This is a genomic window from Clostridium sp. 1001275B_160808_H3, assembly GCF_015550425.1.
In the GTDB taxonomy this organism is placed as follows: Bacteria; Bacillota; Clostridia; order Clostridiales; family Clostridiaceae; genus Clostridium.
The window spans coordinates 150,897-196,851 of the sequence record NZ_JADNAT010000005.1 but is presented as its reverse complement, the minus strand read 5'-3'; the positions used below and the strand labels follow the sequence as shown (position 1 = coordinate 196,851).

The window sequence follows — 45,955 nt, the reverse complement described above, 5'->3', positions numbered from 1 at the left end:
CAACATAAATCAATTTATTCAAATAATTACCTTTATGTTGATTTATCTATTTTTTTCATACGAAACTTTACACTATCTCTTATATTGTTTTTTTACTTATTAAAATAAAATATACTATATATAAAGTTAATTTAATATAAATTATTTTTACATATTTTATCTCATACTCTATATTTTAACACATATAACTTTAAACTCTATAATTTTTAAATTTTATATGTATAAGTTTATATTAAATACACAAAATAACTATGTGATTTATCCCTTTATCTACTAAAACCTACTAATAGAAAAAGACTTCAAGAAATTTTCCTGAAGTCTTTTGAATTATTTAAAATTATATTGTGTAACTATACTTTCTCTTTCTGTTGTTTTATCATTAAAATATTCATAAAATGATACACCTAGAAAACTTCCAGTTATATTATGGACATTTCTATATCCTAAATTTTGCAATGCTAATACTGCATTATAACTTCTTTGACCAGTCCTACAATGTATGTAAACAGGAATATCCTTTGGTATTTCATTTATTCTTTCTCTAAGCTGACTAAGAGGAATATTCTTAGCCCCTTTTATATGTCCATTTTCATATTCTCTAATTTCTCTAGCATCTATTATATAAGCTCCACTTTCAACTAAATCTCTTATCTTATCAACATTAACTTGTTTAAAATCTCCATTTAATAAATTTGATGCTACATATCCAGCATAGTTAACTACATCCTTTGCTGTACTATATGGTGGCGCATAACATAGTTCCAAGTCTTTTAAGTCTTCGACAGTTCCTCCAAGTTTTATAATAGTAGCTATTATATCAACCCTTTTGGCAACATCACCTCTACCTATTGCTTGTGCTCCTAACACCTTACCTGTTGGAACTTCAAATATAAGTTTAAAATGAACTGGTGATGCATCAGGCATTATTCCAACTTTATCATTAGTTATAAGTCTTACAATATCATATTTTATATTCAGATTTAAAACTTTAATTAAGGACTCATTTAATCCTGTTGCAGCAGCATTATAATCGAATACCTTTATAGCAGATGATCCAATATAACCGTTATTTATTCCTCTTTTACCATTTATATGATCTGCAACTGATCTAGCTTCTTTTAGAGCTGGACCTGCAAGTGATAATTTTGTCATAGAATGTGTTAATGCATTATATACTTCAATTGCATCTCCTACAGCATAAATATCATCATCATTAGTTTTATAATTCCTATCAGTCTTAATAGCTCCAGTTTCACCAAGTTCTAAGCCTGCCTCTTTAGCTAATGATACTTCTGGAGAAACACCAATTGCCATAACTACTGCCTTTGCATTAATCTTCTTACCTGAAGCTAATACTACTTTACCTTCTTCAAAGCTTGAAACCTTATCTCCAACAATTAAATTTATACCATTATCATAAATTTCTTTATGTAATATTTGAACCATATCGTAATCAAATGGCTTTAATATTTGATCCATAGCTTCTATTAAAGAAACTTCATATCCTGCTTCTCTTAAGTTTTCAGCAACTTCCACTCCTATATATCCACCGCCAATTACCGCTACTTCCTTTGTATTAAGCTCTTTAACAAATTTATTTAATCTATCTATATCTACAACATTTCTAATAGTAAAAATATTTACATTTTCAATTCCTGGAATATTAGGTACTATCGGTTTTGCTCCTGGTGATAAAATTAATTTATCATAATTTTCTCTATAAATTTCTCCTGTCTGTGCATTTTTTATTTCAAGTTCTTTATTTTTTCTATCTATTGATATTACTTCACTATTTACTCTAGCTTCTATATTATATTGAGCTTTAAACTTTTCTGGACTCATTAATACAAGCTTATCTGCTTCATCAATAATTCCACTTAAGTGATAAGGTAATGAACAATTAGAAAAGGATACATGAGGACCTTTTTCAAACATTATTATTTCATCTTCTTCACTTAATCTTCTTAATCTTGCTGCAGCTGAAGCTCCTCCAGCTACCCCACCAACTATTAATATCTTCTTCATACAAAATCCTCCTAGTGGCTGCTACGCAGCCAAATTGATACTTAACAATTAATAATGGATAATTTTTGTAAAAATTCATCGATTTTAGTTTTTATAATTAATACTTTTTATAATTCAGCATAGCTGAATTTTTTCCTTAATTATTCATTATCCATTGTGCATTATCCATTAGAAAATAGCATTTGCTATTTTCTTTTGCTCCCAACATATGATCCAACTCCACCAGCAACATTAACTACATCAAATCCAAGGCTTCTTAGCTTATTACATGCAGTTGAACTTCTTCCTCCTGATTGGCATACTATATGATATTCTTTCTCCTTATTTAAATATTTCTCTGGATCGTTTAGAAGATCCCCCATTGGAATATTTTTTGCACTTTTTATACTTCCAGTTCTATATTCGTATGGTTCTCTTATATCAATTAAATCTATTTTACCAATTAAATTATCAATATCATTTACATTTATAACTTTTCCTGAATTTTTATTAAATAAACCAAACATTCTACATTCACTCCTATTAATAAATTTTACTATTTTGATTATGTGACTATTCTACAGCATATAAAACAATTTTTATGTGACTATGTCACATAACTCAATATATACTGTAATCATATTATTTATTTTTCTCACTTTAAACAAAATTTATTAAATTCAAAATCTTTATTGCAAATTATATACATAAAATTTTATAATATTGAATAAAGCCTACCAAAAATAGTAATAATTAATAAATATCAAAAATAAAAGGAAGAATTATGATTAATATGAAATATCCATTAATAAATGATTTTAAAAAAATAGTATTAGAAGACATACCACTTATAGATGTACGAGCACCTATTGAATATGAAAAAGGAGCATTTTTAAATTCTTTTAATTCACCAATTTTAAATAATGAAGAAAGACATATTATAGGAATTTGTTATAAAGAAAATGGAAATGAAGAAGCTACAAAACTTGGATATAAATTAGTATCAGGTAAAATCAAAGAAGATAGATTAAATTCTTGGATTGAATTTATAAAATCTAATCCATCTACTATGTTATATTGCTTTAGGGGTGGCTCACGCTCAAGGATTGCTCAAGAATGGATTACAGATGCTTTAGGCAGAGAAATTTATAGATTAGATGGTGGGTATAAGGCATTTCGTAATTATCTTATAGATTCGTTATCTAAAGAAAATCAAAAATATAAACCTATTGTTTTAACAGGCTTCACAGGTTCTGGAAAGACTATAGTTTTAAAAACAATAGAAAATTCAATAGACTTAGAAGGAATAGCTAATCATAGGGGATCCTCTTTTGGTTCCCATGCAGATCCTCAACCTACACAAATTAACTTTGAAAATAATTTAGCATATTCTTTAATTAAATGCACAGAACATGAATTTAAGCACATAATTTTTGAGGATGAAGGAAAAAACATCGGAAAGAATTTTATTCCTCAGGACTTTTTTAACTACTTTCATAGCGGAAGTGTAGTATTTTTGGAGGCATCACTAGAAGAACGTGTAGAAAATACATTAAAAGAATATGTTATAGACTCTCAAATAGAATATATCAACAAATTCGGTAATGAGCTTGGATTAAGCGAATGGTTCAATTACATATACTCAAGCATGGATAGATTAAAGAAAAGGCTTGGTGGAGATAGATTTAAAGAAGTTCTAAACGAACTTAATTTAGCCTATAAAAATCAATTATCTACTAATAATATTGATTCACATAAAGGCTGGATAGAAGTATTCCTTAAAGAATACTATGATCCTCTTTATAAATACTCTTTAGAAAAAATAAAAGATAAAATTATTTTTAGAGGTAACTCCAAAGAAGTTACAGAATTTTTTCAAACCTTAAAATAATTTACATAAAAAAATAGTAAGTAAAACTTAAATTTACTTACTATTTTAAAAAATTAATTTACAACTCATATCTTTTAATTATATAAAAACTCATCTATAAACTTTCCAGTATCTTTAACAGCCCATTTTCTATCTATTAAATTTACTCCACTCTTTAATACTGGATGCACTTCATGGTAACTTTCTTTAGTATCATCTTTGTATATTATACCTATTGGGATTCCTTCATCACCAAATTCCTCAGCCTTTTTAAGCGCTTCTATTTTATTACTTTTATCATAGTTATCATCTAACTTATATATTCTATCCTTATACCATTTAAATGTATTTACTTTATTAAATACAACACATGGCTGCATTATATCTACTAATGCATATCCATTATGATTCATTGCTGCTTTTATCATCGATTTTAAATGCTCTTTATCGCCTGAAAAGCTTCTAGCTACAAATGTTGCTCCAGCACTGATAGCTACAGCTAAAGGATTTATTGGCTCTAAATATACACCTTCAAATTGCATAGAAGTAACCTGACCTTTTGCAGTTGTAGGAGAGCCTTGTCCTTTTGTTAATCCATAAATTTGATTATCGTGAACAAGGTGTACCATATCTACATTTCTTCTTATATTATGAATAAAATGATTACCGCCTTCACCATATGAATCTCCATCACCACTATTTATAATAACTTTAAGATTCTTATTAACCATTTTTATAGCTTGTGCTGGTGGTAAAGCTCTACCATGAAGTCCATTAAATCCATTTACTTTTAAATAGTGAGGAGTTTTAGCGGCTTGTCCAATTCCTGATACTATAACTACATCTTCTGGTTTTAATTCAAGCTCTGCTAAAGTTTCTTTTAATGCTGCTAATATACCAAAATTTCCACAACCTGGGCACCAAGCAATCTCATCATTACTCTTATACAAATTTAAATCTAACATTAAAACTCCTCCTCTCTTAGTTTCATTACTATATCACTTCCACATATTTGTCTTCCATCATATCTCAAGATACTATTGGTCATTAATATTCCAGTTTCTTGAGTTACTAACTTACCTAATTGTCCTGTAAAGTTTTGCTCAACATTTATAATTTCTTTAGCTTGTTTTGAATATTTTTTTAATCTTTCTTGTGGTAATGGATATATATCTCCGAAACTCAAAGCCCCAACCTTTTTACCTTGGCTATTTAATTCATCAACTGCATCTTTTAATGCTCCATAAGTTGATCCAAATCCTAATAATAGAATTTCTAAATCTTCCTTACCCATAAATTCTGGTTCTTCAATATCTTTTTTAATAAGTTCTAACTTTTTCATTCTTTTTTCCATTTGCGCATTTCTAACTTCTGCTGATTCTGTTATATGTGCTTCTTCGGTATGCTCATCACTATCTACTAAAACTACTTGATGTTTAGAATTACCCGGAATCATTCTAGGAGATATTCCACTTTGAGTTACCTTATATCTCTTATATTCCTCATCTTCTTTTAGGTCTTCTCCATTTGAGATATATCTTTCTATTTTAATATTATCTAAATCATATTTAGGAATTGTTATATTTGCATCAGCTAAATATTGGTCTGTTAATAAGATTACAACAGTTTGATATTTATCAGCTAAATTTAATGCTTTAACAGTTTTATAAAATGCATCTTCAGCATTTCTAACGCTTATTAATATTCTTGGGAATTCACCTTGAGATGCTGTTAATAAAAAGCTTAAATCGCTTTGCTCTGTTCTTGTTGGAAGCCCTGTTGCTGGCCCTGGCCTTTGAGAATCTACTATAACTATTGGTGTTTCTGTTATACCTGAAAGGCCAAATGCTTCTACCATTAATGAAACTCCACCACCAGAACTTCCAGTCATAGCTCTTGCTCCTGCATATGAAGCCCCAATTGCAAAATTTATAGCTGCTATTTCATCTTCTGCTTGATCAACAACCATTCCTGTTTCTACTTGTTTTTTAGATAAATAAGTCATTATACTAGTTGCCGGTGTCATTGGATATGCAGAGTAAAAATCTAATCCTCCAGCAATAGCCCCTAATGCAATAGCGCTATTACCATTTATTAATATATAATTACTTAAATCATTTCCTTGCATTTTATACTTTGATTCAATTAAATCATATCCTAATCTAACTGCTTGTATATTTTTACTTCTTACATCTTCTGATAGCTTATTACTAAAGTATTTATCAATATTATCTAAGCTTATTGAAAAATATTTTAATATTACTCCTGCTGCTACTGATGTAAATGCCTTAGATAAACTTAATTTCTTTGCAGTTTCTATAAGAGGCAACTTTTTAACTTTTTCATCTTCAAATTTTATGCTCTTATCTGATATTATAATTCCATCATTTTTTAATTTATCTTTATGATATACGATTGTATTTTCATCTAAAGCAAGTATTAAATCTACCTCATTCTTATGTGAATATATTTTATTTTCTCCAAATCTTATTTGTATAAAGTTATGTCCGCCTCTAACCCTTGACATATAATCCTTATTTGAAAAAACATAAAATCCAAACTTCTTTATTGATTTTTCTAAAAAATCGCTTAATGTATCAAGTCCTTGCCCAGCACTTCCACCAATTAAAATATTATATTCCACTCAATTCCCTCCTTTTTATTTTTTATATATTAGTTTTCTCAATTTCATACTTTATTCTTTAAATTTAAATATTGTTACTATATTTTATCCTTTATTATCAAAAATCCATTTTTTTATTGAGAATTTTTCTTCCCTAGTTTTATCTTTATTGTTAGAGTTTTTTTCATTTATTTCTTGTTTTAGATTTTCATTTTCCTTATTCTTTTCTATTAATCTTTTTTCAAGTGATAGCTTTTCTTTATCTTTTAATAATAATTTCTTTTCTAAAAACTCATTTTTTTCTTTTAAACTATTATTATCTTTATTAATTCTATAAACTTTTTCCTTTTCCTTATTAAGGGTATATCTTAGACTTGCTAATTCATTCTTTTGTTTACCTATGGTATTATTCAACATTTTTATTTTATTATCTAACTTTATTATTTTTTCATTTTGACATTTAATTTCATTTTGTAATTTTTCTGTACTAGAAACTTCAATATGTTCATAATTATCTTTTACTTCCTTATCTAAACTAATTAAATCTCTGCTTTTATTATCTATATCTTTGTAACTTATTTCTATATTTCCATAAAGTATATCTTCAAAGCCTACATCTTGCTTGTTGCTATCTATATCTAAATCCACTTTAGCAATCAAAAGTTCATGTAAAAATAAATTCACTTCATTATTATAATTAATAATATATATTTCATTATCTATATATCTATTTTCTTCTATAAACTCTTTATAATAAGCTTTGGTAGGCATTATATCCTCAAAAATTTTGTATACTGCTGGATTACTAAAGTCTTGTCCATTGTTTTTAGAAAAACATCCATATAACTTTTTGTCACTTATCCATAATGCCCATAATACTTTATCTAAAGTTAGTATTGTACATGAATCAACTTTTTCATTTTCAAATAATATTAAATTTTTTTGTAATTCTTTTTGTTTATCACTTAATATATCTTTATATTGATAAATTAATACATTAAGATTATTCTCTTCAGTAACAATAAGATAATGACATCTATTTTCTAATACACAAAAAGAAAAATCTTTATAAGGTAATCTAGATATATATATAATCATTTCTTTTTCCCAAAGATCTTTAGATATATTAAATACTCTTGAGCTCAGTTTATATATACCATATGACATAGTATTTATTAAAACTACACAATAATTGTAACTTTGAGAAATATAATAAGATAGATTTGAGTAACAGTCTAAGGTAATAAGAACCTCTGATGGTGCTAGATCATTTAATCTCTTATTATGTTGATGTATTATCATTTGAGTTTCATCATTTTCATTTATTAAATTATATAAAAAATGTATCTTTTTCCCTATAAAAAAAGCTTTTAATTCTATGGGCATTATTTCATTATATTTCATATGAAGTAGAGTTTTATACTTCCACCTACTATCATCTAATGTACATAAAACAACATCTCCACAAACATCCTGACATAGTACATTTACATTACCATTAAAATCTTCTATAACATAAAAAGTTTCAAAACTTTCTTTATAAATAATATCTTTTTCTTGCCATTTCCCATTTCTAAATGTCTGATAATATATTCCAAGACTATTGCTATATGAAAATCTTAGTAAACTGTTCATTTTATTTCTTACTAAAAAGCAATCACATTTTTTTTCATTCATAACTAATATCTCCCTTAAATTCCATACACCGATTACAAAATGGTATGACTACTAGATCCTCTATAATTGCATGTGTGGAAATTATAGAGCTAACATCAAACGTAATAAGGTTATCTTTTTTTATTGGAGAACTTATTAGCTTAGTTAATGATTTTACTACATATTCTACTCCGTTACCTTCCTTATAATCTGAAACATATAATCTGGCTTTTTGTTTTCCTTTAAGCTTTCCTTCAATTATATATTTTTCTTCATTTTGATTTTTACATTTTATATAGTATGGAATATAAAAGTCATACTCTAGTATTAAATACTTCTCTTTACTCTCTAAAATTTTTCTACTTTTGCTTTCTTCTATAACATTACAATTTTCAAAAATAATATCTTCTATCCTTAGACTTTCATCATCTTTCAATGATATTTCCATACATACTTGGGTAAAATTTATCTTTTCTTTGTAAGTTGATAAAACTTTCCTTGCTAATATAGTGCTTCCATTTTCATATTGCAACTTATCATTTGAATTCATAGAAATATAATTTTTTTCTTCTATCTTTTTATTTTCTATAACAATACCTATATCATATGGAACTATATTCTTTTCATCAAAAATGAAAGTATCTAAAATAACATTTTTAGAAATATCTATTCTATCAAGTACTCCTTTTCCTTCACTATTTTTACTAGTTACTAAAAGTAGTTTTTCATCAGGAGATAGCCTAATCCTCTGTAATTCTGGCAAAGTTGTACTAATACTCGCTATACATTTTTTATTTATTATATCTATAACTTCAATTCTATGTAATCCATTATTTGCTGCATATAAAAAATTTTCATTTCCATCTAAATCAATAATACTTGATCCTTCTTGGAAATTTATATATGAAATTTTTCCAGTTTCAAGATCTAATATAGAGATATTTCCACTATAAGAACCTCTATTTAATCCTTTATTTGAAATATATAAATATCGTTCGTTTTCTCCCATAAAAATATAGCTTGGAGTATTTCCAACTTCCTTGTATTCTTTAATTAATTTAAAATCTGTAGTATCATAAACTTTTATTTCATTTTGAAAAATATCAAGTACAAATAATTTTTTTCTACTCTTATCAAGTTCCATGCTATCTGCAGCAATAAATCCTGTTATTCTTCCAAGTATTTCTCCACTACTTATATTATAAATACATATTTCTTCTGTATTACAAACATAAATTTTTTGAGAAATGGAATCCAATTTTATACTTCCATTATTAGGCATACTCCAAGTTTTATTAGTATTATATAAATGGTCAATAAGTGTAACTTTACTATTTCTATCTGTTGCAATATAAACATTATTTTTTTCATCTACAACAATATCTTGAGGCCTAGAACCAACTTCAACTTCTTTTATAACACTATAACTATTTCCATCAATTATAGATACTTTATCAGCACCTAAGTTAGATACATAATAGATAATCTTTTTACTTACATTAACCAAGGATTCCACTTCCCCCCTTTTAATTGCTTAATAATACTTAATTCTCTAGCTAAATAAAGTTATTTTCTCCTTATTCAATTAACTCATAAGTTTCTTTTTTTCCTTCTTTTATTACCTTAAATACTGCAGTTGGATATATATTATTCTTTGCTAATTCTTTTTCTATTTCCTCTTTATCTTTTTCTTTAAACTTTAATGCTTGTGTACAGCTAATATTAACCTTATTTGGTGCCGTAACTAATTTTACTTCTATTTTCTTTTGAGTTAATCTATCATACATATATACAGCTCTATAATGAGATGTAAATGCCATTACATAATCATAGTCTTCCAATCTCATAATTTTCTCCTTTAACTTCCTAGATTTTCATCGATTTTTCCTTATATTGTATGCTCTAAAATACTCTAGGTTACTCAGCGCTAATTTGCGCCATATATTTAAAAATTATTTTGATTACTACTAGCTCTTCTTCTTAGTAGCCTATCCATAACCGATTGGTTTCTCTCTAGATCTAATTCTACTTTTAATCTATTATTTTCTTCAGTTATTACCCTAGTTTCTTCTTTTATTAACATATTTTCTTCTTCCAAGTATTTTAATTTATTTTCTATTTGCAGCTTATACTCCTTTTCTTCTATTAATTGTTTATTTTTATCTACTAATTCAGAGATTATTTTTTTATTTTCTTCCTTCACTAAAGTTATTTCTATTATGATTGAAGCATTTTCTTTTAGAATTCCCTTTAAATTATCTTCTACTATTAACCTAGCGTCTTTTTCTTCTTGATTTTTTTTATTTATTTCCTTAAGCTCAAATGATAATTTATAAATCTTATCATTTGCTAATTCTAATTGATTTTTTAGTGATATAATTTCATCTTCATAATCTTTCATACTATCCTCAAGTTTTTCTTTTGATTCCCTCATCTCTAATAACTGACTATTTGCATTTTCAAGATCCTTTTGAATCTTTTTTTGTAGCTCCAAAAATACATTACAATTTTCTTCTGCCTTCCTTTTTTGCTCTATTGTTCTAGCTATTTGTTGTTCATATTCCTCCATAAACTTTTGATTTTTTTGCAACCTCAAATTTAGATGCGCTATTCTATTCACTAGGTTATTATTTTCTACTTTTTCTTTAGATAGTTCCGACTTTAAGCTTTCAACTAGTTCATTTTCAGAATAAGAATTTCCTTCATATTTACTTTTATCATGTCTTAATGAATCTTTCATAGTAATTAAAAATTCACTTGGGTCATATATCTTCATATCTAAATTATCAGTTCCATAAACCTTTTTTTCTTTAATATACCTATCATTATCAGTACAAATAAAAGCATTATATTTTCCCAATGTATCATTATTCCCTCTATCAAAGTAAACAGGATCTTCCCATTTATCTTTATTGAAAATCGAATAAAAAATCTTATCATTTTCTAACCAACAAGAACATAATTTATTACTTTCAATAAATAATAAAGGTTCTAATAAATTACTTTTAATTTCATATATTTTAAAATCCTTCACATTCCCAATAGAGTCTATGTAAACATGATCTAAAGAATATATTAAACCTTCTCTGGATTTATTTAATATATGAATATCATGCTTATCAATAACAACTTCAAATCCTATATCTTCTCCCTGAATTCCATAGAGCCTTTTTAATTGTATCCATCTATTATTTTCAAAAGTACAATAATTTAAAGATATTTCATCTCCTTCATCTGAAAGGAAGAATACATAAATATCGCCCTTATAGTTTGTATTTATAGAATAGTATTCCTTTAGATTAGAAATTAAGATAATATCTGCTAATCTATTAATAGTTGTTTCTTGTCCACTCCATACGCAATGCATTAATACTCCATGATCACTTCCATCATTGCCTACCAATAAATAGAAGATATGCATATTAGACCCTATAATTTCAACTTTCAAGTTTTCTATTTCAAAATCTTTATTATCTAATTGATATATAGTTTTTCCTACCCATTGTTTATTCTTCATTGTACAATATCTTAGTTCGCCTTTAGTATTGCTATAAACCAAATGTATTCCTTCATTTTCATCAATATAAATAGCAAATCCAAGAACCTTTGTATCAATTAAAATTTCCTTAGTCCATTTTCCTTCCTTATACATAATCCCATAGCTTAACTCTTTATTATTGTTTAAAGAAAACTTCCACAAGTTCTCTTTACAATCTAAATATATCCATGGATATATATCCCTCATATTCACTCTCCCCTTTATAGAATTCTAATACAAATCCATTTATTCTATTATCTTCGTATATAATAAGGTTTAATAATTATAGTTATAAAATGTAGCCAATTAATTCGTTTATTTTCTCTCTTACTTATACTATCTATAAGATTATATTTAAAATAAGCAATTATTATGCAATTTTATGGAGTAAAAAATTTATTTTATATATATTTTTTAATATCACCTCTTTTATCTTCTTACATATCATGTAATGTGAGTAAATAAATTTTTGTTTTTTATTATTTTAAAAGGAGGATATTATATGTCCATTAACTTCAAAAAATTCGTACCACGTCCAGGTCTAGTAAATAAGCAAGGACGTTTACCTGATCCTGCGGAGTTAGTTTGTATTGAAGTACCTAAGGTGTTTGATCAATGTTTAATTAAAAAATGTCTTGTATATTGTGGAGGTCCAGACACAAATACAACTGATTGTGAATTAAGAAGTGATCCCCTAGTTGCTCCTAAGAGATATATTTCTAGTAGAGACTTCAATGTAACACTTCTTTCAGTAGAAAAGATACCACTTAAAGGTAAACGTGGATTTAAAAAAGTAGTGCTTAAATACATGATTTCTTTCTATGCTGATTATCTTGATTGTGATGGTAAAACTAAGAGTGAATTTTATGAGATTAATAGAACTGATGTAATTGGAAAGTTCTATTGTCCTGATTCAATCGCTCAAATTTCAGCTAGTACTGACCTAGAAGAAGACTCTAACATTATAAGACTTGAAATGGTTGCAGAAGCACTACACGGCGAAATACTTAAAGATAAAAACGGGGATGAAGTTTTAGATATCACTTTAGGTTACTATATTGTAGTAAAATGTGAACTTCTTGTACAACTACTAATTCCTGCATATGATTATTGTCCTGTTCCTAAAGTTATTTGTGAGGATGAACCAGATGAAGATCCATGCGAAATATTCGATAAAGCTCCTATTCCTAAGTTCTATCCAGATCAAAATTTAGAACCACTATTCCCTGACTGCTATGATGATGACGATGATGATGTTGATGAATAAAAATTGTTCTCTTCAATATAACTAAAAGTGTTTAGTATGTCTACTAAATTTAGTAGTTATAAATGGTGATGACAGCTTAAATATCTTTATATATCTATTTAGTTTTATCTATCATCACCTTTTACAATATTTATATACTTTAATAAAAGTACTTAATAAATAGAAATAAAGTAAATTATTTATTATAAAAATAATGACCTTCACTCAAAGATGTAGGTCATTATTTTTATGATAAATATCAAAATTAATTAAAAAAACTATACTTTATCATTTAACAATATTTTTTCAGCAACTTCATTAGCTGCAATCATACCACTTTGAAGAGAACCTTGCTGAGTTCCATGTTTTTGAGATATATGCTCTCCTGCAAAAAATACTCTATTATTCATTTCTGGCATTTTTGCTCCATAAGAATATAATATTTTATCTTCAGGTTTTGATAATGCCCCTGATCCCCATATATATTGAACATCAGACCATATCAATGACTTATAGTCAATTAAATTATCATCAATATAATGTAATGGTAGATCATGAATTTTTTCTATATATCTTATAGCGTCACTAATTTGTAGTTCTGTGTTTTCACTTCCAAGCAACATTGATTCTTTACCCCAACTATAGCTTACAAGTAATACCCCAGGTTCCTTAGGACTTGTACCTGGTTTTAGTATATAGCTGTCAATCTTATCACTTACAGATTCTGAATGATCTGATGGATAATAAATAGAAACTAGTGGAATATCAGTAAATGTTCTTCCTCCTACTATTCCTTTTGATTTACCTCCCATCTCCCAAAACCTTTCCTTGAGATAAAAATATATTTTTTCTGATGTTTCATAATTCATTTCATTTATTGCACGTATTTTTTTAGAACTAAAACTCGGCTCTATATTCATACGTCTTAAACTTTGAAAAGGTGCTGTGCATATTACATAATCAAAACTTTCTAAAACTTCCCTATTCATTTCTCTTTCTACATACTTAAGAACAATTCTATCTTCTATTTCTAAACCATATATTCCTTCAACTGGTGTTCTCATTTTCACTTTTACTTTTCCTAATTTATCTTTATCAATATTCTTGTATATTTTCTCATTTTCATCGAACAGAGCTTCATATAAGGAAAGAGGTAAATTTATCATTCCATCTTTAATATAATAATTAAATTCTGAATCTGCTGTATAATATCTTTGTAACATTTCCATAAGACCAAGTTGAAAAAATTGTTTACTTCCATCAAGATATCCTAGCATTGATATTGCTTCTTCACTAAATCCAGCATTTTCATATGCTTTTCTATAACTTAATTTATCTATTTTCACTATTTTTTCTGAATATTTATCTTTAATTTCTAGTAATTCTCTTCTCTCTTCAGGGGTAAGAGATTCTAAATACTCTTTATAAAATTCTTTATCTACTTGTTCTTTTAACTTCTTTTTATCACTATTTGATAACTCAAACTTTGGATATATATTTTTTGATACTTGTTTTCCCTTTTGATCATTTAATGCCTTTTCTCCTCTAATATAAAATAAGGAATTATTATTATTATTTACGAAAGGTTTAGTCTCAAGATTGAAAAGATTAATATAATGCCATGTTGTATAATGTGATATTGGTATGCTAAATTCTCCAAGCTCACCATATTTTCTATTTTTTCTATCAAAATAATAAGTGTAAACTTTCCCTCCTATTCTCTGGCTCGCTTCAAATAATGTAATATCACATCCTATCTTCCTTAATTCAAATGCAGCTGATAAACCTGCTTCTCCTGCGCCAATTATTGCTACTTTTATGCCTTTTGCATAACCACTTGGGCATATATTAGTTATATCTGTAGGTGGGCTCATTAATTCGACTATATTATCTATATCATTTACTCTTTTTTGATTCTTTAGTATATATTCAAGCATATTATATCTTTCATCATCGCTAGGATTGTCTACTTGATTAATATACATTGAGTTATTGCAAGATTCCATAACTTTCACATCCTAATGTTTATTACATATATAATCATATATGTATTAGTTTTTTATTAATGTGACTTATATATTTTTCTAATAGCTTCCAATAATTCATCTATATCTTGAAGAATATTAAAACATCCCGGACTTACCCTAACTGTACCTGCATATTCAGTTCCAATAATATCATGTATTAATGGAGTGCAATGATATCCTGTTCTAACAGCAATTCCATACTCATTCAATTCTTCACCCACAACAGATGCATCAATTCCATCTATATTAAAAGAAATTACAGCACTTCTTTCATTTAAAGAATCACTTCCATATATTTTAATATAAGAAAGCTTTTTTATTTCCTTTAGAAAATATTCCATCAACTCATCTTCTGATTTTTTTATATTATCTATACCAACTCTTTGTATGAATTTTAATCCTTCACATAATCCTGCGATACCTGGAGTATTTAAAGTTCCACTTTCGAACTTATCAGGCATAAAATCTGGCTGAATCATAAAATGTGAATTACTCCCTGTTCCCCCTTCCTTAAAATTACTTAACTTTACTCCATCCCTTATAAATAATCCTCCTGTTCCTTGTGGACCAAGCAATCCCTTATGTCCAGGAAAAGCCAATAAATCTATACATGAATCTTCTACATCAATTGGTATAATTCCAGCACTTTGAGATGCATCTACCATAAATATAACTTCTTTTTCTCTTGATATCTTACCTATAGCAGTAATATCTTGAATACTACCTAATACATTAGAAATATGATTAATTATTATTAATTTAGTATTCTTTTTTATTTCATTTTTAATATCTAAAGGGTTTACATAGCCAGCTTTATCTACTCCAACTAAAGTTATTTCTACACCTTGCTTTTCCATTGAATTAAGGGGTCTTAAAACAGAATTATGTTCTATAACTGTACTAATAACATGATCTCCATTTTTTAAGATTCCCTTAATAGCTATATTTAAAGCTTCTGTTGCATTACTTGTAAAAATCAAATTAAATGGATCTTTTATATTGAATATTTCACAAATTAGTCTTCTTGTTTCAGTAATTTTTAAAGCTGATTTAATTGCCATATCATGAGAGCCTCGACCTGGATTTGCACAATAATTTTTCATGCAATTTAATACTTCTTCATAAACTTTAGATGGCTTTGGAAATGATGTAGCTGCATTATCTAAATAAATCATTTTACCCTCCTTATAAATGTGCTATATTTTTGCACATTTTGATTTTTAATTATATTTATCTTCTTCATTCTTTAATAATATAGGTTGATATACTTTATATATTATAAAGTCACTTACTATTCATTATATTAAAATAAAGAAAATTTCGTGCTTGCTAATATAAATATAAGATTACACTTATATAAACAATTTATAATTAATACTACAATAATCAACCCATAGGGTTTAAATATAAATAAAGCCCGGTATGGAAAAGCCATATCCGGAGCTTATTTAACTTTATATAATTATCTTATATCCTCTAATCAAAACATATTAAATCATATTTTATAATAATATCTTCATTATTTAGTACAATTTTTCCTACATTTATTTGAATGACATGTTGCTATTGCTCCAAGTGTAGCATTATAAATATTAATGTTTCCAAGAATTATAGCCCTTGTAACTGTTGCAACTACCGTATAAACACAGCATTCATCGCTACATAAGTTATCATCACAAATAAAAAATGATAAAGTACTAGAACCAGCTCTTGCATCTGTTGCTATTAACGCTGATATAAATGTCCATTCTGGTCCAACAGGAATAGGAGCTAATTGATTTCTACATTGTTTAAAAATCCTTAAAGAAAATGCTCCTGCAGCCGGAACAGGAATAACAACATTACTTGCAAACTCTAACTTAATGATTGGATTGCATAAACAAGAAGTGTCTAGAGTAAGAGCTGCAAGTGTAAAAGTATCTCCTACTAAAGCACCTATTGGGAGAGTAATAGAACTTGGACAACTACATTTTATAATAGTTGGGCACGTTTCTTTCATTTTATAATTAGCAGTTTCATTACTTCCTACAAATAAATCATAAGATTCTTTTGATATTGAATCCATGAATTTTATACTTCCTTTCCAAACTATATATTATATAATTTTTTATTAGTTATCATAATAAATTTAATTTAAATAAATCCTGGAATGAAAAACTCATATCCAGGATTCATCTTAATTTATAAATTTAGTTTATATTATTTATAGTAAGCTTTTATTACTCAGCTTATTTTAATAAAAATCTCTTTCACATTTTCTATGACATTCTCTAGTGCATTCATTTGATTTACAAGTTATAGTTGCAGTTAATCTTGAGTTATTAAATGCAGCTCCAACTGCAGCAGTAAGAGGTCCAGTAACTGTTGCAACTACTGTATAAGTGCAGCAATCTCTATTTAAACAAGTATCTTCATCACAAATAGTAAATGAAGTAAATACTGATGGAATAACAAGTGCAACAGCTATAGCTGGAAGTACAGTGTATGAAGGTCCTATTGGAACTGGAGTTACTTGATTTCTGCATTGCTTAAATACTTGGACACTTAATCCGCCTATAGTAATAGCAGCTATTGTAGTAAATACACTTGAAAAATCTAACTTAATAATAGGATCACAAATGCAAGAAGTGTCTACAGTAAGTGATGTAAGTGTTACTGTAGCAGGTCCTACTGCTGCAAGAACTGGCAATGGAGTAGAAGAAGGACATCCACATTTTATAATAGTTGGGCACTTTTCTTCTTCTTTTTCATGATCTTTTCTATAATCTTTTTCACAATCTCTTCTATAATCTTTTTCACAATCTCTTCTATATTGTTCTTGATATCTTCTAGACATTGAATTCATAAATTGAATCCTCCCTTTCATATCTATCTTTTATAAAATCTTCTTTTATTAATTTAGTATCAGTTAGTTTTTAGTCTTATATTATTTTTTATCACAAAAATTATACTTAATTAATATAATATTACTATTAATAATTATTCTATTGATAATATTTGTGAACATTGTTTTTTTAAACTTCTTTTGTAGTAACTGAAATTTTTTAACTACTTTATCTCTCTGGCTCATCAGTTTCTGGGAATAATGGATCTAAATTTTGGTCTGGATAGAACTTAGGAACTGGAGCTCTATCAAATCTTTCACATGGATCTTCTTCAGGTTCTTCTTCACATGCTTCTCTAGGAACTGGACAATAATCATAAGCAGGAATTAATAATTGTACAATAAGTTCACACTTTACAACTATATAGTAACCTAAAGTTATATCTAGAACTTCGTTTCCTTCTTCATCTTCAACTATTTGACCATCTAGTGCCTCTGCTACCATTTCAAGTTTTATAATATTACTATCCTCACCTTCACATTCTTCTGCTTCAGTAGTTGCTGAAATTTGAACTATAGAATCAGGACAATAGAATTTACCAATTATATCTGTTCTATGGATTTCATAAAATTCACTTCTATTTACACCATTGTCATCAATATAATCAGAATAGAAAGAGATAACGTAATTAAGAATTATTTTTTTGAAATTAGGGTTGCCTTTAACAGGTATTTTATCTACTGAAGTTAATGTTACACTGAAATCCCTACTAGAAATATATCTCTTAGGTTCAATTAGTGGATCACTTCTTAATTCACTATCTGTCGTATTTGTATCTGGACCTTCCCCGTACACAAGACATCTCTTTATTAAGCATTGATCAAATACCTTAGGTACTTCTATGCAAACTAACTCCGATGGATCTGGTAAACGCCCTTGTTTATTAACAAGGCCTGGGCGTGGCACGAATTTTTTGAAGTTAATGGACATAAACTCTCCTTTCCTTAAAACTACGATACTCTAAATTAATTTAATATTTATTTATAATACATGTTATGTTGAAATATAAAAGTGGTGCTATTAAAAGGTCTTATAATATAACTTTTTTTTACATATAAATTGCTTATAATCAAAGGTCTCTTGAACTTTTAGAGTAAAAAAAGACACTGAACTTAATATGTTCAGTGTCTTTTTAATTTATATATATTATTTATTTAATGCTTCAAGTAATGATTCTAAATCTAATCCATGCACCTTTGCTGCATCTTCTATTGTTTCTGCTTGAGCTGATGGACAACCTACGCATCCCATACCAAAATCCATTAAAATTTGTGGTGCATTTTCCTTTACCTTTATAACTTCTCCAATAGTCATGTCCTTAGTTATCATAATATCACCTATCCTTAATATTTTTTAATTTAATACCATATTAATTTTAATTTATCTTAACTACTAAATGCAATATTTTTCCTTTAAATTTTTAAGTATAGCTAGATTTTCATCTTTAACACTATTATATTCATCTTCAAAGCTTACACATTCTTCATTAATTACATCCATAGTTTCTTCTTTTAATTCTCTTTGTGCAAACTTATAAATTACATTATCTTCTTTATGAATATGTCTTTCTAAAAGATTTGTATAAGAAACAGCATTTGCTATTACGTCTAATTTAGCTTCAGCATTTCCATTTTTTAAAGATTCTAATGCTTCATTTAAATTGGTTACATATAATCTACCAAGATCATGCTCTACCAACATTCCGTATTTAACTACCTTTTCTGCTGTTTCACCAATTTCATCAACCATTCTATTAAATAGCATTATCTCCTCTTTTTTATGATGATGAGAATCTGCATAATTTCTTATAAAATGTATCATCTTATAGAAATCTTCATAGTTAACTTCTCCACCTTCTAAAACAGAAAAACAAGCTTTTCTAACTACTTTTAGCATTTCTTTTATATTTTTATGCTCTTCCATCATTAATTCTATTGCATTCATTTTCTCATCCCCTATACTCTTTCTATTGAAAATTCATCATTTTCACATACACTATATTTAAAATCTTTGTTAACTTCATTAACAAAAGCTTTTATCCATAAGTTTCTTAAAGTATAAAAATAATTTACATCTCCGTTTGCGGCATCCCATATATCTTTATGAACGCAAATTCTTCTCTTCCAAACAACTTTATTTTCATCTTGTGAAATTACTTCATTTACTCTATCACAAGGCATTCCATCTAATATATAATCATTTACTGCATTGAATATTTCAACAGCATTACTTACAGGCTTTCCTTCTTCTTTTGCTTCTTTTGCAGCCTTTATACCTTGATTCATATATAAACCTTCTAGCTTAGAAGTTGTGTTTTCTTTTTCTAAAAGCTTACCAGTCCATGTTGCAAGTCTTCCTTCTGCAGAATGAATCTTGTCTTGTAACCATCCGTGAATATTTGATGTATCAATCATTTGCTCAAGAGGAAGATTAGGTAACTTTTCTCCATATTTATTATTTATTTCTTTTGATAAATTTTCTATATCTAATCCTTCATTTTTTGCTAAAGCAATTATTTCTTCTTCAAGTCCTTCAAACCAAACTATTTTATTAAATAACCAATAGTGAATTTTTCCTAAATATAAGCTCATCTATTTTTTCCTCCAATATCCATTACTAATTTTATAATGATAGTGTAACATAGGATCATAATATTTTTCGGTAACATTTGTTACTTTTAATTTATTTTATATTTTATCTATAATTTCTAAGTTTAATTTTTTTGCAAATTCTTCTCCCCTAAATCTAAATCTTAAATCTTCAGGTTCATGTGCATCTACCCCAAGTATTCTTTTAACATTATATTCTTTTGATAAATTCCAAAACTCTTCTACAGGATAAAAATATCTTTCACCTAAGTTATATTTAACTTTCCCTCTTTTAAATCCATTTATGTTGATTTCAAGAGGCATATTTAATCTTTCTGCTGCTTCTAAAATTCTTCTTGATGCTTTAATTGAGTGTTCATCCCAATTTCTATATGATACTGCAAATAAATCTGGATGAGCTATGTAAGCAAAATATCCACTTTCCATAGACTTTATTACATAGTCTATATAGCATTCCAAAATTTCTGGAGTTAATTTAACTCCACCTACATAAAGCCATTCACCTTTATATGGGAAAAAATGTACTCCTAATAATAAATAGTCAACTTTATATTTTTCTTTAAATTCATCATATAACCAATGATAATCTTCAAAATACTCACATTCTATTGCTTTTTTTACTGATATCTTATCTCCATATTTCTCTTTAGCATCATCTATTTCCTTAAAATAAATATCTAAGTCCTCATATGACATTCTATTTCCATTATCTATATTTTTGCCTGGATGAGGTAGATGGTCTGATATTCCTATTTCATCATAACCTTCCTTTATTGCTTCCTCTACATAATCCTCTATTGTTCCAATAGCATGGTTACATCTATAATTATGTGTATGATAATTAGTTTTCATTTTCTTCACCTATCCTTTTCCGTCATTTAAGTATTTATTACATAAATAATATAATAACATATATCTAAAGTAACTTCTATTTTCAAACTTTAAATGAAAAGGCTATCATAAATTAATTATAAAAAATTTATTAATAATTAATTTATGATAGCCTAATTTATTATTTTATAAAATATCCATTCTTATTCCTTGAACCTCTATAACTCGCTTCGTTATCATACTATGAACTACAACTACTTCATCTCTCTCAGCAATATAGCAATAATCTCTAACGCTAAATGATATTTCATATTCATTTTCATAATCAGTAATATAGATTCTATAAACCGGTATTTTAGTAGATCCTTTTGTAGTTTCTACAACTCCTGTACATATTCCACTAGTTTTAGTATACAATCCAAATAAAACTTCAAAAAAGTATATAAAATCTGGAATAAATAATATTAAAAATATATAAAACTCTTTATCGAAATATCCTGATAATAAAAATATAATTAATAATAACTTTATCCACCTAACCCTATTGATTCTATCTTTCCATTTAACTTTAATATGGGGCGAAAACTTAGATTTCATTCTCCAAAATATATTGCTTTCCTTATTATAACTACCTGGATACTCATAATCCCTCTTCCATTTTAATTGCCTATCGGTAATTTGTAATAATTTTATCTTTCTTTCAATTATATATATTAAAATTAAAATTATTTCAGCTAATATTTCTATTCTAACTAAAGCTGGATCTTTAGATAATATGGCTATAATCATTGAATAAACAACAAAAAGAATACATACTATCTTTAAGATAATTGTTTTCTTTTTAACTTCTATAAGTATATCCTCTTCTGCATTTAACTTAATATTACTTATAGAAAAAATTCCTAATGCTATTATAGAAAATATCATCATTATACTTATAGAATTTATATCTATATTATTAAAAAATGGAATTTTAATTCCTTTGTATTTAAAATAGTAATCTAAATTAGCTATAAATCCTAAAACTAATCCGAAAGCTCCAAATATTCTCATGTTCTCTAGGCTTCTTTTTTCTGATCCCATAACAACAACTCCTTTATTGCTTTAAAATAAATAATATCTATATTATTTATAAATTAGTTTTATTATCTACTTCTATTATATTATAATAGTGTTAATAATTGTTATAAATTTATGTAAACGAGGTGTTTTGATTGAAAAATTTTATAGATTTAAGAAGTGATACAGTAACTAAGCAACCAGATTTTATGAAAGAAGCTATGATTAATGCTGAAGTAGGTGATGACGTTTATGGAGATGATCCTACTGTTATAAAGCTTGAAGCTCTTGCTGCAGAAATAGTTGGTAAGGAAGCTGCCCTTTTTGTTCCAAGTGGTACTTTTGGTAATCAACTTGCTTTATTTACTCATTGTAAAAGAGGTAGTGAGGTAATTATAGCTGATTCTAATCATATAGTTGCTCATGAAGTTGGGGCAAGCTCTGTAATTGCTGGTGTACAGCTAAGAACTATAGATTCCCCAAATGGTATTATAAATTCTCACGATATAGAAAAAAGAATTCGTTTTGAAGATGATGATATACACTTTCCTTCTACATCTTTAATTTGTATTGAAAATGCTCATTCAAGTGGTAATGTGTTAACTCTTGAAAATATGGAGGATGTATTTAATACAGCAAAAAAATACAATTTACCTGTTCATCTAGATGGAGCAAGAGTATTTAATGCATCTACAGCCCTTGGAGTTGATGTAAAAGAAATTACTAAATATTGTGATTCAGTTATGTTTTGCTTATCAAAAGGACTATGTGCCCCTGTTGGTTCAATTTTAGCTGGAAGCAAAGATTTTATAGCTAAAGCTAGAAAAAAGAGAAAGCTTATGGGTGGTGGTCTAAGACAAGCTGGTTTCCTTGCAGCTGCAGGAATTGTTGCACTGAATGATATGTCTAAAAGATTAGAAGATGACCATGAAAATGCTAAGCTTTTAGCTAGTGAATTAAATAAAATCCCTGAACTTAGTGTTAATTTAGATAATGTTAAAATAAATATGGTATTTTTCAGTTTTAAAAATTCTAATATAGATACTAAAGCATTAGTAAATTACTTTTTAGAAAATGATATTAAAATAAATGATGTTGAAAATGGTCAAATGAGATTTGTAACTCATTATTGGGTTACTAAAGAAGATATCTCAAAAATAGTTGATACATTAAAAACATACTTAAATAAAAACAGAAATTAATATTCTTATAAATAGGAATATCTCACAATTAAATATTTATACTTAATGTAAAAATTACTGAAAGCAATTCAAAAAAAATGTAAGTAGTATTCCAGTCTGAAATACTACTTACATTTAAATCTTTAAATTAAATAATTGCTTGCCAAAGCCTATCATTCTCTACTTAAATTTATAATAAAAGTACTTCCTTTATTTAACTCACTTTCTACAATAATATTTCCTTTTGAAATTTCAACTATTCTTTTAGCTATTGTAAGTCCTAATCCATACCCCAAATCATTTCTAGAGTTATCTTCTTGATAAAATTTATCAAATATATGACTTACTGTCTCTTCATTCATACCTATCCCTTCATCTTGTATATAAACTTTTATAAAATCAAGACTTTTTTCTATTTTAATATTGATTTCTCCATTTTCATATGAAAACTTAATTGCATTTTCTATAATATTGCTCCAAACCTGTAAAAATAGCTCTTCATCACCATAATAATAAGTGGTTGCCAAATCTAAATTAAATTTAATATTCTTTTCAATCCACTTGCTTTGCAATAAAAGTATTGCTCTTCTTATATTTTCATCTAATGCAAACTTACTTTGATTTTCTAAAGCATCTTGATTTTCTAGTTTAGATATTTTTAATATATTACTTGATAAGTTTTCAAGTCTTTTGGATTCTTCAATTATAATATTTAGGTATTCTTCTCTTTCATCATCATTTAAGTTATTATTCTTGAGAATCTTAGCAAATCCCTGGATAGATGCAATGGGAGTCTTTAACTCATGTGAAATATTATTTATAAAATCCTTTTGAATATAAGCTGTATTTTTTAGTTTCTTTGTCATATCATTAAAATGAAAAATCAATTGAGCTATTTCATCTTTTTCTTTTGTTTCTAATTTAATATCAAAATTTCCTTCTGCAACTTCATTAGTTGCCTTAGTCAATTTTTGTATTTGCTTAACTACTATTCTAGAAATAAAGCATAACAATGTTAAACAAACTATAAAGCTTATCACTAAAATTATAAACTTCAATCCATGAAACTCTTTCATAATAGGAATTAAGTATTGACTATGTTTTGAAATTTTACTATTTACTATTGGAGATACGATAAAAAATGTAACTATATTACTTAAAAGAATTGTTGTAAAAAAATATACTATTATTTTTCCTTGTAAAGTATGTCTAAAATAATTATATATCTTATTCATATATTTCTTTCCGCCTTATAACCAAGCCCTCTCACAGTTACAATTCTAAACTCATTAAAATCACTAAGCTTTTCTCTTATTCTCTTAATGTGGACATCTACTGTTCTTTCGTCACTTTCAATATCTATACCCCAAATTGCCTCCATAAGTTGATTTCTAGTAAAAATTTGTTTAGGATAGCTAAGTAATTTAAATAATAAATAAAACTCTTTTTTAGCTAGTTCTACTATCTTTGATCCTTTTTTTATTGTTAACGCATCGTAATCCAAAACTACATCACCAATTACTAACTTATGTTCATTGGATATTCTTGATCTTCTTAAAAGTGCATTTATTCTAAGAAGCATTTCATCTAAATCAATTGGTTTTACCATATAATCGTCTGCCCCAACTAAAAATCCTTTTTTCTTATCTTCTATAGTTTCTTTGGCTGTAACCATTAAAATTGGGAGTTCATAATTTGAATTACGTAAATCTTTTACTAATTCATATCCATTTATCTTTGGCATCATAATATCACAAATTACTAAATCAATATGCTTATCTTCAAATATTTCAATAGCTTTTTCTCCATCCGCTGCTAAATATATTTCATATCCATTTTGCTTTAAAAATACTTCCATTAATCTTCTTAAGTTTTTGTCATCTTCAACAATTAATATGTTTATCATTATATTCTCCTCAAAATTTACCTCTTAACTAAAAAACTATCTCTTAACTAAATATTATAGTATAGTTAAAAACATAGGCAAATACCTTAATAGATATTTGCCTATTACTTTTAAAATTATTCTGTTCTTAAAGCTTCAACTGGATCTTTCTTAGATGCCATTTTAGCTGGTATAGATCCCCCTAGCATAGTTAAACATACACTTATAACTATTAATATAATAGCGTGAACTGGATCTAAAACTGCTACACCCTTTAAATCTGTTATCTTATATAATATATTATTTGTTGGGAATGTTAATAGCCAAGCAATTATTATTCCTAGAATACCAGAACAACTTCCAACAATAAATGTTTCTGCATTAAACACGCGAGTTATATCTTTTTTTCTAGCTCCTAAAGCTCTCAATACTCCTATTTCCTTTGTTCTTTCAAGAACTGAAATATAAGTTATTATTCCAACCATTATTAATGAAACTACTAAAGATATTGCAGCAAATGCTATTAAAACCATTGTTATAGCATCCATTATTCCACCTGATAAACTTACAAATGTACTTGCCATATCATTGTATATAACAACATCTTCTTTTTCTTTCCCTTCATTCCAATCATCTAAATAGTCAGTTACAGCTTCTTTTGTTGTAAAATCTTTTGGATATAAAGTAATCATATATGGAGTACCAACTGCCCCTATTGAAGAAAGTATATTTTCCTTAGTATTTTGATTATTGCTATCTGGTCTATCACTTACTTTATCAAATCTTTCTCCTGTGAATACATTATAATCAACTGCTTGCTGAGCTTTTGCTACTTCTGAATTTTTAGCATCTTCTATAAAGTGCTTACTTAATTCATCTGAATAAGCAAGACCTGAGGATAAAACAGGAATAGTCACATCTTTCTTTAATCTTAAGATTCCAGTTATCTTAAGTGGAATTGCTCTTTCATTATTATATATTTCACTCATGTCACTAGGATTTCCTGCTAGTGTAAAGTAATTTCCAACCTTAGTATAGTAATCATTATTTAATATAGCTCTTAATTCATGACCTATAATATCATTAAAGTTAATTTCTTCTTTATTGCTATCAATTCCAAGTGCATCTAAAATTGCTGTATCTATTTTATTATATTCATCTACAACTAAAACTAAATCTGTCATTTCTTTTGGATATTCACCTGAAAGTAAGTCATATGATGTCTCTAAATATCCTTCTGTACTATTATCTAGCTTTATTGGATAAGATGATAAATTTAAATCTGAAACACTTACTGGAGTTGCAACATTACCATCACTTTTTAAAAGATTCATGTTGACTAAGCGAGTATATGATACTCCTGAAAGTAAATTGCTATCTATTTTTTCAACATAGTCTACATATTCTTCTGTTAGCTTATTATTGTGCATAAATGTATTTTCTTTAGTGTTATATGGATAAATAACATCTGTTTCTGGATACTTTCCATCTTCCTCACCATCTCCAGACATCTCTTTTCTCATTTCTTTGCTATGTTCCATCATACTATTTATATCAACTTCAGCAGCTTTTTGAGTTATCATAATTGGAAATCCTGATAAGGTATCTGATTCAAAAATATCTATTTGCTTATCAAATCCATTTGAAAGTGATAAAATTAATGCTATTCCTATAATACCTATACTTGATGCAAATGCTGTTAAGAAAGTTCTCCATTTTTTAGTTCTTATATTCATTCCTGATAACTTTAATGCTGTAAAGAAACTCATACTTGTCTTTTTAAGGCTATACGAATTATTACTTTTTTCCTCTTCTAATGGATTAGTATCTGAAATAACATTACCATCTCTAAATTCAACTATTCTATCTGCATATTCTTTAGCTAGTTCTGGATTGTGAGTTACCATTATAACTAGCTTATCTTTTGCTATATCTTTTATAAGATCCATTATTTGAATACTAGTCTTAGTATCAAGAGCTCCTGTTGGTTCATCTGCTAGTATTATATCTGGATCATTTGCAAGCGCTCTTGCAATAGCAACTCTTTGCATTTGTCCACCTGAAAGCTGATTAGGTCTTTTGTGAACGTGGTCTTTAAGTCCAACTCTTTCTAAAGATTCTAAAGCTTTTTTATGTTTTTCAGCAGATGAAACTCCACTTAATGTCATTCCCATTTCTACATTGTCTAAAATACTTAAGTGGCTTATTAAATTATAACTTTGAAAAATAAATCCTATACTATTATTACGATAAGCATCCCAATCTGAATCCTTAAATTCTCTAGTGGATTTCCCATTTATAATTAAGTCTCCACTATCATATTTATCTAATCCTCCAATAATATTTAGGCAAGTAGTTTTTCCTGAACCACTCGGTCCAAGTATTGCTACAAATTCATTTTGTCTAAAGTTTAAGCTTACCCCACCTAAAGCAACTTGTTTAAATTCGCCTGTTACATATGATTTTTTTATATTTTTTAGCGATAACATACTTTTCCTCCTGCAATAAATTTTACTACGGTAGTTTAAATAATATTTTAGTTTTATGAACTAAATATGAACTTAGTAAAATTATTATATATATGATTATAGCCATCTTTAAGTAAACTTAACTAAAAAATTCCCAATAAAGTATGTTAAATAAAGAAGTTTTTAATCTAACATACTTTATTGGGAATAGTATCTACTACTCTTTACTTAAGCTTCTTTTTTCGTTTTATTATCCTGAATAAGATTTATTATTAAAAGAAACCCTATTAAAATTGCTGAAGCTGATAGCACTTGTAATATTTCCATAACATTCATCCAAATATCAATTTCTAAATAAGAATTAAACATCATAGTTCCTGCATAAATTATGATATCCCCTAACAAAAAAGTTAGTAAATTATTAATTATTATTTTTAATTTTGAACTATACATTTCCTTTTTACTAAGAGGTATAGTATCATATTTCCTTAATATAAAAACTCGTTTTCCTTGCTCCTTTATCCAAAATAAATGATTATTAAGATATAGTATCAATATAATCACTCCAAAAACTAATATAGGATTTATAAAAGAAATAGGTTTAGGATCCAACCCCTTCCCCCATATAACTTTATGAGAAGAAACATCTGATTGAATTACTACAAAGTAGAAAAATAATAATACTCCAAGCACTAATTTTTGATAATGATACTTTATTCTTTCTTTTTCATTTTCTAAATAGCTCATTTTGCTATACCTCCTTATTTTTAAAGTAAATCACTTATGTGAAATTTTTTATTTAAGGAATCTTCTAATTGCTTTCTTTTAAAATTATCTTCAAGAGCTTCTTTAGTATCATTTATTTTAATTTCACCATTATCAAGTAAGATAATATAATCTGCAATCTTATCAAGATCGCTAGTTATATGAGTTGACATAAGAATTCCAATATCTTTATTTAATATATCTTGTAGCATATTTAAAAAATCTTTTCTAAAAACAGGATCAAATCCCGCTGTTGGTTCATCTAAAAGAAGAAATTTGGGACTATGTGCCATAGCAAAACATACTTGAAATTTCATTTTCATTCCTTTAGAAAATTGATATAATGGTTGCCCCTTAGGAATATTCATTTTATCTAGCCATATATAATAATCTTCCATACTCCAATTATTAAAATATTCTCCAAGAAGTACTCCATTTTCATATGCTGTCTTATCCATAAAAAATGAAAGTTTTTCAGAAATTAGACCAATTTCTTGCTTTGCTTCAGAAGTATTCTTTTTTATATCAATTCCATTTATATTTACTTTCCCTTCAAAGTCAGTATCTAATCCAGATATAATATTAATAAGTGTAGTTTTACCTGCGCCATTTATTCCAATAAGCCCTGTAAGATATCCTGGTTTAATTGTTAAAGAAACTGATTTAAGTGAAAAATCTTTATATTTTTTTACTATATTTTCACATTGTATACTATTTGTCATAAAGGCTATCTCCCTTCATATAGAGTATTTAAAATATCTTGCATATCTTCAAGTGTAAGTTCTAATTTTTTACCCTCACTAATTAAACTTTCAAAATTATTTTCAAAATCTTTAAGCTGCTCCTCTCGAAGCTTTTGACGATTTGGCTCTTTTACGTAAAACCCCTTACCTTGAACTGAATAAATTAACCCTTCCTTTTCAAGTTCCTCATATGCACGTTTTGTTGTGATTACACTTATTTGTAGATCTCTAGCAAGGGATCTAATGGATGGTAATAAATCTCCTGGCATTATAGATTCTTGTATGATTGAATTTTTTATAGATTTAACTATTTGCTCATAAATTGAAATATTACTATCTGTATCTAAAATAATATTCATTATTAACCTTCTTTCGTATCTGGTATTTGCCTATAAACATCTTCATATGAAAGAGATTTCTTTAAAATTGGATTTATACAATGGTAAGCAATGTATGCATTTACTATAAGAGCTATAATCCAGCCTATTCCCCCTAAAAAATTCAATTGCACATTAATAATAGACAATGAATAAAAAACTATAGCCTCCAGCATTAATAAACAAATCCAATAATAATTAACTATTTCTTCCTCTTTAGAATATATTATATATCCTTCTTTATCTTTCTTTTTTAATCCTTGTTCACCTATACCTATTTTTAAATTAATATCTAATATAATAAAAAACCATAAAATAAGCTCTATTAAATTTAATATTATACCTTTATTAAGAAATATTTTACCTATATAACTATAACTTGCTATAAAAATAAACATAAATCCAAAAATAATCTTTATATATAACTGTAAGTACATATATTTCATTTTTTCCTTTTCACCTGCTGCACATACAAACATTGCTTTACTAAGCCTTAATGGAATTTTTTTTGTTATATCAAACATTGTAATAAATGCCATACTATATATAACAGGGAAAATAAGCCTTATCATATGCTCTTCCAATAATAATTTACTTACAGCTTCTTTTGTTCTAGGAATATCCGCTGGTATATTTGTAGCCAATACAAAAGATGATATATAAATAGTTATTAAAATAAATAAAATTATATTGAGTACTACACTTACCCAAGACCTTTTTAAGTTTACTAATAAATCACTAATAATAATTTTTAGCATTTAGAGTACCCTCCTTTGTCTAAATAATACATTACCTCTTCTATTGCTGGAACTTTAACTTCCATATCTATATAATCTTCTCCTTCTACCTTTTCAATAAAAGCACAATTATGATATTCTCCATATTCTCGATAAATAATATTAGAGACCTTAAGATTTTGAATTTGCTCTTTACTACCTTTAATAATTAAATACTTCTCCTGAAGCTCCTCTTTACTTAAATAGAAAAATATTTCCCCATCATGAAGTAAAGCTATATAATCTCCAACTTGATCAAGATCTTCTGTAATATGAGTGGAAAATAACACACTTCTAGTTCCATCTTCTACAATTTCCTGCATACAATTTATAAGCTCTTTTCTAAATAGAGGGTTTAACCCTGCTGCTGGTTCATCCATTATAAATAGTTTTGCATCATGAGATAAAGCAAAGGCTAACTGGAATCTAACCTTTAAACCTGCAGATAACTTACCTACTTTCTTCTTAAGAGGTACTTCAAAACGCTGACAAAATTTACGGAATAAATTTTCATCAAACTTACTATAAAGACTTCCATAAATTTTTCCATTACTTATTACACTTATAGTATCCTCAAACATATTTTCATCAAGAACAAAACCAATTTGATCTTTTGCATCTTTTTCATTAGCATCCATAGAAATGCCATTAATTTTTACACTTCCACTATCCTTCTTATATAAATTTAATATTGTATTAATAAGTGTTGTTTTACCTGAACCATTTACACCTACTAATCCAACTATATAACCAGGCTCTATTTTAAAATTAACTCCTCTTAAATGTAAATTTCCTATATTCTTCTCTAAGTTTTCTATCTCCATTAAAGCAGTCATAAAAGTTCCTCCTTATAAATAACAGTATATATACTGTTTATATCTATATATACAGTATATATACTAATGGAATCAATTTCAAGTATTTTCCTATTTTTATTATTAATATTTTATTTAAATAGTTTTAAATAAAATAGATGCAGTCTCAGAAATCTATTTAATATAAAATTTATTTAATTTTAAGTAATCTTTATTGCATTAGAAAAGTTGATTTCTTATTTTTATAAAGGGGCTCGCGTTTTGCGAGCCCCTTTCAAACCATTGATTTTACTTGCTTAAAGGCGTTTTTGAACTTAAATCTAAATTTTTTCTGTTATTTATATATACGCAAAAAGGGAAGTTCGAATCTAATCAGAACTTCCCTTTTTATCGGCTAATATCAAAATTTATTTTGATACAGCCCTTTTTACACATTTATACTATCTAAATTTCTAGACCTAAAATTCCTAAAAAGATGCTTAATTATCAATTATGCACTATCAACTGTCAATTATCTATTATAGCTTCCTTCCCAAACAATTTCTCTATACTTATCTGGATCAGTATCTCCTTCTGTACTAAATAAAAGAACTCTTGAATTTTCATTTAGTCCAATACTTTCTTTTAAATCCTTGTATTTTGGATTAGTCATTAATTCATAAACTAACCCTAAAGTAACTGCCCCTGATTCTCCAGAAACAACTTTCTTATCTCCATTAAGTGGGTTTCCTAAAACTCTCATTCCATTTGCTGCAACATAATTTGGAGCTGATACAAAAACTTTAGAATGATTCTTTAAAACTTCAAATCCTGTTATATTAACTTCACCACATGCAAGTCCAGCCATTATTGTTGGCATATCTCCACCAACAGCTCTTGGTTTTCCATCATTCGCCATAGCTGATTCATAGTAGCATGCTGCTTCTTTAGCTTCAACTACAATGGTAGTTGGGCAATCTTCACCAAATACAGAAGCAAAAAATCCTTGTATTCCACCAGCTAGTGAACCAACCCCTGCTTGTAAGAATATATGCGTTGGTCTTTCTACTTTATAATCATTTCTTAATTGCTCTAATGCTTCAAGTCCCATGGTTCCATATCCTTGCATTATCCATGCTGGAATTTCTTCATATCCTTCCCAAGCAGTATCTTGAACTACTACTCCATTATGATCTTCTGCATATTTAGCTGCAAGTCTTACAGCATCATCATAATTCATATCTGTGATTGAAGCCTCTGCTCCTTCTTTTCTGATATTTTCAAGCCTTATTAAGGACGATCCCTTTGGCATATAAACTACTGACTTTTGTTTTAATCTATTAGCTGTCCATGCAACCCCTCTTCCATGATTTCCATCTGTTGCAGTAACAAAAGTAATATCACCAAGTTTTTCTCTAACTTCATCTGAAGTTAATTTTTCATATGGCAATTCTGATATATCCATACTTAACCTTTGTGCTAAGTATTTTCCCATTGAATAAGATCCACCTAGAACTTTAAAAGCATTTAAACCAAATCTATATGATTCATCTTTTAAATAAATTCCTCCAAGTCCTAATCTTTCACTTAAATTTTCTAAGTTAATTAATGGTGTAACACTATATTCTGGAAAACTCTTATGAAAGTTTCTAGCTTTATTTATTTCATCCATACTTAAAAAATCCAAATCACCATCTTTTTTACTTTTTGGCATGGTATTTTCTTTCCACAGTATATTTTCCCCCATTATTAAACCTCCTAATTATCTAATAATCCTTGTTCCAGTCTTTCCTTGAATTCCTTCTTTAGCTTTTTCTAATAATGTTATAAGAGCATGTCTTCCTTCTTTTGACTCTGCAAACTCTATTCCAGCTTCTACCTTTGGTTTCATTGATCCTGGAGCAAAATGCCCTTCTTCAACATATTTTTTCATTTCTTCAACTGTAACATTATCTAACCATTTTTCATTTTCCTTACCATAGTTTATAGCAGCCTTTTCTACAGCTGTTAATATAATTAGAAAATCAGCATCTAACTCTTTTGCTAATGTAGAACTAGCAAAATCTTTATCTATAACTGCACTAGCTCCTTTTAAGTGATTTCCTTCTTTAATTACTGGAATTCCACCGCCACCACAGGCTATAACAACTTGTCCAGCATCTACTAAACTTCTAATTGTATTAATTTCTATAATACTCTTTGGCCTTGGAGATGCAACTACTCTTCTATATCCTCTTCCTGCATCTTCTACTACACTTTCACCTTTTGCAATTAACATATCTGCCTCTTCTTTAGTCATAAAACTTCCAATAGGTTTAGTTGGATTATCAAATGCTTTATCATTCTTATCTACTTCAACTTGAGTAATAATTGTTGCTACTGATTTATCTATATTTCTACTTAATAGCTCTTCTCTAAGTGCATTTTGCAAATCATACCCTACATATCCTTGACTCATTGCAACACATACAGACATTGGAATAGATGAATATTTGTGATTTGACTTAGTTAATGCATCCATAGCAAGGTTTATCATACCAACTTGAGGTCCATTTCCATGAGATATAACGACATCATGTCCTTCTTCAATTAAATCTACTATAGCCTTTGCAGTTGACTTAACTGCACCCATTTGCTCTTCTAAATTATTTCCTAATGCATTCCCACCTAATGCTATTACAATTTTCTTTTTCATAATTTCTCTCCCTATATACTCCCTTAGAATTTATGATTTAAATTTTGAGTTTTTCTAAATATTTTAGAGGCTTTTATCCATCTTTTTCTATTCTAGGATAAAAGCCTATTTATAGTGTTAAGCTTATTTAAATTGACGTTCTTTCTTAGCTGACTCTAATTTATCTAAAACTTCTTGTGGATTTTTAACCTTACTTAAGAAAATCATAGCTGCTATAACATATGGCTTATAACTAGCTTCTTTATATAGAGGTTTTCTATATCTATCAAATACTGAAGCATCAACTTCTCCAGTTTCACAACTAACTCCTGTAATATCCGCTGGTAAGCAATGTAAATATAATGCCTTTCCATCCTTAGTTGTCTTCATTAACTCTTCAGTACATTGCCAATCTTTATGTTCAGCATTTTGTGCTAATAATTCCTTTTCTAATTCCTTTATTCCATCAAAATCTCCATTTCCATATAAATCTGTTCTCTTTTCCATAGCAACAAATGGAGCCCAGCTCTTTGGATATACGATATCAGCATCTTTAAATGCTTCTTCCATTGAATTAGTTTTTGTAAATGATCCACCTGAAATATTAGCATTTTCTTTAGCAATTTCTTCAACTTCTGGCATTACTTCATATCCTTCTGGATGAGCTAAAACAACGTCCATTCCAAATCTTGTTAATAGTCCAATAATACCTTGAGGAACTGATAATGGCTTTCCATAGGATGGTGAATATGCCCAAGTCATAGCTACTTTTTTACCTTTTAGGTTTTCTATTCCACCAAATTCATTAATTAAATGAAGAGCATCTGCCATAGCTTGTGTTGGATGATCAATATCACATTGTAAGTCTACTAAAGTTGGAATTTGTTCTAATGTTCCTTCTTCATATCCTTCTCTTACAGCCTTTGATACTTCTCTCATATAAGTATTTCCTTTACCTATATACATATCATCTCTTATCCCTATAACGTCAGCCATAAATGAAACCATATTAGCTGTTTCTCTAACAGTTTCTCCATGTGCTACTTGTGATTTTCCTTCATCTAAATCTTGTACTTCTAATCCTAAAAGATTACAAGCTGATGCAAAGCTAAATCTTGTACGAGTTGAATTATCTCTAAATAAAGAAATTCCAAGTCCACTATCAAATATTTTTGTAGAAATATTATTTTTTCTTAAATCTCTTAAAGCTTCTGCAACTGTAAAGACAGCTTTTAATTCATCGTCACTTTTTTTCCAAGTCTCCATAAAGTCATCATTATACATTTTTGAAAAATCTAATTGATTAAGTTCATTAATATACTTGTCCATTAAAGCCATTTTAAAATTCCTACCCTTCATTATTTTGATTTTTATTTATTCAAATATTAATTTATTATTTTTCTTTATTAGCACAATAAATTGTTGGTAATGCAGCATATACAGCAGCACACTTAACTAAATCTTCTTTCCAAGTCTTTTCATTTGGAGCATGTGCTTCTGCTTCTGCACCTGGTCCAAATCCTATTACAGGAATTCCATTACGTCCCATTATTGATACTCCATTTGTTGAGAATGTCCATTTATCAGTAAGTGGACGAGCTTTTCTCATTTCCTCAGTTACAGTAGCACCACTTCTTGTTGTTCCATAAAGTCCTTTGTATGATTCTTCCATTGCTTTTGTTACAATATGATCTTCTGGAATTACCCAAGTTGGGAAGTAGCATTCAATTGGATATATTAATCCAGTGTAGCTTGGTCTATCATAGTTATACATACTTACTGTTGCATTGTACTTCTTAACAGCTGGAAGATTACGGATTTCTTCTAAACAGCTTTCCCAAGTTTCACCTGCAGTCATACGACGATCTAAAGATACTGAGCATGAATCAGCAACGGCACAACGGCTTGGAGAAGTATAGAATATTTGAGAAGTTGTAACTGTACCTCTTCCTAAAAAGTTAGCTTCTTTCCATTCCTTATTATATTTTTCATCTAACATTTTTACTAAGCCTTTGATTTCTTTATCATCAGCTGCATCATTTTCATTAAGGTCACGAATATTCATTAATATTTCAGCCATTTTGTAAATTGCATTATCTCCTCTTTCTGGAGCTGAACCATGGCATGAAACTCCTTGAACATCAACACGAATTTCCATACGACCTCTTTGTCCTCTATAGATTCCTCCATCTGTTGGCTCTGTAGAAACTACAAATTCTGGTCTTATATTATCTTCTTTAATTATATATTCCCAGCAAAGTCCATCACAGTCTTCTTCTTGAACTGAACCTACAACTAAAGCTGTATATTTTTCACTTAAAAGATTTAAATCTTTCATTATTTTTGCACCATAAACAGCTGAAACTATTCCACCTAATTGATCTGAAGTACCACGTCCACCTATTTCAGTTTCACTTTCATATCCTTCATATGGATCAAAGTTCCAGTTTGCTCTATTTCCTATACCAACAGTATCAATATGTGCATCAAATCCTATTAATGTCTCACCAGTTCCCATATATCCTAGCACATTACCTTGTGGGTCTATTTCAACTTTATTAAAACCTAATAATCTCATTTCCTCTGCTATACGGTTAACAACACCTTTTTCTTCACAGCTTTCTCCAGGAATAGCTACTAAATCTCTTAAAAATTTAGTCATTTGAACTTTATATCCCTCTGCTTGTGATTTAATATTCGTAAAATCCATATTCTTTTCCCCCTTATAGTTTTAATATATTAAATTTTTAATATTATTATTAAAATCATCATTTATATTTTAAGCAAAACCCATGCCAACTTTTTCTTTAATTATTAATATGATTTCTTAATATTTTTATGATTTTAAGGCCTTTTTAAAGACTATTTTATTAAAAAAATAAAGGATTATCATTTTGATAATCCTTTATCACTTTGGTTAAATCCAGTATTTTATAAGCTTTTTAGTGCTATTTTTTTATTTTTATCATTTTGATAAGCTATAATTTTATAAACTCTATTTTCAACCTTTATTTTAATGCTTTTAATGCTACAGAGTTTAAAATACTCCAAGGTTTATTAAAATGTGGTTGGAAGAAGAAATCTGTCATTGCAAGTTCTTCAACAGTCATTTCATTTTGAACTACAACTGAAAGAGTATTCATAAATTCAGTCATATCTACTTTGGAAGCAATTTGTCCCCCAACAATTCTTTTTGTAGTTTTTTCATAAACTAATTTTAACATAACATCTTCAAACGTAGGCATAAATTCAGGTCTATTTTTTTCATTTATTGTTACACTTTCTACTTCAAAATTTGTAGTAAGTTTTGCTCCTTCTTCTGTTAACCCTGTAGATGCAATACACTCATCATAAATCTTTATTCCTGATGTTCCTTGTGTTCCCATATACCTTAATTTTGGCTCTTTTATATTTCTAGCAATTAACATTCCCATTCTAACTGCATTTGTTGCAAGAGGAATATATCTACTATCTTTTGCTGGATTATATCTTACCATACAACAATCTCCTGCTGCAAAAACATCTTCCCTACTAGTTCTCATATAATCATCTATTATTATTGCACCATTTTTTAAAGTTTCTAATTTTCCTTTTACTAATTTTGTGCTTGGAGCAAATCCTATGCAAAGTACTACTAAGTCACCTTCGTATTCTCCTTTATCAGTAACTACCTTTTGAACTTCTCCATTATCGCCGCTGAACTTTACTACTTTTTCTCCTAGAACTAATTTAATTCCTCTATTAGTAAACTCTTTTTCTGCAATATCAGAAAATTCCTTATCTAAATACTTAGACATAATTCTATCTTCTGCATCAATTAATGTTACTTTTTTTCCTAACATTTCAAATGACTCAGCTAACTCCACACCTATATATCCAGCTCCAATTATAACAACATTTTTTGCTGAATCTTTCTTTTCATCAATTATCTTAGCATGATTATAATTTTTACATAATAATATATTTTCAAGATCTAGTCCTTCTAAATTTGGAACTATCGGCCAAGAACCTAAAGTTAAAATAAGTTTATCATAATTATCTTCAAATTCTTCTGAACTTACTAAATTCTTAACTTTAATCCTTTTATTATCAAAATCTATATCTAACACTTCATGCTTCATTTTTGCAACTATTCCACTGCAAGATAAGTTTTCAGGAGAATTATAAAAAAGCTTTTCTGGCTCTGTAACTACTCCTCCAACACTTAAAGCTATTCCACATGATAAAAATGAAATATTATCATTTTTTTCATATACTACTACTTCTGAATCTGGATATAATTCTTTTAAATTTACAACAGCTGATGTACCAGCGTGAGTGCATCCTATTACAATTACTTTCATAAATATTCTCCTTTATATAATTAGTTTAACTATTATATAAATAGAGTTTGCTAAAAATTATTTAATATTCATTTATAATGTAGTCTACATATTTTTTGCAATAAATTCTAACATTTTTATGCCAACTGATACAATTTCATCTATATTTATTTGTGAAAAATCATGGCTAGCTCCTTCTAATGTTATAAGTTCTGTTTTATTTCCTTTTTCTTTAAGCTCATTATATAATATTTCTGCATTTTCATAAGGTACTGTATTATCTTGTTTACTATGAACTATTAACGTATTTGGCTCATTTTTATCTACATAATTCACTGGACTATAAAGTTTTAAAATATCTTCTTTTTGTTCTCCTACTGAATTTATTATTTGTTCTAAATCCCATTGAACATTGCTAGTATCTAAAGTTGTTAAATCTGTTGGTCCAAAAAAATCTATTAAATACTTTATATTTGATGGATAACCTTGTAGTTCCTGTGAATCAACAAATTCATCTTCGCTACTATATGCAGCCATTAATGCTAAGTGTGCTCCAGATGATGCACCTATAACACCTATCCTCTCAGCATTAAATCCATAATCATCTTTATTCTTATGTATCCATCTTATTGTATCTTTTACATCACTAATTTGTTTACTGAAATTTTCCTCACCTTTCATAAGCTCATAGCTAGTACTTATTATTGTAAAGCCTTCTTCTCTAAATGCATCTAAAAGTGGTGATATTGCTTCTGGTATTTCATTATTTCCATACACCCAGCTTCCACCATGCACATATAATATTACTGGTGAACCACCCTTAACACTTTTCTTTGGTCCATAAATATCAAGGGTTAATGGAACTCCATTAGTGTTTTTATATATAATATCATCATAATCAATAGAATCTATAGATTTTAACGACAAATTTTCTGTTAAACTTTTTTCATTTTCTACAAACTCACTATATTTCTTTAATACACTTGTATATAAAGATATTCTATCTCTTATAGAATATAGAAAAATTCCACCTACTAAAACTACTACTAAAATTATTATCCCTAAAACTTTTAAAAATTTCTTCATTGTTTCTCCTTCCATTAATATAATAGTCCCTTACTATTTTAATTTATATTATATTTCAAATATTTATACAATAAATTAAACTTTTATTAATTTTATATTTTTGTCAATAATACTTATGTATAATAATACACTATATTGATATTAAATTTAGGAAGTGATTCTATGAAAAAAAGATTATTTCTATTAATATTTTCATTAGTATTTTCACTTATTTTAATTGGATGTAATAAAAGTAAAGATGAGCCAGTATCTACTCCTTCAAAAAATATTGTTGATGAAGAAAAAAATCCAAATGATGATAAGGATACGGATAATCCATCTGATGATAAACCATCAAATAATAACTCTAATGAAAATAAATCAATTACTAATACTAAAGTTCGTTTATTTTATTTCGATTCTTCAAAATTGAAACTTTATTATATAGATAAAGAAATTCAAATATCAGACAAAGCTATAGTAAAAGCTTTAACCAAAGAGCTTCAAAACTATTCCCCTAACAACAATTTTTTAAATTTAACTAACGAAGTAGAAATCACTTCTGCTAAATTAGATGAAAATAAAAAACTTCTAACTGTAGTATTTTCTTCTTCGTATGTTGATAAAATGACTCTTGGATCTTCAACAGAAAGCGGATTATTATCTTCATTAATATCTACCTATGCTTATAATTTAAATGTTGATAAAGTTGCCATTTATTTTGGAGATAAGCTATATACTTCTTTAAAAGGTGATCTTCCTAATGGTTATTTTAATGTAGATTATAGCTCTGCTATCCCTTATTCTAAAAATTCTTACAATAATTCTAATACTGGTAATAATAGCGAAACTAATGCTGTAAAAAAGACTATAAATTCAAGAATATATTACTACAATTGCGTTGACGATGTATTTTATTATAAAGATAAACCTATTGAAGTTATAGATGGTGCCTTAGTAACTGCATTATCAAATGAACTAAAAAATCCTCCAGATAAAAATTTATTTAATTTTGGCGATAGCTTATCTATTCGTTCGGCTAAGCTAGATAGAGAAAATAATACACTAACTGTTGACTTGTCAAAATCTTATTATAATTTATTAAGTAATCTTGGTTCTGGAAGTGAAGCCGCTGCTTTAAAATCATTAGCATTAACTTATGGATATAATTATGGCGTAGATAAAGTTATAATATTAGTAAATGGCAAACCTTATTCAGGTAGCCATATAATTTTAGAAGTAAATGAATGTATTAATATAGATGTAGATAATATCAAGCCTTTAAATATCTAATAAATTATTTTATTAGATTGATAATTAATTTAGATACTAGTACCTTCACACTATTCCAATTTATTTATATAAATAAGTTCATAATCTTTTATTAAAAAAGTAGTTAGTTTTGTTTTCATACAAGACTAACTACTATATCTATTAACCCAAATTCTAAATTTCAAATATATGTAGTTACTATAAAGAAATTAATAGTAACTACAAACAATGAATAAATAAAATATATAAATATTCTATTGCCCCTATTGCTTTTCTATTTTCATATATATCTTCTACGCTTATATTTAAAACCATCAATCAAAAATATTCTTTAATAAAAATTGATTCTTACTCTTAGTAATATCACTTGAGATTATTGTATTCATTTCTTTAGGATTTATTTTAGAATCGCAAATTCTAATACTTTGTTCTCTAATAAGAATATCTAAATATTGTTTTATCATTAAGCCATTTCTTAAACTTAAATTTCTATTATCATCTAATTCTATTATTGTCTTGTTTAAAGTTTCTTTAGATTCATCATCTATAACATATTTCTTATTTTCTAAAATGCTTAGTGCCATATTAAATAATTCATCTTTGTTATAATCTTTAAAGTTTAACATTGATGGAAACCTATAATTTAATTCTGGATTTAACTGCATAAGACTTTTAATATCTTTACTTTTTCCTGATAAAGTTATAACTATTCTATTACTATTCTTGTCTATAAATTTGATTAAGTCCTTTATTATTCTATTTGATGTATCTTCTAATAAGAACTCAGCATTATCTATATAAACTACTTTACCAACTTGCTTATTTAAAATATCTTCAAAAGATATTCCATTTTTCATATTATCTATAATTTCTTCTTTATTTAGGTCTACTATACTTTTAGCTTTTACAACACCAATACTATATAATGTTTCTGATAATATATTTAATACAGTTTTTTTACCTGTTCCGATATCCCCAGTAAAAATTATGTTCATATATCTATTTATATCTGTAGATAACCCTAATCTTTTTCTTCTTTCCTTTACTCTCATTAATTTATATTGATTTCTTAAAAACTCTTTAGCTTCTTCATTTCCAATTAAATCTTTTAGTTTTTCCTCTAAATCAAACTCATTGTCATATTGGGAAGTATTAAGTTTTTCAACATCCTTATATGTTATTAAATTCATCTCGTAAACACTTATATCTTCTTCTGCAATTCTTATGCTTTGAATTCTTATTAAATTCTCAACATAATTTCTTACCATTCTACCATTTCCTGACTGTGCATCAGAATTTTCATATATGTCAACAAAACTCTTTTTAAGTGCTGTATATCCATTCTTAGATAACTTAAATCCTTTTGATTCAACTAACCTTATAGCCATTTCTAAAAGTTCATTTGGATTATAATCTTCAAAATTAGTCCATAATGGGAATCTTGATCGAAGTCCTATATTTACATCAAAGAATTCTTCCATTTCTTGCTCATATCCAGCTAAAATAACTATTACCTCTTTTGAATAATCCTCTATTAATTTAAGAAGTGTTTCTATGGCTTCTCTTCCTAAACTATCGTTAGCAAGAGTGTATGCTTCATCTATAAATAATACGCCACCTAAGGCTTCTTTAAATTTTTCTTCTGTTTTTTTAGAAGTTTCTCCTGGGATATTTGAAACAAAACTAGACCTATCTGTTTCTACTAATTGACCTACTTTTAATAATCCCATACTATTAAGCATTTGAGCAACTAATCTTGCTATACTGGTTTTCCCAGTACCAGGATTACCCGCAAATACCATATTTAAGTTTTGATCTATCTCCGTATTTACTCCAACAGACTTTCTTTTCTCTTGAGCAATTAAAAGCTTATATTGACTTCTTAAAAGATTTTTAACTTCTTCTAACCCTATTATATCCTTTAACTTTTCTTCCAAATCAAATTTAGCACTAGCTTTAAAGTTAAAATCTTCTCTTTCTAATAAGTCTATTTCACTTTTATTGCTATTTAGATATTTTCTTGAAGAATATATAATAGCATTTTCTATTATATTTCTTACAAACCTTGCATTCCCTAAATCATTTTTTCCTGTAAGCTGATTTCTGGTAAACAAATCTATTAAATCATTTTTAACATTATTTGCAATTCTATATCCCTTTGTTTTTGCAATTTGCTTAGCAATTTTATACATTTCTTCTGGATTATAATCTTCAAAATGTATCGTATTAGGAAACCTGGATTTAAGTCCTTGATTAAAACTCAAAAATTCTTCCATATCTTTTTCATATCCAGCCAATATGACTGTTAAATTATTTCTATTATCCTCAATTCCTTTTAGTAAAGCATCTACTATTTCCTTTCCAACCTTATCATCTTCGCTTTCACACAAAGCGTATGCTTCATCAATGAACAATACTCCTCCTATTGCTGAATTAATTATGTCATTTGTTCTTTTAGCAGTTTCATTAATATGTTCTGTTATAAAATCTGCCTTGCTAACCTCTACAAATACTCCTTTTGACAATAAACCTAAAGCATTTAAATATTCATAAGTTATCCTTGCTGCATTTGTCTTTCCAGTACCTGCATTTCCCGCAAATATCATATTTAAAGATATTCTAGATACTCTTAGTCCTAATTTTTCTCTTATTTTTTGTACCTTATAATTATTTTCTATATTTACTAAGAACTCTTTTAGCTCTTTAACCCCTATTATAGATTCTAATTTATATCTAACCTCATCCAAAGTAGGAGTAGAATACTTATTTAACCTATATATTTCATTATTTACTTTACATTGCATTTTATTATTATCTATATATAGTAATATCTTTTCTCCTGCTTCTATTGATTCTTTCAATACCAAGTTTCTTAAAGGATCACTTACTTTATAATATATATATTCTGTAATATCAAAGCCACTATTTTTGCTAAAGTTCTTTTGAAGATACTCGCAAACACCGAACTTTTCTTTTTCATTAATACTGTCCTTAAATCCTAATAGAACTTGTATGCCAAAATCATCTTTTATTTTTTCAATTTCATTTGTTAACTTTTTTCTTATAATTATATTTTTTTCTTTTTCAGTAAGCTCTCTAGTATAAAAAATTCTATCGCTATTTTTTAATGATACCTGTAAGAAGTCCTCAAATTCATTCTTATCTTCATAGTTATAAATAAATATAAAAAATTTATTATGACAAACTATCTTATTAATTTTATTTTTATCTTGCTCTTTAGCTTCTACTAAAAATTTGTTCTTAATTACATAATCATGGTTTAATTGAATACAAGTATTAGGATATATACTTGATAATAGTTTCATTATTTCCTTTGACGCTTTTTCTGTATTTTTAAACATCAATCCCTCAGATTTATTATTATTTAACTTTTCATATAAATCTGTTAAAAAAGCATTATATCCCATATTAAAATTATAAGATGCTAAATCAATTTCATCTAAATTTCTATTTCTTATTAGCTTATTTTTATATAACTCTTCGAAAATAGCTCTTATACTTATCTTTTTAAATGTGTTCTTATGCCCTGCTACAGTTAAAATTCCTTTTTCTTCATTTTCTATTTTATTTATAAAATATTCTGATACCTCTTTAAAAAACTCTTTTTGACCTATAAATTCTTTATTTAATTTCTTTTCTATATTTAATATCATTTCATCTCTATCCATATGTCCTCCCATTCATTTTATAATTTACTGTAATTAGACTATTCCTTATTATTTTTATCAAAGTTATTGTAACTTACTCATTAATATAAAAAACGCTGTACTTTTCAAAGTACAGCATTGTAAATTATATTAAATCATCTTTTTTCAATAAATTTAATAATGTTGGATTAAATTTAAATTCATTTATAAGTGAATCTACTTCCTTTAAAGCTTTTTCCCTTTTCTCAATTGAAATTTTAGATTTTGAAGCTCTTATTAATATATTCTTAGGTGAATGTGCAATATCAATAAATTCTAAAAGCTGTGTCTTGTAACCAGCTGCTTCTAAAAGATTTCCCCTTACTGCATCTGTCATTAATGCCGCTACTCTTTCTTGAACTATTCCATATTTAGTTAATATAGATAATGTACTTGCTTCCATTTGATGATTGAATTCGTGCTGGCAACATGGTACTGAGAAAATCATCTTTGCATTCCATTTTATTGCATTATACAATGCATAATCTGTTGCTGTATCACAAGCATGTAGTGTTATTACCATATCAACATTATTTTCATACTTGTATCCATTTATATCTCCAAGTTCAAAATGTAAATTATCATATTTATATCTTTTAGCAATTTCATTACATTTTTTAATTACATCAGCTTTAAGATCTAATCCTATCATTTTAACATTTATATTTTTTATCTCTACAAAATAATAATATAAAACAAAAGTTAAGTATGATTTTCCACAACCAAAATCTAATATAGTAAGTTCTTTATAATCATTTTTCTTTATTTCATCATCTATTATTTCAATAAACCTATTTATTTGCTTATACTTATCATATTTAGAATTTATAACTTTACCTTCTTTAGTGAAAACCCCTAAATCTATTAAAGGCTCTATTATCATACCCTCTTTTAATATGTAATTTTTTTCTTTATTATGGCTCTTATTAGAAAGATTAGAATTATTACTCTTTTTCTTTCCTAAAAATACTTTTCCCTTTTTTGATATTTTTAAATCAAAAGATGTTTCATTAGACCATGCTGACAATTGTTTGTAATTTTCATTTACAATCTCAAATAGTGCTTTTTCCAATTGATTAATTTCAATGTTTTCATGAAAAACTTGCTTATCAGTAAATTTTTCTATTTGATAATATTTTTTCCCCTTATTATTTTCCTTAAGTAAAAAACTTATTTTATTATATTCAATTTCTTTATTTGCTTTATTACTAATAACTATCTTTAAAATTTCTTCTTCTAACATTTCATAAATAGCATTTTTTAAATCTTCCATATCTAAAACAACTCCTTGCTATAAATTGCAAATATAAGGGCTACGATAAGTAAATATTACACAAGAAATTACTAGATAGCAAGAAATTTTATTATTCTACATATTTGCTTCTTAATAGTTCTATTTCTTTTGCATAACCATCAAGTTCATTTGGAGTTTCTAAGAAAAATGGTAAATGCTTTAGCTTTGGATGATTTATTATTCTTGTTATAGCTTCTAACCCTAAAGAACCCTCTCCTATTTTTTCATGTCTATCTTTGTGACTCTTAAATGGATTTTTACTATCATTTAAGTGAATTGCTTTT

General features: G+C 27.3%; 39 protein-coding genes (1 of these 39 running past the window's edge). 4 read left to right on the top strand and 35 right to left on the bottom strand.

Features of this window, described 5'->3' with window-relative positions:
- Positions 1–327 precede the first annotated feature (327 nt).
- Together I2A75_RS05895 and I2A75_RS05890 are read right to left on the bottom strand one after the other, a co-directional pair.
- On the bottom strand, positions 328–2,025 hold the full coding sequence (locus I2A75_RS05895) for an FAD-dependent oxidoreductase (protein ID WP_195263551.1): 1,698 nt from the start codon (positions 2,023–2,025) through the stop codon (positions 328–330).
- Between the two features lie 185 nt (positions 2,026–2,210).
- Complete coding sequence (locus I2A75_RS05890; RefSeq protein WP_195263550.1) at positions 2,211–2,531, bottom strand: rhodanese-like domain-containing protein; 321 nt, start codon at positions 2,529–2,531, stop codon at positions 2,211–2,213.
- Positions 2,532–2,788: 257 nt separating this feature from the next.
- Here I2A75_RS05890 and mnmH point away from each other — a divergent pair, with 257 nt between their 5' ends.
- Positions 2,789–3,895, top strand: a complete 1,107-nt coding sequence (mnmH, locus tag I2A75_RS05885; RefSeq protein WP_195263549.1) for a tRNA 2-selenouridine(34) synthase MnmH — start codon at positions 2,789–2,791, stop codon at positions 3,893–3,895.
- Between the two features lie 74 nt (positions 3,896–3,969).
- Here mnmH and I2A75_RS05880 read toward each other — a convergent pair whose 3' ends face one another.
- From I2A75_RS05880 to I2A75_RS05855, 6 genes are all read right to left on the bottom strand, one after another.
- Positions 3,970–4,839: a 2-oxoacid:ferredoxin oxidoreductase subunit beta gene (locus tag I2A75_RS05880; protein WP_195263548.1), complete on the bottom strand. Its 870-nt coding sequence runs from the start codon at positions 4,837–4,839 to the stop codon at positions 3,970–3,972.
- Positions 4,839–6,518, bottom strand: a complete 1,680-nt coding sequence (locus I2A75_RS05875; protein WP_195263547.1) for a 2-oxoacid:acceptor oxidoreductase subunit alpha — start codon at positions 6,516–6,518, stop codon at positions 4,839–4,841. The genes I2A75_RS05880 and I2A75_RS05875 overlap by 1 nt, the downstream gene beginning before the upstream one ends.
- An 84-nt stretch (positions 6,519–6,602) precedes the next feature.
- The gene (locus tag I2A75_RS05870; RefSeq protein WP_195263546.1) at positions 6,603–8,174 is read right to left on the bottom strand and encodes a hypothetical protein; all 1,572 of its coding nucleotides are present in this window, start codon (positions 8,172–8,174) and stop codon (positions 6,603–6,605) included.
- Positions 8,167–9,669, bottom strand: a complete 1,503-nt coding sequence (locus I2A75_RS05865) for a YncE family protein (RefSeq protein WP_347707755.1) — start codon at positions 9,667–9,669, stop codon at positions 8,167–8,169. Before I2A75_RS05865 ends, I2A75_RS05870 begins: the two co-directional genes overlap by 8 nt.
- Positions 9,670–9,730: 61 nt before the next feature.
- Positions 9,731–10,000, bottom strand: a complete 270-nt coding sequence (locus I2A75_RS05860; RefSeq protein WP_195263544.1) for a DUF3343 domain-containing protein — start codon at positions 9,998–10,000, stop codon at positions 9,731–9,733.
- A 98-nt stretch (positions 10,001–10,098) separates the two neighbouring features.
- Positions 10,099–11,898, bottom strand: coding sequence for a hypothetical protein (locus I2A75_RS05855; protein WP_195263543.1), 1,800 nt, complete (start codon positions 11,896–11,898; stop codon positions 10,099–10,101).
- Between the two features lie 295 nt (positions 11,899–12,193).
- Here I2A75_RS05855 and I2A75_RS05850 point away from each other — a divergent pair, with 295 nt between their 5' ends.
- Positions 12,194–12,958, top strand: coding sequence for a hypothetical protein (locus tag I2A75_RS05850; RefSeq protein WP_195263542.1), 765 nt, complete (start codon positions 12,194–12,196; stop codon positions 12,956–12,958).
- Positions 12,959–13,215: 257 nt separating this feature from the next.
- Here I2A75_RS05850 and I2A75_RS05845 read toward each other — a convergent pair whose 3' ends face one another.
- From I2A75_RS05845 to I2A75_RS05800, 10 genes are all read right to left on the bottom strand, one after another.
- A complete protein-coding gene (locus I2A75_RS05845) occupies positions 13,216–14,943 on the bottom strand; it encodes an NAD(P)/FAD-dependent oxidoreductase (RefSeq protein WP_195263541.1) in 1,728 nt (575 codons plus the stop codon).
- A gap of 56 nt (positions 14,944–14,999) precedes the next feature.
- The gene (locus I2A75_RS05840) at positions 15,000–16,139 is read right to left on the bottom strand and encodes an aminotransferase class V-fold PLP-dependent enzyme (RefSeq protein ID WP_195263540.1); all 1,140 of its coding nucleotides are present in this window, start codon (positions 16,137–16,139) and stop codon (positions 15,000–15,002) included.
- Between the two features lie 344 nt (positions 16,140–16,483).
- The gene (locus I2A75_RS05835; protein ID WP_195263539.1) at positions 16,484–17,029 is read right to left on the bottom strand and encodes a DUF4489 domain-containing protein; all 546 of its coding nucleotides are present in this window, start codon (positions 17,027–17,029) and stop codon (positions 16,484–16,486) included.
- Between the two features lie 168 nt (positions 17,030–17,197).
- Positions 17,198–17,809, bottom strand: coding sequence for a DUF4489 domain-containing protein (locus I2A75_RS05830; RefSeq protein WP_195263538.1), 612 nt, complete (start codon positions 17,807–17,809; stop codon positions 17,198–17,200).
- A gap of 208 nt (positions 17,810–18,017) precedes the next feature.
- Entirely contained in the window at positions 18,018–18,779 is a 762-nt protein-coding gene (locus tag I2A75_RS05825; protein ID WP_195263537.1) for a hypothetical protein, read from the bottom strand.
- Between the two features lie 216 nt (positions 18,780–18,995).
- The gene (locus I2A75_RS05820; protein WP_195263536.1) at positions 18,996–19,178 is read right to left on the bottom strand and encodes a DUF1858 domain-containing protein; all 183 of its coding nucleotides are present in this window, start codon (positions 19,176–19,178) and stop codon (positions 18,996–18,998) included.
- A 63-nt stretch (positions 19,179–19,241) separates the two neighbouring features.
- A complete protein-coding gene (locus I2A75_RS05815; RefSeq protein ID WP_195263535.1) occupies positions 19,242–19,793 on the bottom strand; it encodes a hemerythrin domain-containing protein in 552 nt (183 codons plus the stop codon).
- A gap of 11 nt (positions 19,794–19,804) precedes the next feature.
- Positions 19,805–20,440: a hypothetical protein gene (locus I2A75_RS05810; protein ID WP_195263534.1), complete on the bottom strand. Its 636-nt coding sequence runs from the start codon at positions 20,438–20,440 to the stop codon at positions 19,805–19,807.
- Between the two features lie 96 nt (positions 20,441–20,536).
- A complete protein-coding gene (locus tag I2A75_RS05805; RefSeq protein ID WP_195263533.1) occupies positions 20,537–21,310 on the bottom strand; it encodes a histidinol-phosphatase in 774 nt (257 codons plus the stop codon).
- Between the two features lie 165 nt (positions 21,311–21,475).
- Positions 21,476–22,372 (bottom strand): hypothetical protein, encoded by an 897-nt coding sequence (locus I2A75_RS05800; protein ID WP_195263532.1) that lies wholly within the window; start codon positions 22,370–22,372, stop codon positions 21,476–21,478.
- 131 nt (positions 22,373–22,503) lie between these two features.
- Here I2A75_RS05800 and ltaE point away from each other — a divergent pair, with 131 nt between their 5' ends.
- Positions 22,504–23,550, top strand: coding sequence for a low-specificity L-threonine aldolase (gene ltaE / locus I2A75_RS05795; protein WP_195263531.1), 1,047 nt, complete (start codon positions 22,504–22,506; stop codon positions 23,548–23,550).
- 152 nt (positions 23,551–23,702) lie between these two features.
- Here the strand turns inward: ltaE and I2A75_RS05790 are convergent, their stop codons facing one another.
- The 14 genes from I2A75_RS05790 to I2A75_RS05725 form a co-directional block, all read right to left on the bottom strand.
- A complete protein-coding gene (locus I2A75_RS05790; protein ID WP_195263530.1) occupies positions 23,703–24,764 on the bottom strand; it encodes a HAMP domain-containing sensor histidine kinase in 1,062 nt (353 codons plus the stop codon).
- Positions 24,761–25,435 carry a response regulator transcription factor gene (locus tag I2A75_RS05785; RefSeq protein WP_195263529.1) on the bottom strand — a complete coding sequence of 225 codons (675 nt, stop codon included), beginning with the start codon at positions 25,433–25,435 and terminating at the stop codon, positions 24,761–24,763. Before I2A75_RS05785 ends, I2A75_RS05790 begins: the two co-directional genes overlap by 4 nt.
- A gap of 116 nt (positions 25,436–25,551) precedes the next feature.
- Entirely contained in the window at positions 25,552–27,903 is a 2,352-nt protein-coding gene (locus I2A75_RS05780; protein ID WP_195263528.1) for an ABC transporter ATP-binding protein/permease, read from the bottom strand.
- Positions 27,904–28,110: 207 nt separating this feature from the next.
- Positions 28,111–28,629, bottom strand: coding sequence for a hypothetical protein (locus I2A75_RS05775; RefSeq protein WP_195263527.1), 519 nt, complete (start codon positions 28,627–28,629; stop codon positions 28,111–28,113).
- A 20-nt stretch (positions 28,630–28,649) separates the two neighbouring features.
- Positions 28,650–29,369: an ABC transporter ATP-binding protein gene (locus I2A75_RS05770; protein WP_195263526.1), complete on the bottom strand. Its 720-nt coding sequence runs from the start codon at positions 29,367–29,369 to the stop codon at positions 28,650–28,652.
- Positions 29,370–29,374: 5 nt separating this feature from the next.
- The gene (locus tag I2A75_RS05765) at positions 29,375–29,749 is read right to left on the bottom strand and encodes a GntR family transcriptional regulator (RefSeq protein ID WP_195263525.1); all 375 of its coding nucleotides are present in this window, start codon (positions 29,747–29,749) and stop codon (positions 29,375–29,377) included.
- Between the two features lie 2 nt (positions 29,750–29,751).
- Positions 29,752–30,525, bottom strand: a complete 774-nt coding sequence (locus I2A75_RS05760) for a hypothetical protein (protein WP_195263524.1) — start codon at positions 30,523–30,525, stop codon at positions 29,752–29,754.
- Positions 30,519–31,379 (bottom strand): ABC transporter ATP-binding protein, encoded by an 861-nt coding sequence (locus I2A75_RS05755; protein WP_195263523.1) that lies wholly within the window; start codon positions 31,377–31,379, stop codon positions 30,519–30,521. The genes I2A75_RS05760 and I2A75_RS05755 overlap by 7 nt, the downstream gene beginning before the upstream one ends.
- Positions 31,380–31,869: 490 nt before the next feature.
- Positions 31,870–33,084: a diaminopropionate ammonia-lyase gene (gene dpaL, locus I2A75_RS05750; RefSeq protein WP_195263522.1), complete on the bottom strand. Its 1,215-nt coding sequence runs from the start codon at positions 33,082–33,084 to the stop codon at positions 31,870–31,872.
- Between the two features lie 15 nt (positions 33,085–33,099).
- Positions 33,100–34,032: a carbamate kinase gene (arcC, locus tag I2A75_RS05745; protein ID WP_195263521.1), complete on the bottom strand. Its 933-nt coding sequence runs from the start codon at positions 34,030–34,032 to the stop codon at positions 33,100–33,102.
- 123 nt (positions 34,033–34,155) lie between these two features.
- A complete protein-coding gene (gene ygeW, locus I2A75_RS05740) occupies positions 34,156–35,349 on the bottom strand; it encodes a knotted carbamoyltransferase YgeW (protein WP_195263520.1) in 1,194 nt (397 codons plus the stop codon).
- A gap of 55 nt (positions 35,350–35,404) precedes the next feature.
- Positions 35,405–36,721 carry a YgeY family selenium metabolism-linked hydrolase gene (locus tag I2A75_RS05735; protein ID WP_195263519.1) on the bottom strand — a complete coding sequence of 439 codons (1,317 nt, stop codon included), beginning with the start codon at positions 36,719–36,721 and terminating at the stop codon, positions 35,405–35,407.
- A gap of 298 nt (positions 36,722–37,019) precedes the next feature.
- Positions 37,020–38,354 carry an FAD-dependent oxidoreductase gene (locus I2A75_RS05730; RefSeq protein WP_195263518.1) on the bottom strand — a complete coding sequence of 445 codons (1,335 nt, stop codon included), beginning with the start codon at positions 38,352–38,354 and terminating at the stop codon, positions 37,020–37,022.
- Between the two features lie 84 nt (positions 38,355–38,438).
- Positions 38,439–39,419 carry an alpha/beta hydrolase gene (locus I2A75_RS05725; protein WP_195263517.1) on the bottom strand — a complete coding sequence of 327 codons (981 nt, stop codon included), beginning with the start codon at positions 39,417–39,419 and terminating at the stop codon, positions 38,439–38,441.
- Between the two features lie 162 nt (positions 39,420–39,581).
- Here I2A75_RS05725 and I2A75_RS05720 point away from each other — a divergent pair, with 162 nt between their 5' ends.
- Positions 39,582–40,691: a GerMN domain-containing protein gene (locus tag I2A75_RS05720; protein ID WP_195263516.1), complete on the top strand. Its 1,110-nt coding sequence runs from the start codon at positions 39,582–39,584 to the stop codon at positions 40,689–40,691.
- A gap of 293 nt (positions 40,692–40,984) precedes the next feature.
- Here I2A75_RS05720 and I2A75_RS05715 read toward each other — a convergent pair whose 3' ends face one another.
- From I2A75_RS05715 to I2A75_RS05705, 3 genes are all read right to left on the bottom strand, one after another.
- Positions 40,985–44,359, bottom strand: a complete 3,375-nt coding sequence (locus tag I2A75_RS05715) for an AAA family ATPase (RefSeq protein ID WP_195263515.1) — start codon at positions 44,357–44,359, stop codon at positions 40,985–40,987.
- A 124-nt stretch (positions 44,360–44,483) separates the two neighbouring features.
- On the bottom strand, positions 44,484–45,650 hold the full coding sequence (locus I2A75_RS05710; RefSeq protein WP_195263514.1) for an SAM-dependent methyltransferase: 1,167 nt from the start codon (positions 45,648–45,650) through the stop codon (positions 44,484–44,486).
- 91 nt (positions 45,651–45,741) lie between these two features.
- Positions 45,742–45,955, bottom strand: the end of a protein-coding gene (locus I2A75_RS05705) for a deoxyribonuclease IV (RefSeq protein WP_195263513.1). It continues 620 nt past the right edge of the window; the window shows 214 of its 834 coding nt (coding positions 621–834); its start codon lies beyond the right edge, outside the window — the gene reads right to left on this strand; its stop codon occupies positions 45,742–45,744.

Bases quoted from the DNA above. Each gene is read 5' to 3' on its own strand.
- I2A75_RS05895 (WP_195263551.1), bottom strand. From the start codon at position 2,025: ATGAAGAAGATATTAATAGTTGGTGGGGTAGCTGGAGGAGCTTCAGCT.
- I2A75_RS05890 (WP_195263550.1), bottom strand. From the start codon at position 2,531: ATGTTTGGTTTATTTAATAAAAATTCAGGAAAAGTTATAAATGTAAAT.
- mnmH (WP_195263549.1), top strand. From the start codon at position 2,789: ATGATTAATATGAAATATCCATTAATAAATGATTTTAAAAAAATAGTA.
- I2A75_RS05880 (WP_195263548.1), bottom strand. From the start codon at position 4,839: ATGTTAGATTTAAATTTGTATAAGAGTAATGATGAGATTGCTTGGTGC.
- I2A75_RS05870 (WP_195263546.1), bottom strand. From the start codon at position 8,174: ATGAATGAAAAAAAATGTGATTGCTTTTTAGTAAGAAATAAAATGAAC.
- I2A75_RS05860 (WP_195263544.1), bottom strand. From the start codon at position 10,000: ATGAGATTGGAAGACTATGATTATGTAATGGCATTTACATCTCATTAT.
- I2A75_RS05855 (WP_195263543.1), bottom strand. From the start codon at position 11,898: ATGAGGGATATATATCCATGGATATATTTAGATTGTAAAGAGAACTTG.
- I2A75_RS05850 (WP_195263542.1), top strand. From the start codon at position 12,194: ATGTCCATTAACTTCAAAAAATTCGTACCACGTCCAGGTCTAGTAAAT.
- I2A75_RS05845 (WP_195263541.1), bottom strand. From the start codon at position 14,943: ATGGAATCTTGCAATAACTCAATGTATATTAATCAAGTAGACAATCCT.
- I2A75_RS05840 (WP_195263540.1), bottom strand. From the start codon at position 16,139: ATGATTTATTTAGATAATGCAGCTACATCATTTCCAAAGCCATCTAAA.
- I2A75_RS05835 (WP_195263539.1), bottom strand. From the start codon at position 17,029: ATGGATTCAATATCAAAAGAATCTTATGATTTATTTGTAGGAAGTAAT.
- I2A75_RS05830 (WP_195263538.1), bottom strand. From the start codon at position 17,809: ATGAATTCAATGTCTAGAAGATATCAAGAACAATATAGAAGAGATTGT.
- I2A75_RS05825 (WP_195263537.1), bottom strand. From the start codon at position 18,779: ATGTCCATTAACTTCAAAAAATTCGTGCCACGCCCAGGCCTTGTTAAT.
- I2A75_RS05820 (WP_195263536.1), bottom strand. From the start codon at position 19,178: ATGATAACTAAGGACATGACTATTGGAGAAGTTATAAAGGTAAAGGAA.
- I2A75_RS05815 (WP_195263535.1), bottom strand. From the start codon at position 19,793: ATGAATGCAATAGAATTAATGATGGAAGAGCATAAAAATATAAAAGAA.
- I2A75_RS05810 (WP_195263534.1), bottom strand. From the start codon at position 20,440: ATGAGCTTATATTTAGGAAAAATTCACTATTGGTTATTTAATAAAATA.
- I2A75_RS05805 (WP_195263533.1), bottom strand. From the start codon at position 21,310: ATGAAAACTAATTATCATACACATAATTATAGATGTAACCATGCTATT.
- I2A75_RS05800 (WP_195263532.1), bottom strand. From the start codon at position 22,372: ATGGGATCAGAAAAAAGAAGCCTAGAGAACATGAGAATATTTGGAGCT.
- I2A75_RS05790 (WP_195263530.1), bottom strand. From the start codon at position 24,764: ATGAATAAGATATATAATTATTTTAGACATACTTTACAAGGAAAAATA.
- I2A75_RS05785 (WP_195263529.1), bottom strand. From the start codon at position 25,435: ATGATAAACATATTAATTGTTGAAGATGACAAAAACTTAAGAAGATTA.
- I2A75_RS05780 (WP_195263528.1), bottom strand. From the start codon at position 27,903: ATGTTATCGCTAAAAAATATAAAAAAATCATATGTAACAGGCGAATTT.
- I2A75_RS05775 (WP_195263527.1), bottom strand. From the start codon at position 28,629: ATGAGCTATTTAGAAAATGAAAAAGAAAGAATAAAGTATCATTATCAA.
- I2A75_RS05770 (WP_195263526.1), bottom strand. From the start codon at position 29,369: ATGACAAATAGTATACAATGTGAAAATATAGTAAAAAAATATAAAGAT.
- I2A75_RS05765 (WP_195263525.1), bottom strand. From the start codon at position 29,749: ATGAATATTATTTTAGATACAGATAGTAATATTTCAATTTATGAGCAA.
- I2A75_RS05760 (WP_195263524.1), bottom strand. From the start codon at position 30,525: ATGCTAAAAATTATTATTAGTGATTTATTAGTAAACTTAAAAAGGTCT.
- I2A75_RS05755 (WP_195263523.1), bottom strand. From the start codon at position 31,379: ATGACTGCTTTAATGGAGATAGAAAACTTAGAGAAGAATATAGGAAAT.
- dpaL (WP_195263522.1), bottom strand. From the start codon at position 33,084: ATGGGGGAAAATATACTGTGGAAAGAAAATACCATGCCAAAAAGTAAA.
- arcC (WP_195263521.1), bottom strand. From the start codon at position 34,032: ATGAAAAAGAAAATTGTAATAGCATTAGGTGGGAATGCATTAGGAAAT.
- ygeW (WP_195263520.1), bottom strand. From the start codon at position 35,349: ATGGCTTTAATGGACAAGTATATTAATGAACTTAATCAATTAGATTTT.
- I2A75_RS05735 (WP_195263519.1), bottom strand. From the start codon at position 36,721: ATGGATTTTACGAATATTAAATCACAAGCAGAGGGATATAAAGTTCAA.
- I2A75_RS05730 (WP_195263518.1), bottom strand. From the start codon at position 38,354: ATGAAAGTAATTGTAATAGGATGCACTCACGCTGGTACATCAGCTGTT.
- I2A75_RS05725 (WP_195263517.1), bottom strand. From the start codon at position 39,419: ATGAAGAAATTTTTAAAAGTTTTAGGGATAATAATTTTAGTAGTAGTT.
- I2A75_RS05720 (WP_195263516.1), top strand. From the start codon at position 39,582: ATGAAAAAAAGATTATTTCTATTAATATTTTCATTAGTATTTTCACTT.
- I2A75_RS05715 (WP_195263515.1), bottom strand. From the start codon at position 44,359: ATGGATAGAGATGAAATGATATTAAATATAGAAAAGAAATTAAATAAA.
- I2A75_RS05710 (WP_195263514.1), bottom strand. From the start codon at position 45,650: ATGGAAGATTTAAAAAATGCTATTTATGAAATGTTAGAAGAAGAAATT.